General features: G+C 59.6%; 51 protein-coding genes, 1 tRNA gene and 1 pseudogene (1 of these 53 only partly in view). 18 read left to right on the forward strand and 35 right to left on the reverse strand.

Going from position 1 to position 55,887, the window contains the following annotated elements; all coding sequences use genetic code 11:
• Positions 1–58: 58 nt before the first annotated feature.
• The 3 genes and pseudogenes from ACESMW_RS03320 to ACESMW_RS03330 all read left to right on the forward strand — a co-directional run.
• Positions 59–778: pseudogene (locus tag ACESMW_RS03320) on the forward strand (DNA/RNA helicase domain-containing protein); the annotation flags it as partial.
• Positions 779–877: 99 nt separating this feature from the next.
• On the forward strand, positions 878–2,296 hold the full coding sequence (locus tag ACESMW_RS03325; protein WP_372985657.1) for an NADH:flavin oxidoreductase/NADH oxidase family protein: 1,419 nt from the start codon (positions 878–880) through the stop codon (positions 2,294–2,296).
• Between the two features lie 39 nt (positions 2,297–2,335).
• Entirely contained in the window at positions 2,336–2,536 is a 201-nt protein-coding gene (locus ACESMW_RS03330) for an addiction module protein (protein WP_372985658.1), read from the forward strand.
• A gap of 326 nt (positions 2,537–2,862) precedes the next feature.
• On the opposite strand, the gene ACESMW_RS03335 is transcribed toward ACESMW_RS03330, so the two are convergent.
• From ACESMW_RS03335 to ACESMW_RS03350, 4 genes are read right to left on the reverse strand one after another with little or no spacing between them, the layout of a single operon-like run.
• Positions 2,863–4,014, reverse strand: a complete 1,152-nt coding sequence (locus ACESMW_RS03335) for a Wadjet anti-phage system protein JetD domain-containing protein (protein WP_372985659.1) — start codon at positions 4,012–4,014, stop codon at positions 2,863–2,865.
• Entirely contained in the window at positions 3,998–7,321 is a 3,324-nt protein-coding gene (locus ACESMW_RS03340; RefSeq protein WP_372985660.1) for an ATP-binding protein, read from the reverse strand. Before ACESMW_RS03340 ends, ACESMW_RS03335 begins: the two co-directional genes overlap by 17 nt.
• Entirely contained in the window at positions 7,318–8,061 is a 744-nt protein-coding gene (locus ACESMW_RS03345; protein ID WP_372985661.1) for a DUF4194 domain-containing protein, read from the reverse strand. Before ACESMW_RS03345 ends, ACESMW_RS03340 begins: the two co-directional genes overlap by 4 nt.
• Before the next feature lie 6 nt (positions 8,062–8,067).
• Positions 8,068–9,564, reverse strand: a complete 1,497-nt coding sequence (locus tag ACESMW_RS03350; protein WP_372985662.1) for a DUF3375 domain-containing protein — start codon at positions 9,562–9,564, stop codon at positions 8,068–8,070.
• A gap of 206 nt (positions 9,565–9,770) precedes the next feature.
• Here ACESMW_RS03350 and sstT point away from each other — a divergent pair, with 206 nt between their 5' ends.
• Positions 9,771–10,994 (forward strand): serine/threonine transporter SstT, encoded by a 1,224-nt coding sequence (gene sstT / locus ACESMW_RS03355; RefSeq protein ID WP_372985663.1) that lies wholly within the window; start codon positions 9,771–9,773, stop codon positions 10,992–10,994.
• Between the two features lie 7 nt (positions 10,995–11,001).
• A complete protein-coding gene (locus ACESMW_RS03360) occupies positions 11,002–11,499 on the forward strand; it encodes a shikimate kinase (protein ID WP_372985664.1) in 498 nt (165 codons plus the stop codon).
• Between the two features lie 11 nt (positions 11,500–11,510).
• Here ACESMW_RS03360 and ACESMW_RS03365 read toward each other — a convergent pair whose 3' ends face one another.
• Both ACESMW_RS03365 and ACESMW_RS03370 read right to left on the reverse strand, forming a co-directional pair.
• Positions 11,511–12,257 (reverse strand): SDR family oxidoreductase, encoded by a 747-nt coding sequence (locus ACESMW_RS03365; protein ID WP_372985665.1) that lies wholly within the window; start codon positions 12,255–12,257, stop codon positions 11,511–11,513.
• 26 nt (positions 12,258–12,283) lie between these two features.
• Entirely contained in the window at positions 12,284–13,024 is a 741-nt protein-coding gene (locus ACESMW_RS03370; RefSeq protein ID WP_372985666.1) for an NYN domain-containing protein, read from the reverse strand.
• A gap of 269 nt (positions 13,025–13,293) precedes the next feature.
• Between ACESMW_RS03370 and ACESMW_RS03375 the strand changes: the two genes are divergently transcribed.
• From ACESMW_RS03375 to ACESMW_RS03385, 3 genes are all read left to right on the forward strand, one after another.
• Positions 13,294–14,706, forward strand: a complete 1,413-nt coding sequence (locus tag ACESMW_RS03375) for an ethanolamine ammonia-lyase subunit EutB (RefSeq protein WP_372985667.1) — start codon at positions 13,294–13,296, stop codon at positions 14,704–14,706.
• Entirely contained in the window at positions 14,699–15,520 is an 822-nt protein-coding gene (gene eutC, locus ACESMW_RS03380; RefSeq protein ID WP_372985668.1) for an ethanolamine ammonia-lyase subunit EutC, read from the forward strand. The genes ACESMW_RS03375 and eutC overlap by 8 nt, the downstream gene beginning before the upstream one ends.
• Before the next feature lie 264 nt (positions 15,521–15,784).
• A complete protein-coding gene (locus tag ACESMW_RS03385; protein WP_372985669.1) occupies positions 15,785–16,174 on the forward strand; it encodes a fibronectin type III domain-containing protein in 390 nt (129 codons plus the stop codon).
• Positions 16,175–16,209: 35 nt separating this feature from the next.
• Here the strand turns inward: ACESMW_RS03385 and ACESMW_RS03390 are convergent, their stop codons facing one another.
• The 4 genes from ACESMW_RS03390 to ACESMW_RS03405 form a co-directional block, all read right to left on the reverse strand.
• Positions 16,210–18,102, reverse strand: a complete 1,893-nt coding sequence (locus ACESMW_RS03390) for a sensor histidine kinase (RefSeq protein WP_372985670.1) — start codon at positions 18,100–18,102, stop codon at positions 16,210–16,212.
• Between the two features lie 108 nt (positions 18,103–18,210).
• A complete protein-coding gene (locus ACESMW_RS03395; RefSeq protein ID WP_372985671.1) occupies positions 18,211–19,413 on the reverse strand; it encodes a FecR domain-containing protein in 1,203 nt (400 codons plus the stop codon).
• Positions 19,406–20,134, reverse strand: a complete 729-nt coding sequence (locus tag ACESMW_RS03400; protein ID WP_372985672.1) for a response regulator transcription factor — start codon at positions 20,132–20,134, stop codon at positions 19,406–19,408. Before ACESMW_RS03400 ends, ACESMW_RS03395 begins: the two co-directional genes overlap by 8 nt.
• Positions 20,135–20,196: 62 nt before the next feature.
• The gene (locus ACESMW_RS03405; protein WP_372985673.1) at positions 20,197–22,371 is read right to left on the reverse strand and encodes a DNA topoisomerase 3; all 2,175 of its coding nucleotides are present in this window, start codon (positions 22,369–22,371) and stop codon (positions 20,197–20,199) included.
• Between the two features lie 122 nt (positions 22,372–22,493).
• On the opposite strand from ACESMW_RS03405, the gene ACESMW_RS03410 reads away from it, so the two are divergent.
• Both ACESMW_RS03410 and ACESMW_RS03415 read left to right on the forward strand, forming a co-directional pair.
• Positions 22,494–22,850, forward strand: a complete 357-nt coding sequence (locus ACESMW_RS03410) for a BolA family protein (RefSeq protein ID WP_372985674.1) — start codon at positions 22,494–22,496, stop codon at positions 22,848–22,850.
• On the forward strand, positions 22,847–23,470 hold the full coding sequence (locus tag ACESMW_RS03415; RefSeq protein ID WP_372985675.1) for an L-threonylcarbamoyladenylate synthase: 624 nt from the start codon (positions 22,847–22,849) through the stop codon (positions 23,468–23,470). The genes ACESMW_RS03410 and ACESMW_RS03415 overlap by 4 nt, the downstream gene beginning before the upstream one ends.
• A gap of 34 nt (positions 23,471–23,504) precedes the next feature.
• Here ACESMW_RS03415 and ACESMW_RS03420 read toward each other — a convergent pair whose 3' ends face one another.
• Complete coding sequence (locus tag ACESMW_RS03420) at positions 23,505–24,152, reverse strand: MBL fold metallo-hydrolase (RefSeq protein WP_372985676.1); 648 nt, start codon at positions 24,150–24,152, stop codon at positions 23,505–23,507.
• A 68-nt stretch (positions 24,153–24,220) separates the two neighbouring features.
• Positions 24,221–25,717 (reverse strand): diguanylate cyclase domain-containing protein, encoded by a 1,497-nt coding sequence (locus ACESMW_RS03425; protein ID WP_372985677.1) that lies wholly within the window; start codon positions 25,715–25,717, stop codon positions 24,221–24,223.
• 207 nt (positions 25,718–25,924) lie between these two features.
• Here ACESMW_RS03425 and ACESMW_RS03430 point away from each other — a divergent pair, with 207 nt between their 5' ends.
• The gene (locus ACESMW_RS03430) at positions 25,925–26,587 is read left to right on the forward strand and encodes an alpha/beta hydrolase (RefSeq protein ID WP_372985678.1); all 663 of its coding nucleotides are present in this window, start codon (positions 25,925–25,927) and stop codon (positions 26,585–26,587) included.
• A 36-nt stretch (positions 26,588–26,623) separates the two neighbouring features.
• Here the strand turns inward: ACESMW_RS03430 and ACESMW_RS03435 are convergent, their stop codons facing one another.
• The gene (locus ACESMW_RS03435; RefSeq protein ID WP_372985679.1) at positions 26,624–27,202 is read right to left on the reverse strand and encodes a DUF3365 domain-containing protein; all 579 of its coding nucleotides are present in this window, start codon (positions 27,200–27,202) and stop codon (positions 26,624–26,626) included.
• A gap of 118 nt (positions 27,203–27,320) precedes the next feature.
• On the opposite strand from ACESMW_RS03435, the gene ACESMW_RS03440 reads away from it, so the two are divergent.
• Positions 27,321–27,623 (forward strand): monooxygenase, encoded by a 303-nt coding sequence (locus tag ACESMW_RS03440; protein WP_372985680.1) that lies wholly within the window; start codon positions 27,321–27,323, stop codon positions 27,621–27,623.
• Between the two features lie 58 nt (positions 27,624–27,681).
• Here the strand turns inward: ACESMW_RS03440 and ACESMW_RS03445 are convergent, their stop codons facing one another.
• Genes ACESMW_RS03445 through ACESMW_RS03460 form a run of 4 tightly spaced genes read right to left on the reverse strand, consistent with a single transcriptional unit; the run spans position 27,682 to position 31,939 of the window.
• Complete coding sequence (locus ACESMW_RS03445; RefSeq protein ID WP_372985681.1) at positions 27,682–28,401, reverse strand: response regulator; 720 nt, start codon at positions 28,399–28,401, stop codon at positions 27,682–27,684.
• The gene (locus tag ACESMW_RS03450) at positions 28,388–29,920 is read right to left on the reverse strand and encodes a DUF4118 domain-containing protein (RefSeq protein ID WP_372985682.1); all 1,533 of its coding nucleotides are present in this window, start codon (positions 29,918–29,920) and stop codon (positions 28,388–28,390) included. The genes ACESMW_RS03445 and ACESMW_RS03450 overlap by 14 nt, the downstream gene beginning before the upstream one ends.
• A 7-nt stretch (positions 29,921–29,927) precedes the next feature.
• On the reverse strand, positions 29,928–31,289 hold the full coding sequence (locus tag ACESMW_RS03455; protein WP_372985683.1) for a TrkH family potassium uptake protein: 1,362 nt from the start codon (positions 31,287–31,289) through the stop codon (positions 29,928–29,930).
• On the reverse strand, positions 31,286–31,939 hold the full coding sequence (locus tag ACESMW_RS03460) for a potassium channel family protein (protein WP_372985684.1): 654 nt from the start codon (positions 31,937–31,939) through the stop codon (positions 31,286–31,288). The genes ACESMW_RS03455 and ACESMW_RS03460 overlap by 4 nt, the downstream gene beginning before the upstream one ends.
• A 276-nt stretch (positions 31,940–32,215) precedes the next feature.
• Between ACESMW_RS03460 and ACESMW_RS03465 the strand changes: the two genes are divergently transcribed.
• Entirely contained in the window at positions 32,216–33,670 is a 1,455-nt protein-coding gene (locus ACESMW_RS03465; protein WP_372985685.1) for a TrkH family potassium uptake protein, read from the forward strand.
• Between the two features lie 67 nt (positions 33,671–33,737).
• Here the strand turns inward: ACESMW_RS03465 and ACESMW_RS03470 are convergent, their stop codons facing one another.
• The 4 genes from ACESMW_RS03470 to ACESMW_RS03485 all read right to left on the reverse strand — a co-directional run bounded on the left by ACESMW_RS03470 (position 33,738) and on the right by ACESMW_RS03485 (position 35,777).
• Positions 33,738–34,433, reverse strand: a complete 696-nt coding sequence (locus tag ACESMW_RS03470) for a hypothetical protein (RefSeq protein ID WP_372985686.1) — start codon at positions 34,431–34,433, stop codon at positions 33,738–33,740.
• A gap of 15 nt (positions 34,434–34,448) precedes the next feature.
• Entirely contained in the window at positions 34,449–35,183 is a 735-nt protein-coding gene (locus tag ACESMW_RS03475) for a HupE/UreJ family protein (protein ID WP_372985687.1), read from the reverse strand.
• 48 nt (positions 35,184–35,231) lie between these two features.
• Complete coding sequence (locus ACESMW_RS03480) at positions 35,232–35,606, reverse strand: hypothetical protein (RefSeq protein WP_372985688.1); 375 nt, start codon at positions 35,604–35,606, stop codon at positions 35,232–35,234.
• 94 nt (positions 35,607–35,700) lie between these two features.
• Positions 35,701–35,777, reverse strand: a tRNA-Arg gene (locus ACESMW_RS03485).
• Between the two features lie 81 nt (positions 35,778–35,858).
• Here ACESMW_RS03485 and ACESMW_RS03490 point away from each other — a divergent pair.
• Both ACESMW_RS03490 and ACESMW_RS03495 read left to right on the forward strand, forming a co-directional pair.
• Positions 35,859–36,572 (forward strand): TIGR04283 family arsenosugar biosynthesis glycosyltransferase, encoded by a 714-nt coding sequence (locus ACESMW_RS03490; RefSeq protein ID WP_372985689.1) that lies wholly within the window; start codon positions 35,859–35,861, stop codon positions 36,570–36,572.
• The gene (locus ACESMW_RS03495) at positions 36,559–37,191 is read left to right on the forward strand and encodes a TIGR04282 family arsenosugar biosynthesis glycosyltransferase (RefSeq protein WP_372985690.1); all 633 of its coding nucleotides are present in this window, start codon (positions 36,559–36,561) and stop codon (positions 37,189–37,191) included. Before ACESMW_RS03490 ends, ACESMW_RS03495 begins: the two co-directional genes overlap by 14 nt.
• Positions 37,192–37,196: 5 nt before the next feature.
• On the opposite strand, the gene ACESMW_RS03500 is transcribed toward ACESMW_RS03495, so the two are convergent.
• Positions 37,197–40,034, reverse strand: a complete 2,838-nt coding sequence (locus ACESMW_RS03500; protein ID WP_372985691.1) for an insulinase family protein — start codon at positions 40,032–40,034, stop codon at positions 37,197–37,199.
• A gap of 34 nt (positions 40,035–40,068) precedes the next feature.
• Positions 40,069–40,368, reverse strand: coding sequence for a hypothetical protein (locus ACESMW_RS03505; protein ID WP_092004079.1), 300 nt, complete (start codon positions 40,366–40,368; stop codon positions 40,069–40,071).
• A 382-nt stretch (positions 40,369–40,750) separates the two neighbouring features.
• On the opposite strand from ACESMW_RS03505, the gene ACESMW_RS03510 reads away from it, so the two are divergent.
• Positions 40,751–42,736 carry an SDR family oxidoreductase gene (locus ACESMW_RS03510; protein WP_372985692.1) on the forward strand — a complete coding sequence of 662 codons (1,986 nt, stop codon included), beginning with the start codon at positions 40,751–40,753 and terminating at the stop codon, positions 42,734–42,736.
• Between the two features lie 57 nt (positions 42,737–42,793).
• On the opposite strand, the gene rnt is transcribed toward ACESMW_RS03510, so the two are convergent.
• The 3 genes from rnt to ACESMW_RS03525 form a co-directional block, all read right to left on the reverse strand.
• Positions 42,794–43,450, reverse strand: coding sequence for a ribonuclease T (gene rnt / locus ACESMW_RS03515; protein ID WP_372985693.1), 657 nt, complete (start codon positions 43,448–43,450; stop codon positions 42,794–42,796).
• 43 nt (positions 43,451–43,493) lie between these two features.
• Entirely contained in the window at positions 43,494–44,525 is a 1,032-nt protein-coding gene (gene pyrC, locus ACESMW_RS03520; RefSeq protein ID WP_372985694.1) for a dihydroorotase, read from the reverse strand.
• Between the two features lie 87 nt (positions 44,526–44,612).
• Positions 44,613–45,539: a histone deacetylase family protein gene (locus tag ACESMW_RS03525; protein ID WP_372985695.1), complete on the reverse strand. Its 927-nt coding sequence runs from the start codon at positions 45,537–45,539 to the stop codon at positions 44,613–44,615.
• A 210-nt stretch (positions 45,540–45,749) separates the two neighbouring features.
• Here ACESMW_RS03525 and ACESMW_RS03530 point away from each other — a divergent pair, with 210 nt between their 5' ends.
• Positions 45,750–48,503, forward strand: a complete 2,754-nt coding sequence (locus ACESMW_RS03530) for a GNAT family N-acetyltransferase (protein WP_372985696.1) — start codon at positions 45,750–45,752, stop codon at positions 48,501–48,503.
• A 242-nt stretch (positions 48,504–48,745) separates the two neighbouring features.
• On the opposite strand, the gene rdgC is transcribed toward ACESMW_RS03530, so the two are convergent.
• The 8 genes from rdgC to ACESMW_RS03570 form a co-directional block, all read right to left on the reverse strand.
• Positions 48,746–49,672: a recombination-associated protein RdgC gene (rdgC, locus tag ACESMW_RS03535; protein ID WP_372985697.1), complete on the reverse strand. Its 927-nt coding sequence runs from the start codon at positions 49,670–49,672 to the stop codon at positions 48,746–48,748.
• 101 nt (positions 49,673–49,773) lie between these two features.
• Positions 49,774–49,974, reverse strand: coding sequence for a DUF2788 domain-containing protein (locus tag ACESMW_RS03540; RefSeq protein WP_372985698.1), 201 nt, complete (start codon positions 49,972–49,974; stop codon positions 49,774–49,776).
• 24 nt (positions 49,975–49,998) lie between these two features.
• Positions 49,999–50,769: a peroxide stress protein YaaA gene (yaaA, locus tag ACESMW_RS03545; protein WP_372985699.1), complete on the reverse strand. Its 771-nt coding sequence runs from the start codon at positions 50,767–50,769 to the stop codon at positions 49,999–50,001.
• Positions 50,770–50,781: 12 nt separating this feature from the next.
• Positions 50,782–51,015, reverse strand: a complete 234-nt coding sequence (locus tag ACESMW_RS03550) for a glutaredoxin family protein (protein ID WP_372985700.1) — start codon at positions 51,013–51,015, stop codon at positions 50,782–50,784.
• Positions 51,015–51,767 carry a YciK family oxidoreductase gene (locus tag ACESMW_RS03555; protein ID WP_372985701.1) on the reverse strand — a complete coding sequence of 251 codons (753 nt, stop codon included), beginning with the start codon at positions 51,765–51,767 and terminating at the stop codon, positions 51,015–51,017. Before ACESMW_RS03555 ends, ACESMW_RS03550 begins: the two co-directional genes overlap by 1 nt.
• Positions 51,768–51,828: 61 nt before the next feature.
• Positions 51,829–52,494 carry an HAD family hydrolase gene (locus ACESMW_RS03560; RefSeq protein ID WP_372985702.1) on the reverse strand — a complete coding sequence of 222 codons (666 nt, stop codon included), beginning with the start codon at positions 52,492–52,494 and terminating at the stop codon, positions 51,829–51,831.
• Entirely contained in the window at positions 52,484–53,200 is a 717-nt protein-coding gene (ubiG, locus tag ACESMW_RS03565; protein WP_372985703.1) for a bifunctional 2-polyprenyl-6-hydroxyphenol methylase/3-demethylubiquinol 3-O-methyltransferase UbiG, read from the reverse strand. Before ubiG ends, ACESMW_RS03560 begins: the two co-directional genes overlap by 11 nt.
• Before the next feature lie 33 nt (positions 53,201–53,233).
• Positions 53,234–54,577, reverse strand: a complete 1,344-nt coding sequence (locus tag ACESMW_RS03570; protein ID WP_372985704.1) for a TRZ/ATZ family hydrolase — start codon at positions 54,575–54,577, stop codon at positions 53,234–53,236.
• A 213-nt stretch (positions 54,578–54,790) separates the two neighbouring features.
• On the opposite strand from ACESMW_RS03570, the gene mtnA reads away from it, so the two are divergent.
• Positions 54,791–55,852 (forward strand): S-methyl-5-thioribose-1-phosphate isomerase, encoded by a 1,062-nt coding sequence (gene mtnA, locus ACESMW_RS03575; protein WP_372985705.1) that lies wholly within the window; start codon positions 54,791–54,793, stop codon positions 55,850–55,852.
• Here mtnA and ACESMW_RS03580 read toward each other — a convergent pair.
• Positions 55,841–55,887: the 3' end of a helix-turn-helix domain-containing protein gene (locus ACESMW_RS03580; RefSeq protein WP_372985706.1), read on the reverse strand. Its footprint extends 700 nt past the window's final position; 47 of the gene's 747 nt are visible here — the last part of the coding sequence; its start codon lies beyond the right edge, outside the window; the stop codon is at positions 55,841–55,843. The genes mtnA and ACESMW_RS03580 overlap by 12 nt on opposite strands.

Genomic DNA, 55,887 nt, shown 5'->3' on the forward strand with positions numbered 1-55,887 from the left:
CTAGCTCTCAAGGCTCTCAGTGGCTCAGTAGGTTAACGAATTAGCCAGACGGGACACTAGACGATCGAAATCGGACCGTTCTGTCCGTGGTTACAAGAAGATGCTCAAGGAGGATCGAGAGAACGCGCTAGGTGTCGCAGATATGATTATCAAGAACACCTACCGCACCCTAATGACTCGAGGAATGAAAGGGTGCTACATCTACTCTTCAGATCCTGAAACTCGGGAATATTTTCGCTCAGTCTCCAGATCCTGGGTTGACGAACAGGACGACGAGGCCTTGTTGCATCCCTTGCCTTACGACGTAGTGGATTTCGAAGCAGCGAAGCCTTATGAGGGGTATGTTCCGCTTTACGATTTGCAGGCGGCAGCGGGCGATTTCAGCGAATTCCAATATCCAGAAGATTGCCAGTGGGTCCACCTCCCTGGGCATTTTCATACCAGAGAAGGTCAGTTCGTCGTTCAGGTTGTGGGTGAATCGATGAACAAACGAATTCCCAATGGCGCCTGGTGTCTTTTCAGCGAGAATCCGGGTGGAACTCGGAATGGAAAGATTGTTCTGGTCCAGCATCGAGCCATAGAGGATCCTGATCACGGCGGGAGCTACACGGTAAAGCTATACCGGAGCGAAAAGGCTCCCATCGATGGTGAACTGATCAACCGGAGGGTTATTCTCTCGCCTGTAACAAGCGCCGTTGGCTATTCAGATCTGGTGTTTGATGCAGATGATTTGGACGATCTGTATGTGGTAGGGGAGTTTGTAGCGGTTTTGGCGTAAGAGGGGCTATCGCACAGAGGCCCGGCCGGCCATTGCATGCCTTCTACACTCGAACCACGATTCGAAAACCAACGAATCAATAACCATCAGGATGATCCCATGCCCCAATCCCCCCTGGCCCAACCCCTCAAACTCCCCTGCGGCGCCGTCTTACCCAACCGTATCGCCAAGGCCGCCATGACTGAGGGGCTGTCAGACGACCACCTACACGCCACCCACCGGCACGAAACGCTCTATCGCCGCTGGTCCGATGGCGGAGCAGGGTTGCTGATCACCGGCAACGTGATGATTGATCACCGGGTACTGGAGCGGCCGGGTAATGTGGCTATCGATCCGGCGCCGGCGGAGGGCGAGCCGGATGGAATGGCACAATTGCGCGCCTGGGCCGAAGCCGGTACCCGCAATGGCAACCATTTGTGGATGCAGATCTCCCATGCCGGTCGGCAGTCGCCGCGCTACGTTACTTCGCGGCCGATGGGGCCCTCTGCAGTCCAGCTGTCCCTGATGGGGAACTATGCCCGTCCACGGGCGTTGACGGAGCCGGAGATCCTCGATTTTATCCAGCGCTTTGCCAATGTTGCCCGGATTGCCAAGGATGCGGGTTTCACCGGTGTTCAGGTGCATGGGGCTCACGGCTATTTGTTGTCGTCGTTTCTTTCGCCGGTGACCAACCAACGGACGGATCGCTGGGGCGGGTCTCTGGAGAATCGCGCCCGTTTCCTGCTGGAAGTGGTCCGTGCTACCCGCGCGGCCGTGGGGCCGGAGTTTCCGGTGGCGGTCAAACTGAATTCCGACGATTTTCGCAAGGGCGGGTTCACCCTGGACGAGAGTGTGAAGGTGGTCCGCTGGCTCAATGATGAGGGGATTGATCTGCTGGAGGTGTCCGGCGGCACCTACGAACAGCCCCGGTTGCTTGGTTACAGCGGTGATGCGGAAACTGCGAGCGAAGGGGCGGCCATGCGGGAGAGCACCCGCAAGCGGGAGGCCTATTTTCTGGATTATGCTCAGAAGATTCGTGAAGTCTGCGATTGTCCGCTGATGGTCACGGGTGGTTTCCGCACGCGGACGTTTATGGAAGAGGTGGTCGCCAACGGGGAGACTGATGTGATTGGCCTGGGCCGCCCGCTCTGCACGGATCCGGACACGCCCGGGGATCTGCTCGAGGGGCGTATCGACAAGACCGTCTGCCATGAAGGTCACATCAAGCTCGCCCAGACCGGCTTGTTCTCGCCGGCCAGTCCGCTGATGCCACTCAAGGTGATTAATGTGCTGGGTGGCCAGGCCTGGTACTACCAGCAGATCTTCCGGCTGGCGGACGATGACGAGGCTGATCCGGATCTGGGTATCCTCAAGGCCGTCGGCGCTTACCTGAAGGATGAAATCACCCGGGCCCGGCGGGTGACAAAAGCCCGCCGGCGGCGCAAGGCTGGCGGTGAATACTTGCGCCCGAAACTTTTCATGGTTAGCCCATGGATTCAAAACAACTCGCCCAAGGGCTTCCTCTTGAGAGCGCTTTGATAGAATTAGTTAGAATCTTTCCTGGTGGAGGCATGTGTTATGGAAATACAATTACTGACCGTATCTGAGCGTATCATTCTTGCAGAAGCACTGTGGGACAGCGTGGTTGCGGAAGGCTCCGAAATTGAACTTACAGAGGCCCAGAAGCTAGAACTGGAGCGGCGATTGAAAGCCTTCGAGTTAGATCAGGATCGAGGCGCTCCGTGGGCCGATGTCAAAGCTAGGATATTGTCAAAGTAATGGCTTACACCCTCACACTCCGAAAAGATCCTGCGTCTTGGTCTGACCGGGCATAGGCAACCCAATCTGTGATCCCTGTGGCTCGAAAGTCGCCAGGATGGTTCTTGCAGCTCGAATACACAGTCTCCCAGTTCACATTGTCGTACTTGTAAACCAAAGCAATGCCCACACACATATGCACCGCGCGGCGGAGCCGGGCACCAAGGCCATTGGTCCGGAAATTGGCATTTGTGTTTGTGTATGGGCGGATGAGCGAGTGGTTTTCGGGGCTTTCCGCCTGAGCGACCTGAACTGGATACAGGGCGTTGGGCCGTTTGCCGGAGCTATTAGGTGGATCGGGCAGTCCAGTTAACCACCGCTCTGTGAACCATGTTTACTGGAAGGAACTCTTGTTCCAGCCGGCCACGGTCCGACTGAAGCAGCAGGTGGTAAAGCCCGGCTTCGCTCTCGGTCAGTCCTGGCGGGACGATAGCAGGTGCTGCCTGTGGTTCCTCAACAGCACTTTCGGCGGCAAACCTTTCAAAGGTGGTTCTGTCCATTAGCAATGGTGTTAGCTTCGGGAGATGCTCTCTGGCACGACCAAGCATGGCCAGACCCCAGGTGTCCAGGTCACCCCAGTAGGCCACGGCTTTGTTGGATAGCCAGCTTGCCTGCAACCAGGACAGGTTGAGGCCCGATCCCAGCACCGCGATGGTATCGGGCGCGGAGGGCAACTGGTGAAGGCTACGTTCGTTTTCTACCAGGATCAGGCGCTGGCCTGGCAATGGGGTGCTTTGCAGTTCATACGCCCGGACCCGCATCTGTGAGAAGGGCAACAGTGAGCCATCCAGATCCGCGATCAGTAGCCAGTGGTGGCCCTCGTCTTCGGCGCCCAGGAAGGTCTCCAGCCCGGTTTCGCTGGCCCGGCCGTCGAACAGGATATCCAGCATCAGGGTGACCAGCTGGCGATTACGTTCGAAGAATTTGCTGTCGGTACCGGCAACAGAAAGCGCTCTGAGGGGCTTGCCATCGGCGCAGCCCGGCTGGAGCTGAAGGGCAACTTCACCGCTCAGAATGACCTCGCGCTCTGATTTATCCATGACCAGGCTGCGCCGGCGTACGATCAGTGAGTGAAAGCGCGGGTCGAGGGCAGAGGCGAGGCGATTGAGCGTGTTGTATTCCCGCTTGATTTCACTGCTGCCGGTGGCCTGTACCCACTGGCTGGGAGACTCCAGCCTCCAGTGGGTGGGAATGTTGATGGCTTCGCTGGTGCTTTGGAAGCGGACAGGCTGCCAGTGGACCTGCCCGATGGAAACCTCCCGCCATTGCTGGAGGTGTTCGCGAACCTCTCCGACCTGATCCCTTACCACGGTGCCAGTGGGCTTTCCGATAGTAAGGGTCAATGGCCAGCTCTCCGGCCGGAGCAGGCGTTGCTCGCGCAGGTCTGCATTCTGCCATTGCCGGGCCAGGCGACTTGCCAGTTCATCCGGAGATTTCATGGGCTTTCCGGGCTATTTTTTCTGCGTGGGCTTCCAGCTCTTCCCAGCTCAATGAAGTAAGGGTGGCGCGCAGGTCTTTGCGGTGCACCAGGATGGCCGAGCGGGTATGAGCCCGCAGCAGCCGCATCTCTTTGTTGGGTGTGACGAACAGTGGGTGCAGGCCAAATTCGTTGAGGGCCGAGATGATACGACCGGCCACCGCGTGGGAGCTTTTGGAGAATGCCTCGTCCAGCACGATGGTGCCGAACAGCGGCTGGGTGGCGCCGTCCGGGCAAAGGGCGTAGCTCAGGGAGGCAGTGAGGATATAGCTGGCGATGATTTCTTTTTCGCCACCGCTGCCGCCCTGTGAGCCGGTGCGGGTTTCGATCACCGTGCCGGACTCCCGGTCAAGAACCGAGACCTCGAACTGCAGTCTGTAGCGCGGGTCCAGCAAGGCCCGGGCACCCACGGTGCGTTTGTTGTCTGCTGCATCCCTTAGTAAGGCCACCATGTTCTGCAGGGCCTTGAAATGGCTTTCGCCCTGGTCGTCTTTCAGGGCGTCAGCGCGGAGCTGTCTCCGGGCCCGCTCAAGCGTCCGGAGGGATTCGTGGGTAACCCTCCGTGGCTCCAGGCGCAGGTAACGGCCTGGCTGGAAGTCGACCCTCCGCAGGGTGGCGTTCAGGTCAGCGATGCGTTCTTCAATGATGGCTACCTGGTTCTGGATGTGGGCCAGCAACTGGGTGACCCCTTGATCCGATGACTGGTTCAGGTAACTGAGGAAACGCTCGAGTTTCTGGGGCAAGGCCTCTTCTTCCAGCACCCGCAGGCGTTCCAGGTATTGGGGAATGTCCCGGATATCGCTGCCGGTTTCCGCAAGTGCCCCGGTATCGATGGTGCGGGCTTTTCCCATCAATTGGGTCAGGCTGAGTTCGTAACCCTGAATCTGTTTGCCGAGTTTGCCGATGGCCCGATCCAGTTGTTCGCGCTGGTCCCGCTCCAGTGCTTCCAGACGTTCGTACTGGTCTGCTCCCGGGGCGCGGAAGTGTGCGGCGGCCAGGGTTTGCTGGTCGTCTGTCAGGCCTTCGCCAATCCGGTCCAACAGTTCCGTGCATTTCTGAGCGGCCTGGTTGCGTTTTTCTTCAAGCAAGGCATTGGCCGTCTTTTGTTCTGAAAGCCCGTTTTGACTCTTCTCAAGCTCCTTCCGGACGGTCTCAAACTCCCGCCGGGCTTTCTCCACATCCGAGTCCGGAGCAGTCAGCGCCTCCAGCCGGCTTTGAAGGGCATCCAGTTCCCGCTGTGCGCTGGGCAGGTCGATGGCGCTGAACTCGGTTTCGCCAAGGAGCTCGTAAAGCCGTATCTGGTCCTGGGTATCTTTCAGGTTCCTGCGGGCTGTTTCGAGTTGCTGCTCCAGGGTGTCCGCCTCCTGGCGGGTCTCTGTCAGCTCGTTGTTAAGGGCCGCGAGACGGTCACGGTTGTTGAATCCGGTCATCCAGCCCTTGTCGAGCCGCTGGTTGTCCCGTTTTTCGAAATAGCCCTTCTTGCCAGACATGAGGCCTTGTTGCGTCATTCCGTGGGGGGTCTGGCGCAGGGTTTCCGGAGATTCCACGCAGTGCCGGTCGATTCCGGCCAGCAGGTGTTTCAGGACTTCCCGGTGAGGATGGTCCTTGAAGTTCAGTTTCCGGGTGAAGCCGTCCTCCATGAACCGGGCCGGGGCCTGGGGGGGCTGGGCCTCCAGCAGTCGAACGTGAAGCCGGTTGTCATGGCTGTTTACCCTGTTCAGGGCAGATTGCATTGCCGCCGGGGGCACCAACAGCCGCAAGCGGTGTCCGCCAATGGCCCGTTCGATAGCGCCGCGCCAGTCGCGTTCTTCGGCTTTGACTTCCAACAGTTCTGCCACGAAGGGCAGGCTGTCCTCATCCAGGTTCAGCGCCCGGGCCAGTTCGCTGCGGAACTCCTGGTAACGCCCGTCGATGTTGGACCCCGGGCGGGCCCTGATGCGGTCGATTTCTTCACTGAGTTCGGTCAGCGTTTCATTGAGCTTGCCGTGACGGATACGCAGGTCCAGCAGGGATTTGTCCTGCGTGTCTGCGAGTTCGCACAGTTCACGGAGCTTTGTCTCGCCGAGCTGGCGGTTCCGGGCCAGAGCCTCGGGGGCCAGTGTACTGTCCAGATCAAGCTTGCCAGTCAGGGTTTGATAATCCCTGGCGTGGCGCTCCCGTTCTTCCACCCAGCGCTTCTGCTGGGAAATCTGCTCTTTGAGTTGTTCAATGCTGGCGCCGCCGGCCTGCAGGTAGATATCTTTCAGGGTGTCGGCTTTGCTGTTCAGTTTCTGAACGGTCTCATCCAATGAGTGGAGGGCTTCTCGGCCCTCGTCATGCTGCTTTTCAAGTTTCTGTTTCCGGCTGTTCCAGAGTTCGTAACCGGTTTGGGCAAACCACACTGGCAGAATTTCTTTCAGGGCCAGTTGCTGGTCCAGCTCGGTAGTGGCCGCCTGGTGTTTTTCATGGGTTTCCGCAATGGGCAAGAGCGACTGGTGTTGTTTGCGGGCGGTTTCCAGTTCGCTGTGAATGGCAGCCAGGTCGTCGAACTCACTGGCTACTTCAGTGGCCCGGTCGAATGCCGAGTGGTCGTCCAGCACCAGTTCCCGGAAGATTTCGTCAATGCTGTTGAGTTGTTTCAGGCCCGCGGCGCGGTTGAGCAGTGTAAAGGCATTTTCCCCCACTTCGAAAAAGCGACGTACCTGGGCCAAATAAGCTTTCTTGCTGTCGTTGGCCTGCAACCCGGGATTATCCCTTGCGTGCTGTTTGAGATCCCGGGCCCCGCCCTCATGGTGGATGGCCAGCCAGGTATCCAGGCTCTGGTCGTCCCGCTCGGAGAACAGCCACAAGCGCTTGAGGTCGCTGGCGGCAGAACTGCTACCGTCTATCCAGAACAACGCACCGATGCGAATGGCCTTGTTACCGTTGGAGAAACGGGCGCTCACAGCGGTAACGGTTTTGCCGGGGCGGGCAATGTGGCTGTTGTCACCGCTGTTGTTACCGGCACCGGAAACACCCCGAATATACGAAATCAGGTCACGGTCGCTTTCATGCCCCCCGGTGGAGGCCAGGTTGTACCGGGGCTGGTGGGTGAGCAAGGTCATCAGCGCATCTACCAGAGTCGTTTTGCCGCTGCCGGTGGGGCCGATGATAGCGGTGCCTTTGGGGTCGATCTCGGCGCGGTGCCGACCGCCGAAGGGTCCCCAGTTGTACAGGTCCAGGTGGGTCAGAATATAGGCCGTAGGCGGAATAATTTCAGCGGCAAAGAGGTCGGTCTGGGATTGGCTCATAGATCCTCCCCGTCAGCTTCTTCCGGGGCGGATTGGCCGGCCACGCGCCGGAAATGGTGCAACAGGTTCTGCAGGTTGTCAGGGTTTGCCAGATGGGTGATGATCGGGCGAATGATAACCTGATCGTTGGCGTCGATGTCCGAGACAACGCCGTGGTTTTTCAGGTTGTCCAGCAGGCTGCGCAGGCGCTTCTGGTCGCGGGTGTCGCTGCCGGTGTCGCCCAGGTACAGCTGCAATTGAGGCAGCAATTCATCCAGTTCTACTGTAGCCTCACCGGTTCCGAGCCCGGCTTCCTGTTCGTGGGCGATGAAGTGCTGTCGCAGTATGGCGACCAGCAGGGACTGTTCCATGGTCAGGCGCTGGCGGCGCACCAGGGGGTGAGACCACTCGTTATCCTTTTCTTCACCTTCAGTGAAGAGCTGTTCAGAGACCACCAGAAAGGCCAGTCCGCGCACTTCGTCCACCTTCAGGAGCAGGTCGAGCGGCTCCAGGATCTGGTTGATGGCGGCGGTCTGGGTAATGGCGACCTGGTAGAGATTGGGCTTCCGGTCCGCTTCAAGCAATCCGTATTTCAGCAGCTCCTGGGCGGTGGCTTTCACATTGGCGGGCGTGTAGTGGTCAGCCTCTGTCAGCGGCCGTTGCTGATCTGCCTCGTCCGGGGCCTTTGATGTTTGTTGCGGTTCTTCCGTGGTTTGTTCGTTATCGGCCTGGCTTGTCAGGCGGTCAAAATAGTCAGACATGCGGCTTTACAGCTCCCAGTCGATGGATTCTGCGTCTTGTCGGGTCAGCGTCAGTTGCGGCACGTGGAAGCGCAGCCGCTGGCCATTGCTGTCGGTAATGTCGACGGCTTCCCGGTCTTCAGTGATCTCCACTTCCGCCTCACGGGCCATCGCCAGCCAGAGGGCAATGGTTTCCAAGTCATGGGTGGGCGGCAAATGAGTGGCCAGGTCGCTAATGGTCATGGGGCGGTCGGTGACTTTCAGCAGCTCCACCGTTTCCTGATACAGGGCTTCCCGGTCGAGACCATCAAAAGCACGCCAGAAGTCTTCATCGACTTCTTCCAGATTTACGCTCTGGTCGGTCAGCTCCAGGCTTTGTTCCTGTTCTTCGGTGGCCGATTTGAATCTCAGCCGTTCAACCAGCGGCAGATTGGAAACCGCCACGGCAACCGGCGGCAGGGGTGTCTCGCTTTTGCGGATCCTGTGGCTGGACCAGTCAATGTCGAGCGCAGTGTTCATTATGCTGTTGAGCAGTTCGCCGACCCTGTGGTTCTCGGCGGCCAGGCCGGTTTTGAGGAAGCCCTTGACGTCCTTTTCGCTACGAGCCCTTGCCCTGATTACAGCAGCGGACTCCTGTATTAGCCGGATGACCAGCCAGCGCAATTCATCCTGCTGCTGCCGGGACAGGGCGTGGCGGGTGGCCGGATTTTTCAGGATAGTCCGCAGCCGGTGTTTCATATTGTCCAGCTCGGTGGACCGGCTGAGTTGCTCGTTGAAGTTGTGGAAGACCTTGCCTTCGGCGGTTTCCAGCAGGGTGTCGTGGCCATCCAGCAAGCGGTCAACGATTTCGCCCCGGTGATGCTGTTCGCTGACGATGGACTGGCGCAACTGCCGGTCAGCCTCCCGGTAGGAGTCCTCCACCCGGCGGAAGTCGGCCCGCAGGCTGGTGGCAAGGTTGTAGACTTCGCGGATGCCTTCTGCTGCTTCGGCACCTTCCAGCACTTTGAAGCGACCGGCTTCCACTTCGGCCAGTTCGTGCTCCAGGTCTTTTATCTTGCGGCGTATATGGTCGGCGCGGCTTTGGGCATTCGGGTTCAGGCGGGTTTCCAGATTTTCGATTTCCCGCTGCACCGTGGCCAGGCGTGAGGCAGTGGACGTCATGATCTTTTCATCGAGACCCTCAACAAAGGCCAGGGCCTTTTGCAGGGCATCGGTGGCCATCAGCCGGCCGTCCCGCTCAACAATCAGCCCTTTGCGAATCCAGGAGCGTAGTTCTTTTCTGGCATCGGCGGCCGGGTCGTCAGTGGATAGCTCCAGGTCATCGCTGTTGGCGTGCTCCCGCAGGATATCCGTCAGCATTTGCTGGGCGTCCTCGAACAGGATTTCTTCCCGGTTCTGCTCCATTAACGCCTGCAGGCAGCTGAGCACCAGCGGGCCTCTGGTGGCTGATAGCAGCTTCCAGGCCGGATGCTGGTGTCGGGCGACCAGGTAGGCGCGGGTTCTCAGGTGGGTTTGTTCGTCCATGGGCAATCGGAAGTACCATCTGAAAAGGTTGGGCGAGAATGATAACCCCTATAGTAATGGTGGGGCGGTTCCCGCTACAACGGAATAGTCACCAGTACGCCCGGGCTCTGCTTTGCATGCTCCGGTTTCGGATTCCCCGTGTCTCGTTATTCTGGCATTTGTGGTAAATTCCGCCGCCCGTTCAATCCTTTCAACCCGAGCCTATGATGTCCAGCGGGCAAACCACGTTCTTGCGTCCCCTTCTGCAGTTGGGTCTGATCCCCCAGATCATGCTCGGCATCATTGCCGGGGTAGCACTGGCACTCCTTTCACCTGAAACCGCCAAATCATTTTCGCTACTCGGTCAGTTGTTTATTTCAGCACTCAAGGCCGTCGCGCCCATCCTTGTGTTTGTGCTGGTGGCAGCCGCTATCGCGGCCCATGAAAAAGGTCAGCCAACGCATATCCGCGGCGTACTGGTGCTATACGTTGTTGGTACGCTCATCGCTGCACTGGTCGCGGTTGTTGCCAGCTTTCTATTCCCGACGGAGCTGACGCTGGACCTGCCGGAAGTCAGGGGTGAGCCACCCGGGAGCATCACCGAAATCATGAGAGACCTGTTGCTCAGCATGGTGGCCAACCCGGTAACTGCGTTAATGGAAGGCAACTTCATTGCCATTCTGGCCTGGGCTGTGGGGCTCGGGTTCATGCTTCGCCAGGCCAGTGATGCCACCAGCAAGGTGTTGAAAGACCTGTCAGACGCGATTTCCGATATTGTCCATATTGTGATTCGCTTTGCCCCTCTCGGTATTCTGGGGCTGGTTGCCAATACATTGGCCGAGACCGGCGTTGGCGCCTTGCTGGAGTATGGTCAGCTTCTGGGCGTAATCGTGGGGTGTATGCTGTTCGTGGCGCTGGTGACCAACCCGCTGATTGTTTTCCTGAAAACCCGCCAGAATCCTTTCCCGCTGGTTTTTGCCTGCCTTCGGGGCAGCGCCGTCACAGCCTTCTTTACCCGCAGTTCTGCCGCCAATATCCCGGTTAACATGGAGCTGTGCGAGCAGTTGAAACTGGACCCGGATACCTACTCCATTTCTATTCCGCTGGGTGCGACCATCAATATGGCTGGCGCGGCCATCACCATTTCTGTGATCACCCTGGCCGCGGCGAATACGCTCGGCATCCCCGTGGATTTCGCTACAGCCATGTTGCTGTGTGTGGTTTCAGCTCTTGCAGCTTGCGGGGTGTCAGGTGTTGCGGGCGGGTCGTTGCTGTTGATTCCGCTCGCCACCAGTCTGTTCGGTATTTCAACCGAAGTGGCCATGCAGGTGGTGGCCATAGGCTTTGTGATCAGCGTGGTTCAGGATTCCACGGAAACCGCCCTGAACTCCTCCACCGATGTTTTGTTCACCGCAGCCGCCTGTCGCGCGGCCGAGAGAAAAGAGGGGTAACCAGTCGATGGCTCGAAACCTGGTCTTTATCGGTATGCCCGGCAGCGGCAAAAGCACCGTCGGAGTGCTGGTCGCCAAACGACTGGGGCTGGGCTTCGTGGATACCGACCTGTTCATCCAGCAGGAAGCGGGACGCACATTGCAGGAGATCGTGGACCAGGACGGCTACCAGGCGTTACGGAAGATCGAGGAGCAGGTGTTGCTGAACCTGACCGTCGAGAACCACGTTATCAGTACCGGCGGCAGCGCGGTATACAGTGATGTAGCCATGCGCCACCTGAAAAGCAACGGAACCGTGATTTTCCTGGATATCCCACTGGACGTAGTGATCGAACGTATTGGCGACTACAGCCTGCGGGGCATTTCGCGCCGGCCGGATCAGTCGCTGGCCGCGTTATTTGACGAGCGTTTTGCGCTGTATACCCGTTATGCAGATTTAACGGTGAAGGGGGCTGGCCTCACTCACGACGAAGTGTGTGAGGCGGTGCTTTCGGCGGTGAGCTAAGAAATGAGGAGCTACATCGCGCGCGCAAACACCTTGAACGGCAACGCCTTGATGACATAGCTCAGCGGCGTCCACGGCCACCAGGGCACGTAGGCGCGGCGTTTTTCCTTGTCGATGGCGCTCACCAGCGCGGCAACGCCAGTCTCCAGATCCACCCGGAAGGGTGCATTCCTGGTGCTGCGATTGATGTCGGTGAGGATGTAGCCGGGCATGATGTTGGTGACCCGGATGGGGGTGCCTTCGGTGTCCAGCTGCAGGCCTTCGGCGAGGGAGGCCACGGCGGCTTTGGTGGCGGCATAGACGTTCATGGCGCCCCGAAAGCCGCGCACCCCGCTGACAGAGGACATCAGCACCAGGTGGCCCGCGTTCTGGGCCCGGAAGATTTCCATGGCGGCTTCGCACTGGGCGATCGCTGCGACGAAGTTGGTCTCGGCGGCCTGTCGGTTGGATGCGAAGTGGCCCTGGCCGATGCCGTGACTGCTGGCCATGCCGGCGTTGACCACGATGCGGTCTAGGCTGCCCAGCTCTTCTTTGAAGCTCTGAAATACCTCCGGTACCCGGTCGTAATCGCACACGTCGAGAGCCTGGATGACCACGCGGATGTTCGGGTAGCTTGTGGTCAGCTCGTGCTGGAGCGCTTCCAGGTTCTCCACGCGCCGGGCACACAGCGCCAGGTTGCAGCCTTTGGCCGCCCACGCCCGGGCCATGCCCATGCCCAGACCACTGCTCGCTCCGGTAATCAGGATATTACGTCGCATTCTCCACTCCTATTATTGGCGCCGGCTTAGCCGGGGCTCTTTATGTAAACCACGTTCTTGTCACCAACCCGGATCTCGAACAGCTCGCTGGCCTTGATCAGGTCGCTCAGTTTCTTGTAACCGTAGTTCACCGGGGAGAATGAGCTGTTGTTGGAGATGTATTGGCCCACCTTGCCAAGGTGCGCCCAGCCATCGTCATCGGCGGTTTGCTCAACGGCGGTGCGCAAGGTTCTGACCAGCACCGAGTCGCCCCGGAGCTGGTTGCGTCCCCATTTCTTCTGGGCTCTCGCGGCCGGCTCGGTGCCGTTGTGACCTTCCTCCTCGTCCGCTTCGTCCCGGAGGTTTTCGGTGTAGATGAACTGGGAACAGGCATTCACGAAGGGCAGGGGTGTTTTCCGCTCGCCAAACCCGAACACGGGCAAGCCCGCTTCCAGGATGCGCATCACCAAGGGTGTGAAGTCGCTGTCACTGGTCATCAGGGCGAAGGCGTCGACATTGCCGCTGTAGAGCAGGTCCATCGCGTCGATGATCATCGAGGCATCGGTGGCGTTCTTGCCGGTGGTGTAGGCGAACTGCTGGATGGGGCGAATGGCATTGGGGTGGAGTTTCTCAATCCAGCCCCCCAGCTGTGGGCCGTTCCAGTTGCCGTGGGCGTGCCGTATGTTCACGGCACCGTACTTGGCCAGTTCCTGGAGTACGCCTTCGATGGCCTGGTGGCTGACGTTGTCGCAGTCGATCAGCAGGGCAATTCGGTAGTTGGAGCTCATCTTCCTTGAGGTTTCCTTTTGGTTGGGATCGGAATAGGCAAGAAAATCAATTAACTGATGTTGCCAATTTTTTCAAAGTTGATCTTCAACTTTGCACCAGAGTTGATCATTATTCCATTCAAAACAGATGTAACTTTCCCAAAGCGACAACGGATGTCTGCTCTCCTGGATCACATCCCTCTTCAAAAAGCCGTCGCTGGCACTTTTACAAGACATAGCGCGCCCGCATCCGTACATTAAGGGTGTATTAGGGAAGTGCAGGGAAGTCTATGTCGCATCCATACCGCTATCAGTTGGGCACGCGAACCTGGTCGTTCAGGAACCTGGGGGATGTCCTTGCGAAGGCGACGCCCGCCAGGTCGGGCGATCGACTTGCCGGTGTGGCTGCTTCCAGTGCTGAAGAGCGCGTTGTGGCCCAGATGTGCCTGGCCGAAATACCGCTGAAACGGTTCTTGAACGAAGCGCTCGTGCCTTACGAGTCTGACGAAATCACACGGCTGATTCTGGACGGGCACGATGCCGGCGCCTTTGCTCCGGTGGCTCACCTGACCGTGGGTGATTTCAGGAATTGGCTGCTGAGTGACCACGCCACGCCTTCGGTGCTCAAGGCGCTGCGCCCGGGCCTGACGCCGGAAATGGTGGCGGCTGTGTCCAAGCTGATGCGTAATCAGGATCTGATACTGGTCGCCCGCAAGTGCGAAGTTGCAAGCGGGTTCAGGAATACCATCGGCCTGCCGGGCCATCTTTCAACCCGCCTGCAACCCAATCACCCGACGGACGATGTGGCCGGCATTGCCGCGAGCATTCTCGATGGCCTGCTGTATGGCAACGGCGATGCGGTTATAGGCATCAATCCCGCCACCGACAACGTCAGCCAGTCCGTCAAGCTGATGCAGCTGATGGATGAGGTGATTCAGAAATACGAGATTCCCACCCAGTCCTGTGTGCTGACCCATGTCACCAACACACTGGAGGCGATCGAGCAGGGTGCGCCGGTGGATCTGGTGTTCCAGTCCATTGGCGGCACGGAGGCCACCAACCGGAGTTTCGGCTTTGATCTCGCAACCCTCAGAGAAGCCCATGATGCGGCCTTGTCCCTTAACCGTGGCACGGTCGGCAAAAACGTTATGTACTTTGAAACCGGGCAGGGCAGCGCACTTTCTGCCAATGCCCATCATGGCCTGGATCAGCAGACCTGCGAGGTCCGCGCCTACGCGGTTGCCCGAAAGTTCAACCCCCTGCTGGTAAACACGGTGGTTGGGTTCATTGGGCCGGAATACCTGTTCGACGGCAAGGAAATCATCCGTGCCGGACTTGAGGATCACTTCTGCGGCAAATTACTGGGCCTGCCGATGGGCTGCGACATCTGCTACACCAACCATGCCGAGGCGGACCAGAATGATATGGATAACCTGCTGACGCTGCTGGGCGTGGCCGGTTGTACCTTCATCATGGGGATTCCGGGCTCGGATGACATCATGCCGAACTACCAGACCACCTCCTTCCATGACGCTCTCTATGCACGCCGGGTACTGGGTCTCCGACCGGCGCCGGAGTTCGAACAGTGGCTGACCCGAATGCGCATCTTTGAAGATGCGGAGCGCTTCGAGCCCAACGCCGCGCTGCCTGATGCCTTCGGCCCGGCACTGAAAGCCATAACCGGGAGGGCGGATCATGAGTGAGAAACATCCCCTGGTACACCAGAACCCCTGGCGAAAGCTGAGGCAGTTTACTGACGCCCGTATCGGGCTGGGGCGGGCCGGGATCAGCTTGCCCACGCACGAACTCCTGCAGTTCCAGCTAGCCCACGCACGGGCGATTGATGCAGTCCACTGCCCGCTGGACGTGCCAAAACTTCAGGCCGACCTCGTGACCGCCGGGGTTGATGGCAAGCAGGACGAAGTTCTGACGCTGAAGAGCCAGGCTCCGGACCGTGCGACTTATCTGCAAAGACCTGATCTGGGGCGGGTATTGTCTCGGGCGTCCGGGGATCTTCTCTCAGACCGGGTTCCCGCCGAGGGAGATACGCCGGACCTGGCCATCGTGATTGTCGATGGCTTGTCATCCTGGGCGGTTCAGACCAACGCCGCCCCCATGGTGACCCAGCTGAAGGCCGACCTGGAAGCGGAGAAGGGCAAGTGGCGCATGGCGCCGTTGACCATCGTCGAGCAAGGACGCGTCGCTATCGGTGATGATATCGGCTCAATTCTGCGGGCGCAGGCGGTGCTCGTGCTCATCGGAGAGCGGCCCGGACTGAGCTCACCGGACAGCCTCGGTGCTTATCTAACCTGGGGACCGCGCCCCGGCCGCCATGACGCCGACCGCAATTGCATTTCAAATATTCGTCCCGCGGGACTCAGTTATTCCAACGCCAGCCAGCGACTCCTCTATCTGATTCGGGAGGCCTTTCGGAGACAACTCTCCGGAGTGGCGCTCAAGGACCGGACGGAAGAAGTCGTGATTGACCAAAGGAGTGAAAACAAAAACTTTCTCTGAAGGCCCCCTGAACCTTACGATTTGGCAAGAAATTGCCCACACACCCTTCCCAGATTTCTCAAACTTTCCAACGTAAATCCCCGCCACCTCGCAATCTTGCGAGTTCTACTTACCCGAACCTGTCCAAAAATTGACAATTTCGTAACTGGTCGAGCGCCATTCTTCACGAGGATAATCGCCGCGTTTTTGTGAAATTTTGTCAAATCGTCGGAAAAGTGGTGTGGAATATATATGAATAGTGTCATTAAAACGTCAGGGTCATTAATGGCTGCAGCTTTTCTGGGCGCGTTGCTCACAGGCTGTGGTGGGGGTTCTTCCTCTTCTGAAACTTCGTCCCAGGGTGCAATCGGAGACGGTGGCAGCAAGACTGTTGAGGGCAGCAAGGCACTGCTCAGCTGGACTGCGCCCTCCACCCGTGTAAACGGTGACGGCATCTCCATGGGTGAGCTGGACAGCTATGTCATTCGTTACGGCCAGGATGCCGATAATCTGACCGAGCAGGTGGTGATTGGTGATGCCGCGGAGGATGCCACCATGTCCTACACCGTCGGTGGTCTGGGCCAGGGTACCTGGTATTTCTCCATCCAGGTTCAGGACACCAGTGGCCTGATGAGCGCGCCTTCTGCGGTTGTCAGTAAAACCATCCAGTCCTGATCTGGCCGCAGCTCCCGTGCCTGAAGTGTGCAGTCTCAGGCCAGCGGGTCCGCCATCGGTAGCTTCAGGGTGAACGATGTTCCCTCTCCGGGAGTCGAAGCGACCGAAATCTCTCCCCGATGTTTTTCCACCACTGTCTTCACGAATGACAGCCCCAGCCCCGCGCCGTGAACGCCGGCCAGCTCGCTGCTTTTCTGGCGCATGAACCGGTCAAACAGGTAGGGCAATTCATACTCATCAATACCACTGCCTTCATCCGAGACTGTCAGGCAGGCCTGGTGGCCGGCCCGGAATACCTGGACGTTGACGGTGGAGCCGGGTGGGCTGTACTGCACGGCGTTGGTCATCAGGTTGATCACGGCCCGCTCCAGCAGCTCCGCATTGCCCCGCAGCCAGAGATCCTCGGTGCCTTGAAGGGAGAACTCGATGTGTTTCTCGGCGGCCTGCTCGCTGACACTGTCGCGGGCATTCTCGGCAATGGCCAGGAATTCACATTCGTAGAACCGGGTCTCGGTCAGCTGCTCGGCACGGGCCAACTGCACGAACTCCTCGGCCAGGTTGTAGCTGCGCCGGGCCAGCTTGCCGAGCTGTTCCAGTTGCGCTGGTTCGATATTGGAAGGATCCCGTTTCAGCTGCTCGATGAGGGCGAGCTGGGACACCAGCGGGGAGCGTACATCGTGGGAGATGAAGTCGATGGCCTCCCGGTGTTGGCGCTGTTGTTCCCGCAACTCGGAGATGTCCGAAATGTTGGCGATGATGCCGTGCTGGTTCGTATCTGGCAGGGCGAACGGTGCAAAGTGGATCAGGAAGTCCTTGTCATGGATACGCAGGTCCACCGTGCGACTCTGTTGCATGGTCAGGGTTTCTGAGATCGTTTCATGCCAGGGTGGAATTTCCCGGGGATCATGGCCCTCCAGAAGGCGGGCCAGGGGCATGCCATCCAGGCTTGGCATGGGATCGCCGAACCATTCTTCGATGTGGCCGTTGGCGAAGCGGATAACGCCCAGCTCGTCCGTCACGATGATGCCATCGGGCATGTGTTCAAAGCTGCGGCGGATGAACTGTTGCATCCGGTTCATCCGCTCGGTGGCTGTACGAAGCCGTTCTATGCGGGCTGAAATGTTTTCCCGGATCTCGGAATGATCGGCAACGGGTGGTGCTTCTTCCAGGCGCAGGCGCCTGAGGTAGCGCTGAATCGCCTCACGGCCCAGATCGTTGGGCATGGTGATGCCCAGTGTGTATCGGGTTTCTCCCCGTTCAAGCTGGATCCAGCTCACCCGGGGCTGATGCAGCCATTGCCCGGTGGTCAGGGAATCGGGGATATCCGCCATGGTGAGGTTGCGCGCGGAGAGAATGTCTTGTCCGTCGGTCAGCAACCAGCCCTCCGGCTGGAACAGCACTCGCAAATAAGTCAGCAACTGGGCCGGATGGTTCCGGGAAGGTGCCTGCAGGTTGACCCTCGGGCTGGTGACCAGCCTGTCCAGCTGCTGGTTGAGAAAGCGGTTCGCCGTGGCCAGGCGAAGGCCACTTGAGACCGGGAAGGCAATCAGGGGAATCAGAATGGCGTTCGCCACCGGTACCCAGACTCCGGCACCGAACAGCACCACCATGGACAACGCGGTGGCAGACCCTGCGATGGCAATGCAGGTAAATAGAGTACGGCTTGGCCGTATCCGAGGCAGCAGTACCGAAACCAGCACCAGCACGATCAGGCTCAGCAACGCTCCGGCCCACGTTGGAGCCTCCCGGATAAACAGGGCCTTGCTTTGTTCCGGGAAGGCCAGCTGGCTGCTGGAGAGCGCGGTTTCCAGCAGCCCCTGGTCAAGAATCTTGGGCAGGACTGACAGTTGGATCAGCAGCAGTATCGCGAGCAGGATCAGACCCAGGTTCCAGGGAGTCGTTCGGATGATTGGCAAGTCCCGGCTCATGCGCCCTGCTGTCGGTGTTGGTCGTTCAAGGTATTGTTCCAGAAAGAACTCTCAGCGGGACAAAATACCGTTTTCAGGGACGAGTTCCAAGGTTTGGGTAGTAATGTTCTAGCCGCGATTGTCGTGGTCGGGGAGCGAGGTAACCTGTTGGCCGGAAACATCGCCGGATTTGTCGGGAGTGGCGATGCGATTGGGATCGACGGTGAGCGCACGGGGTGCGGTTGCCGCCACGGACTTTCCGCCGGCTTCGGTCACGACACGCCAGTAATATACGCCGGGTTCCAGGGGCCTTGAGGGCAGGGCCTGGGTCTCGGGCGCCCACTCGCTGGTGGCAATAACGTTCCGGAAGTTTCTGTCACTGGCAACCTCCACTCTGGCGACTTCGTTCTCGCCATTGAGCTGCCAGCGGAATTCGGGCATGTCGTCGTTGGCGCTGGCGCCCGGGGCCGGGTAGGACAGCGTGGCCGTTTGCGCCTGCAGGCGGACTTCCATCGGTACGGTGGCCGGCATGCCTGCCAGACCGCTGGCGTCCAGAGCTGCGATTTGGATCTGGTACCCGCCGTTGTCCAGCAGGCCGATATCGAACCGGTTGCCGGAAACTTCACGGCTGCCGATCCATTCGCCGCTGGCGGTCTCGAAGATATCGAGCCGGTAGGCGGATGCATCTTCGCCATGCCAGGTCACTTCGAGTGGAAGTGTTGAAACAACCTCCGGCAGGGTGGCGATGTCAGGGGCATCCGGCAGCTGCCGGATAGTGACGCCGGTGTGTCCATCGGTGCCGACACGGGCCCGATACCCGGCGGGAATGCGCTGGGCCTTGCCGGGGGCACCGAAGTCCACCATGCCATCGGTAACCCGGACCAGCGTTGCTTCGGGAGTAGCCTGAACGGTGAAGGTCGAGTGCTGGGTCAAGGCTACGGCTGTTGCCGTCTCGATGAATACGGGAAGAGGGTTCCAGTCGCCGGATTGTGCGTGGGCGTGAACCTTGCCCTCGATCAGCCGTACTCGCGGTGAGCTTTCCGGTGCCAGTTCAATAATCTGCAGGCGTGTTCGAGGAAACAGGCGCAGCTCGACGTCTTCGTTCAGCTGGATCGTGGCAGTGCCGGCGCCGGAAACGATTTCGTCACCGGCCATAAGGGAAGCTCCCCCGTCCAGCGGCACCGCGCGTTCGGACTGGCTGGGCAGAAGCTGCACGCTTGCTGTGGTGTAGGACACCCGCGTCGTCTCCGCCGCACTGTGAGTCGCTGCCGTTGCCAGCGAAGCTGTCAACGCGAGCAGTGTCAGTGTGCGGCGGAGCAGGGCGTTACTCATTGGCTGCGAGAGGTGTTTCCAGTTCGTCGTTGTCCAGGGCTTTCATGGCCTCAAGCCGGTAGCCCCGCTGGTAAATAGTCTTGATCCGGAAGCCGTTCTCCGGGTTCAGGCCCAGGCGGCGGCGCAGGCGGCTCATGTGAGTATCCACAGTGCGGGTGTTGATGTCACGGGCCAGACCCCAGACGCGCTCAAGCAGCATTTCCCGGGTCAGCAGGCGGCCCTGGTTCTGGAACAGGAACAGGGTCAGGTCGAAGTCCTTGTCCGTGAGGGTCAGTTCCTCACCGTGCAGGGAGATGGAGCGCTGCTGGGTGTTGATCTCGAACGGGCCGTACACCAGAACTTCTTTCTCGTTGTCCGGGTTGGTTCGGCGGGCCAGGGCTTTGATCCGGGCAGAGAGTTCGGCGGCGCGGGGAGGTTTGGCCAGGTAATCGTCGGCACCGGCGTCCAGCGCCCGGACGATATCGGATTCGCTGTCACGCTGGGTCAGAAAGATGACCGGAATGGGCCAGTTCAGCTGTGCCCGAACACTCTCCAGCACATCGATGCCCGTCATGTCAGGGATCTGCCAGTCCAGGATCAGCAGGTCGTAACTGCGGTGCAACACAGCACTCAGAAAACTCTGGCCGGTCGGAAAGCTGTCGCAGTGGTGCCCACGCTCGTCCAGGATGTTCTGGACGTTCTGCGCCTGTTCGTGTTCGTCTTCAAGCAGAGCAATGCGCATGTTGATCTTCTCCCTTCGATATCAACCGATTATGGCAAAAAGCAAGGGTCGGTTCAGTATCGTTATGTATTATTGCGTAAACCCGATGCGGGTTTGCCGTTGTCATCGTCGACCGTTTGCCGACAGGCCGGGAAATTGCTGCAGCCCCAGAACCAGCCCTTCTTGCCTTTGCGCCGCACAAGTGGCGAAAAGCAGTGGGGGCAGGGGATAGGCTTCTGACCGGTGCCATCGACCGGGGCGCTGTCCTCGATCGGTCGGGTGCCCTTGCAGTCCGGGTAGCGGGTGCAGGCGTGGAAACGGCCGAACTTGCCTTCCCGCTCCACCATCGGCGCGCGGCACTTGGGGCAGTGGATCGCCTGGCCGGCTCCCTCGGATTCCGGCGCCGGGCTGGCCTTGCCCTGGGGCCGGTTCATCAGCTCCCGGATTTCCTGCTTGAGGGTATCGAGGAATTTGCGGGGGTCATCCTCGCCACGGCGAATGCCCTCCAGCGTCGCTTCCCAGACTGCCGTGCGATCCGGCTTGCTGACGGATTCCGGGAGCGCTTCGATCAGGGTCTTGCCCTTGGCGGTGGCCCGGATGTGTCGCCCTTCCCGGAATAGATAGTCGCGCTTGAACAGGGTTTCGAGAATGGCCGCTCGGGTGGCCTCGGTACCCAGGCCATCGGTTTCCCGCAGGGTTTTGCGCAGTTCGGCATCGCTCACGAAGCGGGCGATGTTGGTCATGGCCGAGAGCAGGGTAGCGTCGGTGAAATGCTGCGGCGGCTGGGTCTTGCGCTCGGTGACCGTCGCCGCATCGCAGTGCACCGGTTCGTTCTTCTCCAGCCGGGGCAGCGGTGCTTTCTGGGGTTCCTGGCGCTGTTCCCGCAGTTTCAGTTCAAGGTTCTTCCAGCCCGGTTCCAGGATGGCAGTTTCCGTGGCCCGGAACCGGTGGTCCGCCACCCGGACGGTCAGCCGGCCCTCTCGGTGGATGGCATCCGGCGAAAACTGCATCAGGTAGAAGCGGCTGATCAGCCCGTAGATATTCTCCTCGGCCTGGGTCAGCTTGCCATTGGGCGAGGGTCGGTTGGTGGGGATGATCGCGTGGTGGGCATCCACCTGTTTGTCGTTCCAGGCTGCGCTCTTGCGATCAAAGTCGGCTTGTTCGCAGTGGCTGGCAAGAGCCGGTGCTACCCGGGAGATGGCCTGCACCACCTGCTGACGCTGGCCGAAATGCTCCTCCGGCAGGTAGCGGCAGTCGGACCGGGGGTAGGTGATCAGCTGGTGCCGCTCGTACAGGTTCTGGGCGGTGTCCAGTACGTCTTTCGCGCCCATGCGGAACAGACGGCCGGCCTCGATCTGCAGGGCAGAAAGGGAGAGAGGCAATGGCGGTGCTTCGGGCCGGTCCCGGAAGCGGGATTCGACGATGGTGCCTGGTCGGTCCTGAACGCTGGCGGCGATCTGCTCGGCCACCTCCCGGTCCATCAGGCGGTTTTCTTCGTCCAGGTAATCCTGGAATTGCTCGTCCGGCAGCCAGCGGGCGTTGAACGGTTTCGGGTCCACGCCTTCTTCGTGGGCCCTGAACTGCCCTTCGATGCGGAAGTAGGGCTTGGGCTCGAAGTTCTCGATGGTGTTGTCCCGCTCCACCACCAGGCCCAGAACCGGGGTCTGTACCCGCCCCACGGAATAGACGCCCTGTTCTCCCTGTTGCTGGTAGCTGAGGGTGTAGAAACGGGTGAGGTTGATACCATAGAGCCAGTCCGCCCGTTGCCGTGCCAGAGCGGAATGGGACAGGCGCCGGAATTCCCGGTTGTCCCGGGTGCTGCGGATGGCTTTGGCGACGGCCGAGGGTGTCAGGTCGTTGATCAGTAGCCGCTGTACGGGTGCCTGGGTGCCCACGTAGCGCAGCACTTCGTCCACCAGTAGCTGGCCCTCGCGGTCCGGATCGCCGGCGTGGACGATGGTGTCGGCCTGGCGGATGAGGGATTCGAGTACTTTCAGTTGCTGGCGGACGCTGTCCTTGGGGGTAACTTCCCAGTGCTCCGGTATCAGGGGCAGGTCTTCGGCGCGCCATTTCTTCCACACCGGGTTGTAGCGCGCCGGTTCTGCAGGTTCCAGCAGGTGGCCGATACACCAGCTGACGGTAGCTGCGTCTTCGCCCTTGCCACAGCGGATCCAGCCCTGGCCTTTTTGGTGTGGGCCGGGGAGGGCAGCGGCGATGGCGCGGGCTAAGCTGGGCTTTTCGGCTATATAAAGGTGCATGGCTTCGGGTGTTTGCTGATTGGCGAGGGAATGTGGCTGTTTGGGGCGTTGGTGTCAAGGCTCTCGATTCGTGTAGTAGACTGTCCTCAATTCCCCGACGAAAAGCAGCTGGAGCGCTTTTGATGAAAGTACAGAATGCCATTGAATCCAAACTGAACGATGCTTTCGATGCAAGTATCCTTCAGGTGGAAAACGAGAGCCACATGCACAGTGTGCCGCCGAATTCGGAGACCCATTTCAAGGTGACGTTGGTGTCGCCGGAATTTGAGGGTCAGATGAAGGTGAAGCGCCATCAGACCATCTATAAGGTGCTGGCGGACGAGCTGGCGGGGCCGGTTCACGCGTTGGCGCTGCATTTGTATACGCCGGAGGAGTGGGAGGCCAGTGGCCACGCCTCGCCGGATTCACCGAATTGTATGGGCGGGTCGAAGGGCGATCCGGCTATGGCGATGAAAACCGGTCAGGGAGAAGGTTCATGAGTCAGTTTTTCCAGATTCATCCGGAAACGCCCCAGAAGCGGCTGATCAACCAGGCGGTGGAGATCCTTCGGCGGGGTGGGGTGATTGTCTACCCCACGGATTCGGCTTACGCCATTGGCTGTCATCTGGGTGACAAGCAGGCGGCGGATCGGATCAAGCGGATTCGTAAGCTGGACGACAAGCACAACTTTACTCTGGTGTGCCGGGACCTTTCGGACATCGGAGTTTATGCCAAGGTGGATAATACCCAGTATCGGCTGCTCAAGAACTTCACCCCGGGGCCGTATACCTTCATTCTGGATGCTACCAGTGAAGTGCCGCGCCGGTTGATGCATCCCAAACGCCGCTCGATCGGGGTTCGGGTACCGGACAACGCGATTGTCCAGGAGTTGCTGGGTGAACTGGGCGAGCCGATCATGAGCAGTACGCTGATCCTGCCGGGTGAAACCGAGCCCATGACCGATCCGGAGGAAATCCGGGATGTTCTGGGCCATGAGCTCGATCTGATTATTGATGGTGGCTTCTGCGGCATGGAAGCCACCACGGTGGTAAATTTCACCGGGGATGTGCCGGAGGTGACCCGGGTGGGCAAGGGCGATCCCGAGCCGTTCCAGGTCTGATCAGGCGCCTGTCAGACAGATCCCGGGGCTGGTTTCAGCCCCGGTGATCGGAAACAAACGGGTTGGTGGCGCGTTCCTGGCCGAAGGTGGACATGGGGCCGTGGCCGGGGATGAATGAGACCTGGTCGCCGAGCGGGAACAGCTTTTCCCGGATGGACCGGATCAGGGTGTTGTAATCACCCTTGGGGAAGTCGGTGCGGCCGATGGAGCCCTGGAACAGCACGTCGCCCACCAGTGCCAGTCCGGATTCCCGGTGGAAGAACACCACGTGGCCCGGTGTGTGGCCCGGGCAGTGCAACACTTCCAGGGTCTGGTTGCCAACGCTCACTTCATCACCATCTTCCAGCCACCGATCCGGCGTGAATACTTCCGGCGCCGGGAAGCCGAACATCTGCGCCTGCTGGGGCAGGCCCTGGATCCAGAAATTGTCTTCCTTGTGGGGGCCTTCGATAGGCAGCCCAAGTTCCTTCGCCAGCTCTGCCGTGCCGCCGGCATGGTCGATGTGGGCGTGGGTCAGCAGGATTTTCTCCACGGTCACGCCTTCCTCCCTGACCGCCACCCGGATGCGGTCCAGATCGCCACCGGGATCTACCACGGCAGCCTTGCCGGTTTCCTCGCACCAGATCAGTGAGCAATTTTGCTGGAACGGCGTGACGGGAATGATTCTGTATTTCAGGGACATACCTTTTCTCGGATGGTGTCGGGGATTGATGAAGGCCTTATGGTACCAGTTTCCGGCGGCAGCAGGATTCAGGCAAAGCTGACCCCACTGCGCCCGGAGGCCTTGGCCCGGTACATGGCAGCATCCGACGCCTGCAGGAGCTCTGTTACGGTGGCACCGTTGTCCGGATAGATGGCCACGCCCACGGAGGCGCCTACTTGCACCGCGTCATCTTCAATCCGGAATGGTTGTGCGGCCACGGCGATGATTTTCTGTGCGATCACTTCGGCATCATCGGTGTTGGCCAGGGGCGAGGTGATCACCAGGAATTCATCACCGCCGTGGCGGCCGACGACATCTTCCTCCCGAATACATCCCTCCAGACGTTTTGCGATCACTTTCAGCAGCTCATCCCCCGCTTGGTGGCCGTAACGGTCGTTGACCGGTTTGAAGTGGTCCAGGTCGACAAACATCAGGGCAAAACGGCTGGCATCCCCTTTGGCGCGATTGATGGCTTGGCCAAGAGAGTTAAGCAGGGCTGCCCGGTTTGGCAGGCCGGTCAGCAGGTCATAGTCGGCCTGTCGGCGGATCTTGCGCTGCGCCTGCTGCAGCTCTTCGTTGGATCTGGCAAGTTCGGACGCCTGCTGGGCCATCCTGCGCAAAACCGGCCTCAGGGATCGCCACGCCAGCAAGCCGGCCAGCAGTGAAAGCGCGAGGGTGACCATGACGCTGAACACAATGTCCCGGATAACCGTGCCGAAGATTTCGTTGGTTTCTGCCCACACATGCACTTCCCAGTCATAGTCGGGCAGGGGCCGCAGGAAGGACATCACCCGGGTGCCATCTTCCAGTGTGGCTCGAAAGGACTCTCCCTCCTTGCTGGTTTGCACCTTCAGCTGATCCGCCAGGCACGGGTCTGCCGCGGTCATGACAAACTGACCGGTGGTCCGATCAAGGGTGATTCGTTTGGTGCGGTCGCTGTCGAGCAAGCAGATCTGTGAATTATCCGGGCCCTCGAAAAGGCTCCGGAGCGAATTCAGGCTGAACAGCAGAAGGTCATAACCCACCACTTGATCCTCCGAGGTGATCGGGCTGGCCACATGAAGCAGGGGCGGGCTTGTCGTTCCGCTTGCCAATGGATACACCAGAATATCGAGTTGCTCCTCGAACGGCAGGCGGGCAGGAAGGGCGTCCGCTATCGGGCCGATGCGAATCAGCTCGGAGCCATCGGCGTCATAGCGAAGGATGGCTTGCAGGTTGGTCAGGCCTTCCGCTGCGTCCTCAAGGCGTGGCCGGGTAAACTCGGCCAGTTCTGTTCTCGTGATTTCACCCTCAAGGTATTGGGCCAGTTTTCTGGCCAGTTCCGAGCGACTGGCGGTTTGTGCGGCCAGGTTGTGGTGCTGGTCGAAGGCGGCCCGGATGCTGGCGGCCTCGGCATCGGCGAAGCTGGCAGCCGAGAGTTCGGCCCGGGAGTGGATCTGGTTGATCAGGGGCGTGGCCACGATGGTGGCGACCAGAATACCGGTGAGCACAACAGCGATGACGGCCGTAATGATGATATGGCGTTTGTGTTCAGTGATATCCATCGATAGCCGTGCCGGGAAAAACTGTTGCAATAAGTGACATACTATAACCGATTTCTCTTTCTTACGTGACTCCCTGAACCATGAGTTGCAGGCCAGGACACCCTGCCGTTGGCAGCCCGACCTTCCGCCCATGCTGCAAACTTTCCGTGTAAACTGAGCCCTCGGTTACCCTGAGTGGTATCAAAGTATTCATCCGATGGAGAGAACATGAAAGCATTGCAGACCCTGCAAATCGAAACCGGCGAAGATCCCCGTGTGACTGTTATCTGGTTGCACGGCCTGGGCGCCAGTGGCCACGATTTCGAGCCGGTGGTACCGGAACTCGCGTTTGCCAGGGAGCAGGCTGTCCGGTTCATTTTCCCTCACGCGCCGGAGCTGCCGGTGACGGTGAATGGCGGCATGGTGATGCCCGCCTGGTACGACATTCTCGCCATGGATATCGACCGGAAAGTGGACGCGCCCCAGCTCAAGGCCTCTGCAGATGCGGTGGCTCAACTGATCGAGCAGGAACTGGAGAAGGGCATTCCCAGTGAGAACATCCTGATTGGCGGTTTCTCCCAGGGCGGGGCAGTGGCCTATGAGCTGGCGCTGAGCTATCCGCAAAAACTGGGTGGGCTGTTCTTACTTTCCACCTATTTCGCTACCGCGGACAGCATCCGGCTCGCAGAGGCGAACCGCAACATCCCGGTGTTCGTTGGCCACGGCACCTACGATCCAGTGGTTCCGGAATCGCTGGGGCGAGCCGCCGCGGGTAAGCTGGAAGAGCTAGGATTCAAGCCCGAGTATCGCAGCTACCCCATGGAACACAGCCTGTGCCTGGAGGAAGTCCGGGACCTGGATCGCTTCTTCAGTCGCTGCCTGGGCAGCTAACCGCGAGGCTGCCAAACGGCAGCCCGCGCCTTGGAATCACTTCGTGGATGGCTGATAGGTCACCACGAAGGCACCCCTGAGGTCACCCTCGGAAAAGCCCGTCGCCTGGTCGTTCGGATACAGCTCGGCCAGTTTGGCTTCAACTTCCGGGTCAATGTTTTTGCCATGACAACCCAGGCACAGCTTCTGGGTCGGAATGGCGCTCATGTACTGGAATGTCGGCTGGCCTTTCGCCTCGGAGACCTGCCAGAGTTCCACCGGTTTGCCGTTCTTCACCGGCTGCTGGTCCATTGCCAGCAGCTGCAGCTTCTGCCAGTCGGTCGGTGCGTTATCCGGGTTGCGGACCTTCAGGCTGGTGCGGCTGATGGTCCACTCCTCGCTGCTGTTATTGGCGGCAATTTCAGGGGCCACGGTATTGCAGACGCCGATACCATTGGTGAGGCCGCCTTCCTTTATTGCCGCCTGGAGGGCCTGTTTCAGAGAGCCGCCAAAGGCTTGTACCTTCGAGCGGGCCTCGGTAACCAGTTCGTCGGACGATTGCGCCGGAGTCTCGGCCAGGACGGGCACGGAGAGCATCGATAACAGCGCAGCCGCCGTGATAATTTGTTTGGTCATTGATAATCCTCCCTGTTCATGTGGCATAAGTATATAACATGATTTTAGCCCACAACTTGAGCCAGGGCAGGGCTGCGACGATTTGTCGTCCTATACTGAATGAAAACAGGAGATTGCTATGAAAACCCTTTTACAGGTTGATTTCCCCTTTACCGGGCCGTTTGGCGAGGAAATGACCAATGCCATGCAAGATCTGGCCGAGTCCATTGCGCAAGAGCCGGGCTTTATCTGGAAAGTCTGGACCGAGAATCCGGAAACCCAAGAAGCCGGTGGGATTTATCTGTTCGAAGACGAGGCCAGTGCCCGCGCCTACCTGAAAAAGCATACCGAGCGGCTAAAGGGCTTCGGGATTCCCCAGGTGAATGGCAAGGTCTTTCAGGTGAACGAGGCGTTGTCGGCGATTGATAACGGGCCGGTTTGAATCGGAGAGCGGTGCTTGCGGCAAGAGTCGTAACCGGTGACGAATCTGGCTTTTTCATTCATTTTCCGACAAACCGGTAACCCACTCCCGGTTCGGTCTGGATGTAGTGCTGCTCGGTCGGGTCGTCCCCCAGTTTCTGCCGTAATCTGCCGACGACCACCCGCAGGTAGTGGGTATCCTTGGTATGGGTAGGCCCCCAGATCTCCCTGAGTAGCTGGGATTGGGTAACCAGATGGTCGGCGTTGAGCATCAGGGCCCTTAGCACTGCGAACTCTTTCGGGGTGAGCCGAAGCGGCTTTCCGTTGCGGGAGAGTTTCCGAAGCGTCAGGTCTATATACAGGGTGCCGTCGTCAAACACAGACCGGTTTTTCTCAAGGCCGGTCGATAGGCTGCCGTTGGCACGAAGCTGGCTTCTGACCCGGGCAAGAAGCTCCTCGATACCGAATGGCTTGGTAACATAGTCATTCGCGCCCAGATCCAATGCCTTGACCTTTTCCTGTTCTCTATCCCTTACGGATAGAACAATCACGGGAACCGTGGACCACATTCGCAGGGCAGCCAGGACGTCTGCACCATCCATATCAGGCAGGCCAAGGTCGAGTATGACAAGGTCCGGTTTTTCCGTTTCACAGAGTGAGAGTCCCTGTTTCCCGCTATCCGCCTCAAGCAGATCGTAGCCTTCGGTTTTCAGGCTGATCCTCAGGAAATGACGGATCTGGGGTTCATCATCAATGATCAATAGCCGGGGCAACCTCGACTCCTGGTTAAAGCTTGTCATTAACCTGGTTCCTGGAAGTGTGCTGCATGGGCGTTTGGGGCAACGGCAACCTGATTTCTATGGTGGCCCCTTTATTGCCGGGGCCACTCAAGGCACGCAGGCTGCCGCCATGGGCGGCCACCATTCCCTGGCATATCGCCAGACCCAGCCCGCTGCCATGGGGGCCTCGGTCTCCCTGGCCACCCGTGAAAAACATATCGAAGACCTTGCCCCGTTGGCTTTCCGGTATTCCTGGACCCTGGTCCGATATGGAAAGTATCAGTTCGCTTTCGGTGGCCCGGGCTGCAATCAGAATGGTTGAGTGCTCCGGTGCGAATTTTGTGGCGTTTTCCAGCACGTTCACCAGAGCCTGCTCAATCAGGGCAGGGTGAACAAAAAGCAGGGGCAGGTCGTCGTCAATACGACGCTCAATGTGAAAGCCCTCGAGCAGGCCACGGGTCCTTCGGAGGGCGGAGGACAGGAGGTCAGTCAGGGCGATCCAGTCCCGTTCAATTCTGAGTGAGCCATGCCCGAGTTTGGTCATATCCAGAAGATTACGGATGTATCGGTCGAGCCTTTGGCCCTCGCTGACAATCGAATCCAGCAGGCTTTTTCGGTCCTCCGGACTCAGTCGCTCCAGCATGGCTTGCAGGGTGCTGGCAGAGCCAATCATTGAAGCGAGGGGCGTTCTCAGGTCATGGGAAATGGAGGATAGCAGAGCCGATCGAAGGCGCTCGGTTTCCTCGGCGATTCGTGCTGCTGACAATCGGGCTGCCAGCTCCGTTCTCAGCCAGGCCAGGCCCAATTGGTGCGTATAGGCATCAATAAACAGCTCCCGGTAATTTTCGGGAGTGAGGTTGTGGGTTTTTATTCCCAGAGCGGCGTAAGTCTCCTGATCAGCCTCGATCGGCTCAAAGCGCCATGGCCGATCGGGGTGGAACTTGGTGAAAGCACCACTGGCACTGCCGGTTTTCAGGGTGTGCTCTGCGGCGTTGTAATCCTCCGGCGCCGGCTCCTCCGCGCCGCCAGATCCTGCCAACACCCGAAGTGTGCCGTTTCCCGGGTCCTTTGCCACGATTAGGACGGGCAGGGCCAGGTGAGCACTCAGGGTGCTGACGGCTTCGGCCTGGACCGTCTCGATGTCGGGCGCCGATGCCAGTCGACGAGTGAATTCCAGCAGGGCAGTGGTCCGGCTGTTTGATGCCCGGAGTTTTTCGATCTGCTGCCGCAGCCGGGCTGCGAGATTCCCGACGATCACCGCAGTGATCAGGAAAAACACGACTGTCAGCAGTTCATCCGAGTCCGTCATGTGGAAGGTCAACCGGGGCTCGGTGAAGACAAAGTTATAAGTGAGGAAGCTGACAAAAGCAGTAAACAGGGCTGGCCGTATGCCGGTACGAGCGGCTACCCAAAGGACCGCCGTCAGGAACACCAAAGACAGGTTGCCCAGCGGCAGGATGTTCTGAAGGGCAAGCGACATTGCCGTCGCCGCGGCAACGCTGACGACTCCTTTTGAATAATCGTTGTTCAGCTTGACCATACGCCGCTTATCCTACGGGGAACTCGGTCGTAGCATAGCGCACGTGCGACTTTCTCCGGACCGTCAGCGTGTAGCCGAGGGTCAGGGGACCTAGACGCCCGATCAACATCACGGCCATGATGATCCACTGCCCGACGGTTCCCAGTTCGCCGGTGGTGCCCCTGGAAAGCCCCACGGTTCCGAATGCGGAGACGGCCTCGAACGCGATGTCGAGGAACTCGTCATCAACGGTGGCGGAGAGGGAAAATACCGCCAGGAAGATGATCGCCATGCCGAGGGTTGCTGTGGCCAGTGCCTTGAGGACGGTTTCCTGGCTGAGTGAACGCCGGAAAAACGAGACCTTGAGGTTGCCCCGGAGGAAAGAGCGGGTAGCGGCCAGCAGGATGACGAACGTGGAAATCTTGATGCCGCTGGATGTCGAGTTGGGCGCCCCGCCAATGAACATCAGTAACAGCATCAAGACACTTGTGCCTGCCGTCAGGGCGCCGATATCGAGGGTGTTGAAACCGGCGGTTCTGGGCGTGGTGCCCTGAAACCAGGCTGCCAGGAGTTTGTCGGTGAAACTGTCCAGTGCTCCGAGTGTCTCCGGGTTGCCAAACTCAAGCACCAGCACCGCCAGCGTTGCGATGAGGTTCAGAACCAGCGTAGCCCCGAGAATGATCTTTACGTAGACCGAAAGCTTGCGCCAGGAGCGATGCTCGAACAGCTCCATCATCACGATGTAGCCCAGACCGCCGGCGATGAACAGGGCGGTCACCGAAAGTGTGATACCTGGATGGGTGACATACCCGGACAGGCTGTCTGGTGACAGTGCGAATCCGGCATTATTGAATGCCGAAATGGTATAGAAAATCGCATGATACATACCTTCAGGCCAGCCCAGTTCCGGCACAAAGAAGCTGCTCAGGATCACAATGCCAATCAGTTCGGCAGTGAGAGCGAATCCGGCGATTGACGCACCGGCTCTGCGGGCGGTATGCAGGGAGATCTCGTTAAAGGCCTCCTGGGCCACCAGCTGATGCTGTAGTTTGAGTTTGAAGCCGAGGGCGAGGGCAGTCAGAACTGCAAAGGTCATCAGGCCCAGACCGCCCAACTGGATCAATGTGAGTATCACCAGTTGGCCGAACAGCGTGAACTGGCTGCCGGTATCCACAACCACGAGGCCGGTCACGGTAACTGCCGAGGTGGCTGTAAAAGCGGCTTCCATCCAGGTAATCGGGCTCGTCGTCGCGAACGGCAGCTTGAGTAGTGCCGCGCCGAGACCGATCAGCACCAGAAAACTCTGCAGCAACAGTCTCGGCGGGTTTATCCGCCGCTGCTTGGCGGGCCCCGGCTTCTTGCCGACCAAGTCAAACAGGCGAGCGGTCATAGGTTGTTGACGAGTTTTCTGAGGTCCTCCAGCTGGCCACTGAGAACCAGTTTGTCACCGGCCAGGATAGTCCAGGTATGGTCCGGGTTTGTGTGTGCCTTCTTGTGCCGTTTGGCAACCAGGGGTTTAACGTCCAGCTCTCCAACCAGGTCCCCGATGGTTTTGTCGACGAGATCGTCCGTCGCGCGGAATTCCACCACAAAATAATCGTCATCCAGACTCAGGTAGTCGTGAACCATGGGGTAGTTCAGTTCCTGGGAAATGCGAACGCCCATTTCGTATTCAGGGGCAATGATACGTGTCGCCCCAAGGCGCTCAAGAATCCGGTGATGCTGGTTGGTTAGTGCCTTGGCCCAAACCTTGGGCACGCCGAGTTCCCGTAGCTGAAGGGTGGCCAGCATGGTGGCCTCGACGTTTCGGCCGATGGCAACCACGGCCACATCGTAACTGCCGGCATTAAGCTCGATCAGGCTGGATTCATCGGTGACGTCGGCAATGACAGCATGGGTTATCTCGTCGGCCATCCGGTCTACCCGCTGGGCATCCGAATCAATTCCGAGGACATCGTGACCGAGCCGGGTTAGTTCACGGGCTATGGTAGCTCCGAACACGCCTAGACCGATCACAATGAACTGCTGTTGTTCAACCATGATGAGAACAATTCTCCAGGAGTCTGAATGAGAAAACGGCAGCCTGCCGAATAGATGCTCTTGATAGCGTACGTGCGTCAAAATAGTCGCATAAAGCCGGCAACCTGGTTCTGTTGTACCCGTAAAAATAGCGTAAAATTTTGCAATGGTGTGTGCTAAAGTTCTGTTGTTTATGCTTTCCTTTAGCTCCTGATTAAATCCGGCATCACCGGAGCCTTGCTAGCCACACCATGTGACTGCCAAACGACTTTCCCAAAGGGCCGTGCGCTACTGACTATGCCGTTGTTACATCTCTTGCCGGTTATTCAGATTCTCGGTTTTCTCCTGATCCTGCTTAGCTTTTTGATGACGCTCCCGGTCAATCTGCTGATGTTCGGCAACACACCTGACTGGATGGCATTCGTGAAGTCGGCGGGTATCAGCTTTTTGGTCGGGCTTGCCTGCTTTTTGAGTGCCGGTCGTAAACGTCATGCTCTCAAGCAGCGCCAGATGTTTATTCTTACGGTCTCGGCCTGGATTGTCATTCCATTGTTTTCCAGCCTCCCATTGCTGATGAGCGATCTGAAGCTTTCTATCACGGATGCGTTCTTTGAGAGCATTTCCGGGGTTACCACCACCGGATCCACGATCATGTCGGGGCTTGATCATTTGCCGGGCGATATCCTGCTCTGGCGCTCCATCATGCAGTGGATGGGTGGTATCGGCATTATTGGCATGGCAGTGGCCATCCTGCCGTTCCTGCGCATTGGTGGTATGCGCCTGTTTGCCACTGAATCCTCGGAATGGACAGAGAAAGCCGTTCCCCGGACCAATCGCCTGGCTCGTGGACTGGTGTTCAGCTACCTGGCCCTCACGGTTGGTTGCATTTCCGTGTACTGGCTCCTTGGGATGGACCTGTTCAACGCAGTCAATCACGCGTTGACGACCGTCTCCACCGGTGGGTATTCAACCTCGGACAGTTCCATGGGCCAGTTTGACGAGCTGTCGATTCTGTTTGCCTCCTCTTTATTCATGATGCTGGGGGGCGTGCCTTTCTTTCTGTTCGTCCGACTACTGAATGGTCATGCCCAGCCTTTGCTGAGAGATCGGCAGGTTCACTTCTTCCTCAAGTTTCTTTTGATTACCGCCGCCCTGATTGCGCTTTACCGTATTCTCCGGGATGGGACGTTTCCTCTTGATGCCTTTGTTCATGCGCTCTTCAATGTAACCTCTGTGGTTACGACCACCGGATACGCCTCACAAGATTATTCCCTGTGGGGGCCGTTTGTTATTGTCCTCTTTTTCTTCCTGACCTTTGTAGGTGGATGTTCAGGTTCCACCAGCGGCGGCATGAAGATTTTCCGTTTTCAGCTTTCGATGTTGTTGCTAAGGGAGCAGGTTCTGCGCTTGCTTCATCCCAATGCCGTGTTGGCACGTCACTATAACGGCCGGATCATCAGTGACGAGATTGTCGCGTCTAGCGTAGCCTTTTCCTTCATCTTCCTGGCTACGCTGGCCGTTGTGGCGGCGATCCTGGCTGCCTTGGGGCTGGACCTGGTGACCAGCCTGACCGGGGCGGCAACCGCCCTGGCGAACGTGGGGCCCGGGCTTGGCGACACCATTGGCCCGGCCGGAAACTTTCAGCCCCTGCCTGACGCCGCCAAATGGGTTCTGATGGGAGCCATGTTACTGGGCCGTCTGGAGCTGTTAAGTGTGTTTGTGATGTTCTCGCCGCATTTCTGGCGGAGTTGAAGGAGCTACACAAGGCCTGGGAGTGGCTCCCGCCACGGGGAGCCAACTCTCGAGAGCCAGGTTCCAATCAGAGCACCTTTTTTAGCTCACCGTAATCACCACCGGTACGAATCACCAGCGTGATGTCGTTGTCATTCCGATTGCGGAAGAACCAGCCGTGATCGCCGGTAAACGCAGCCACCAGTTTGCCCTCGTCTTCCGGAACACCTCGTCCCTTTTCATAGGAGACAGACTGGCCACCGCCATTGCCGTGGGTGTCGTAATTGATCGGGCCACCCTCAGACACCCAGTAGAACCGGGCTACAGCACCCTCTTCCATCGTGAGTTTGAACTCTGTGCCTTCACCCGGTGTCAGAACCACGCGCACTTCATCCTGCCACTGGGGTTCCGCAGGTGCAGGCTCTGATGCTGCTTCTTCCGGGGCGGGCTCAGTGTCAGGCGCGGAAGCCGAGGCTGTTTCCTGGGCTGTTTCGGTGGTGACAGGTTCGGCTGCTTCCGGAGCCTTCCGGTTGGCCGAAGATTGCACAGCAACCATCTGGGCAGCCTCGTCCGCGGCAGCCTCTTCGGCAAGTTGAGCCTTGATTTCGCCCATTTCAGCCAGACCCAGCAGTCGGCCCGCGCCGGTTGGGTCCAGGGCATATTCCGCGGGCATTACCACTGTCACCAGAAGAACCAGTGCCACAATGGCTGCGATGATGGTTGAGCGAATCAGTTTGGCGGTGCTGGGTAATTCTTCACGGTTTGGTATGTCAGTGTTGTACATAACGTATCTCCAGGATTAGGCGACAAAGTAACCGGTGAGCTGATAGCCGAAGAGCAGGAACCCTGCGCTCATCATGGCGACATTGGTGGTATAGGCGTGGCGGAAAAAGCCGTCGGTTTTGCGCCAGAAGCTGATGGCAATCAGGATCATGGTCAGGGCAATGAGTTGTCCGATTTCCACACCCACATTGAAGGCGAGGAGGTTCGGAATCAGGCCATCCGGCGAGATGTCGTATTCGATGATCTTGGTGGACAGGCCAAAGCCGTGGAAGAACCCGAAAATGAGGGTGGCAGCCTTGGTGTTGGGCTGGAAACCAAACCAGCGCTGGTAGGCGCCGATATTGTCCAATGCCTTGTAAACGATCGAAAGGCCGATAATGGCATCGATGAGGTAGCTGTTGATGCCGACATTGAAGTACACACCCAGCAACATCGTGGTGGAATGCCCCAGCGCAAACAGGCTCACATAGATGGCGATGTGCTGCATGCGGTAAAGGAAGAAGATCACACCCAGCAGGAACAGCAGGTGGTCATAGCCGGTGACCATGTGCTTGGCCCCGAGATAGGTGAACGCAATGAGGTTTACACCGGTAATTTCCTGAATGTACCCCTTGTCACCCTGGGCGACAGCATGGGCCAGCACATCGGTGCTCATTCCGAGCAATCCGAGGGTCAGGAATATCCAGATGACTCGGTTTCCGCTGGCGAGGTTTTGCGCACGCCAGCGGCCGTCAAGCAAAGTTGACAACATAGTGACTCCGTCAGTTTTCGTGTTATTGGGCTGCAGATGCAGCGAGACTCAAACTGCGAGTGATGCTTTTGGCGGGCGGTCGAGCCGATAACGAAAACTGCGGGGAGAGTCTCCGGCGAACGGAACAGGCTGCCGGAATGCGAGCACATGGCTGGAGACAAGGCGGATGGTCAATTGATCCACGGATTCGTGGGTGTGGTTGCCAGAGTCGTGATGCAAGGGAATATCTGGCTTTTCGTCGGCGTCATGGCTGTGATGATCGTGACTGTGCGGGTGATCATCCAGGTCCATTGCCGATGTCTCAGTCAGTTCAGCGATACCATGGGATGCGGCTTCACCGACGACCGAAAGGGTCATCCCGGCCAGCGCCACCAGCATGACAAGAAGAGGAAACAGCTTTTTACGGTGGATCGCCGTAATCATGGGTATCAGATTGCTGGTCCGGCTGGTGGATCAATACGGGGTCTGAGAATAGCATGCTCTCAAGGGAGCAGGAATTAAAAATGGTCAATCTGAATGGTACCCCCGGCAGGACTCGAACCTGCTACCTTCCCCTTAGGAGGGGGACGCTCTATCCAGATGAGCTACGGGGGCAAATCTGCGAGAAGGCCGGTATGATAGCGGGCGAAAGCTTGTGGCTCAAGGTGTTGGCTTGCTGACTTGTCTTCCGGGAGTGTGATTTTGTCCCAGCCGTTCTCGTTAAGCGTGATTGTTCCGGTCTGGAAAGAGGCCGGAGCCATCGTCGAAACTCTGCAGGCGCTTCAGCCGATGCGCGGGGCTGGCCATGAGGTGATCGTGGTGGATGCCGGCAGCCCGGACGGGACAGCAGAGCTTGCGCGCCCGTGGTGCGACCGGGTGGTGGTATCCGGCAAAGGCAGGGCGGTGCAGATGAATGCCGGTGCAGTTGTGGCGCAGGGAGACGTGTTGCTGTTCCTCCATGCCGACACCCGATTGCCCGAATCGGCCCTCTCCGAGCTTGAGCAGTTCTCCAGGAGCCGTTTCGGCTGGGGGCGTTTCGATGTGGCACTGAGTGCCCGCCGCCCGATCTTCCGGGTTATCGCCTGGTTTATGAACTATCGGTCCCGCCTGACCGGAATCTGCACCGGCGATCAGGGCATGTTTGTGCGTCGGGAGGTGTTTGAGGCTCTTGGGGGCTTCCGCGAAATGCCGCTAATGGAAGATGTGGAGTTTTCCCGCCGGTTGCGACTGGTATCCCGCCCCTGGTGCATCGCCGATCCGGTGATCACCGACAGCCGGCGCTGGGAACAGAACGGCCCCTGGCGTACTATTCTGCTGATGTGGCGATTGCGTTGGCGTTACTGGCGTGGCGAATCGCCGGAATCCCTGGCGAAGGCCTATCGATCGGATGTCCGAAATGCCTCTGAGTAATCCTCCCTCCGCTGTTTTTCTCCAGTTTGCCAAGTGGCCCGAAGCGGGCAAGGTCAAGACCCGACTGATGCCGGAATTGGGCCCTGTCGGTGCGCTCGAGGCCCACATCCGGCTGACCCTGAAGGTGCTCGATAACCTGTGCGCCACCGGTTATCCGGTCGAGTTCTGGTGGGATAGGGAGGAGGACGAACCAACCGGCGAGGCCTTGCCCATTCTCGAAGAAGTGGAAGGCGCGGGCCTGGTTCAGATGGTGCAGCAGGGCAGCAGTCTCGGTGAACGAATGGAGGCTGCGTTGGGCCTATCCTTGCAAGAGTATGACCGGGCCCTGGTTGTCGGAAGCGATTGCCCTTCGGTGGATCCGGACTATGCCCGGCATGCGGTGGCGTGCCTGGCGGATCATGACGTGGTACTCGGTCCCTCCGACGATGGCGGGTACGTTCTGATCGGCGCTTCCCGGGTTGTGGAGGGCATGCTGGAGGATATTGAGTGGGGAACGCCGGAAGTGCTGAAGCAGACTTGCGAACGACTCGAAAAAGCGGGGCTCAGCTTCTTCCTGCTGGAGCCCCGCTGGGATGTGGACGAGCCCGAGGACTGGGCCCGTTTTCTGGGGAGTCGCTGAGTCGGTCAGCTTGCCGGCACCGGCGGTAATTCGGTGAGCGTACCCAGTGCGCGATCGGCTTCCAGGCCGTTGCCGCCGGTGACCACCCGCAGTGCCTGGTCTCTCTCCAGTACGGACTTGCGGAAGGTATCCAGCAGGTCCTGCCTCGTGACATTCTTCACCGCCTCGGCAAGCTGCTCCCTCGAGTTGAAGGTTGCCATGCCACGGTCGATTTCCCGCCAGTAGCGGCCGGAGATGTCCCCCAACTGCCGATCCTGTTCCAGCAATTTGCTGATCACGGCCTGTTTCTCCTGGTTCAGCCGTTCTTCGGTCAGGCCTGTCAGTACACTCTCAAAGCTTTCCGAGAACTCCCGCACTGCGCGATCAATCTCGCTTTGTGATGCGGATGGGGACTGCACCACAAATCCCAATGCCGGCGTTTCCAGCATTTCGAACGGGGTGGCATACACGATGTACCCCAGCTGACGGTTGGTGCGGATCTCCTCGTAGAACGGGCTGCTGATGATCTGCCCCAGCAGCCGATAGCGGGCCCGCTCCGCGAAACTGGTGTTATCGCCCTGCATGTAGAGGGTGTAGCCGGTATCCGGGTGATCCACGGCCAGGGACACCTCGGTTTCTTCCTCAGGCAGCTGACGCACCTGGCTGCGCGGGACTTCGGCAAGCCGGCTTTCGTCCAGCACGATAGCTTCCACCTGCCTTGCCAGGTTCAGTGCATAGGCTTCGGTGACATTACCGTGGGCGAGCATGACCGGATCAACTTCGGTCAGCAGGTTGCGGGCAAAGGAGCGCAGCTCGTCCAGGGTGATCTCCCGGGCCGCGGCCAGTTTCTCATCGGCACTCCAGGCACCTTCGATCAGAGCCGTCTGGACAAATTCGGAGGTCTGTTCGACCGGGCGGTCCTTGGCCTGGTTCTGAAGGTTGTCGATCAGGTTCTGCCGGGCAATCCGGAACCGCTGTTCGGTCAGCAGCGGATCACCTACCTGAAGCAGGATCCGGTTCAGCAAACTATGGAGTTTGTCGTTGTAGCCGCCCACGCGAATGGTGATGCCCCGCAGATGGGAGTAGACGCTGTAATCCAGGCCCGCAAGGCTGGCGGCGTAGGACGAGGCATTGAGGTTGCTGTTGACCGCATCCACCAGAACCGTGGTCAGTACGGCACTACGCGCACTGGCCCTGGCGGCCGGGGTACGCAGGCTGACGAAAACGTTGGCCTTTGGTGTGCCGAACCGGGTATCCCGGGCAAACCAGGTTTCCATCCCGTCCTGGCTGCCCAGCAGCATCGGATGAGCCATGGTGTCACCGGTCACCATGCCGAGGTTTTCCGGAACAAAGGGATTGGGCATTGGCAGTGCCAACTGGGTTACCAGCTGTTCTGGGGCGCCGGTAGTGATCTCCGAAGGCGACAGCTCGGTCATCTGCCAGGCGGCGTCGTACCACTGGGTGGTATCGGGCTCTTCCAGTTCCGGCTCCGGAGCCAGCACGAAGACCATCAGGTTGTCCGGAGTCAGCCGATCCAGAATGTCGCGGTACTGCTCAGGTGCATACCGTTCCATCAGCCAGGGAGCACTCAGGATATCTTCCGCCGGATAGTGCTGGAGCTGGCCGGCCAGGCGCATGGCCTCGTGCAGGGGTTCTCCCTGTTCCCGGAAGCGGAAATCGATGGTGGCCAGCTGTTGCATTTCCTGGAACCGGTTCTCGCGGATGCCGGATTCGCGGATCCGCTCGATGTAGTCGAACACCAGCGGCAGGATCTCGTCCTGGCGCTCCAGGCCTTCCGGGGTCAGCGCCATGCTGATTTCCAGCGTTGCATTGTCGCCAGTGTCCATGCCCAGCCCGGCAGAGAGGCTGTCGGCCAGTCCGGCGCGCTTGAGTACATCGAACAGGCTGCCGGGGCCTTCATGGCCCAGCAGGTTGGCGATATAGCTCGCCGGTTTGGTCCGGTAGTTTTCCTGCTGGGACGGAATCGGGAAGCTCAGGGTCAGGCTGCGGACATCCTTGATGGCATCCGCCGTGACCCTGGCTGGCAGGTCCTTGGTCCGGAACAGGGGGGCCGGATGCTTTTTCTGCTCGAGGCTGCGGTTTTCGATGGCGTCGAATCGCTCCCGCACCAGGGTTTCAAGCTCATCCAGTGACTGGGGACCATAGACCGAAAGCGTCATCAGGTTGGCGGAGTAATGGTTTTCCCAGAACTCGATCAGGTCCGGGCGCAGGGGATTGTCTTCGGTATTCTCCAGTGTGCTCAGGTTGCCGACGGCGAATTGACTGAAGGCATGGTTCGGGTTGCTTACCGCCTTCTTCACGGAATAGAAACGCCGGCCGTCCTCCTTCTGCTTGGCACTGAATTCGGAGTGCACAGCGTTGCGCTCCCGATCCACCAGCTCCGGGGTGAAGAGGGGGGCAGAGAACTGCTGGGCGAAACGGTCGAGCGCGGGTTCCAGGAACTGCGCCTGCACATCGAAGAAATAGTTGGTGTCCTGAAAGGCCGTGAAGGCGTTGTGGCGCCCGCCATGGCTCTTGATGAACTGCTGGTATTCACCCGGCTCCGGGTACTTCTCGGTGCCCAGGAACAGCATGTGCTCCAGGAAGTGGGAGAGGCCCTCGCGCCCTTTGGGATCATCTCCGCTACCCACGGCGACGTTCATCGATGCCGCCGCCTTGTCCGCTTCGGAGTCGGAAACCAGGATCGCCCTGAGGCCGTTGTCCAGCTCCAGGTACCGGTATTCATTGTTGTCATTGGGACTCTTGCGGGGTTCTGTCGCAGCCAGGGCCAGGCTGCTCAACAGCAACAGTGCCAGGCAAGACAACGCATGGACGTATTGGCGGATCTGCTTTCCGTGGGTCATAGGGCCTCTGCGGTCTTTGGATTCGGTTGGGTCATCAGTGCATCAGGGCGTTGCGGGTAGCCTCTGGCTGCTGGTCCAGGGTTTTACGAGCCAGATCGGCCGCTTTCTCACTGTCCAGCTGGCCCGATGCAATCCGTTCAAGCACGGTGGCCATGATGGCGACGGACTGCCGATACTCGGAGAACTCAGCCTGGAAGGCCTGATCGATGGCCTCATACACCGCCTGGATTTTTTCCTCCCGGGAGCCGGAGTTGGCGGCGGTATCGTTGATGGCCTTCAGGCATGCCCGGGCGATGGCGATGTAACGTTCAGTGTTCGGGTTGTCTTTTTGCATAGATGTGGTTTTCAGGGAACCTTGTTGACTGTGACATGAAATGACGCCGGAAAGCGCAATAAGTTCCTGATTATGGCATTGCCGGCCATGGGTTTCATGGCTTTCTGTAATGGGATTTTCAAGGCCGGCAATCCGGGCGCCCTGTGCTAGTCTCAGAGACAATGTGTCGGAAAAATCGCCAGGCCCATTGCAGGGTCTGTTCGATAATTAGAGTAATGGCTCTATATAAAACAATGGCTTAAAGAGTAATTGCTCTAAAAAAGTTCGATACATGAACGTTGCAATTAAGTACAATGCCGGCGTTTTCGGGTGACTACGACTTTAGTCGAATGGCGCCCGGCATGGATAGACAAAAACAGAGCAACAGGCAGGGTGGAATTTAATGAACTACTTCCTTACTGGTGGTACCGGATTTATCGGCCGTTTTCTCGTTGAGAAGCTTCTGGCGCGGGGCGGCACCGTTCACGTACTGGTGCGCGAACAGAGCCAGGACAAACTCCAGAAACTCCGGGAGCGCTGGGGCGCGGATGAAACTCAGGTCAGGGCGGTGATCGGTGACCTGACCAGCCCGAATCTGGGTATCGACGCTGACACCATGGCCTCCCTCAAGGGCAAGATCGATCATTTCTTCCACCTTGCCGCCGTCTACGACATGGGCGCGGATGAGGAGAGCCAGCAGGCGACCAACATCGAAGGTACCCGTGCCGCGGTCCAGGCCGCCGAGGCCATGGGTGCGAAGCACTTCCACCACGTTTCCTCCATTGCAGCGGCGGGCCTGTTCAAGGGCACCTTCCGGGAGGACATGTTCGAGGAAGCGGAAAAGCTCGATCACCCCTACCTGCTCACCAAACACGAGTCCGAAAAGGTGGTGCGGGAAGAGTGCAAGGTTCCGTTTCGCATCTACCGCCCGGGTATGGTGATCGGCCACTCCAAAACCGGTGAAATGGACAAGGTGGATGGCCCCTATTACTTCTTCAAGATGATCCAGAAGATCCGCCAGGCGCTGCCCCAGTGGGTGCCGACCATCGGTATCGAGGGCGGTCGCCTGAACATCGTGCCGGTGGATTTCGTGGCCGATGCGCTCGACCACATCGCCCACCTCGAGGGCGAGGACGGTAACTGTTTCCACCTGGTGGACTCCGATCCCTACAAGGTTGGCGAGATCCTCAATATTTTCAGCGAGGCCGGCCACGCTCCCAAGATGGGTATGCGCATCGATTCCCGGATGTTCGGCTTCATCCCGCCGTTTATCCGCCAGAGCGTCAAGAACCTGCCGCCGGTGAAGCGCATCACCAGCGCGGTGCTGGATGACATGGGTATTCCGCCGTCGGTGATGTCGTTCATCAATTATCCCACCCGCTTCGACGCCCGCGAGACCGAGCGGGTGCTGAAAGGTACCGGCATCGAAGTACCGCGCCTGCCGGATTACGCGCCGGTGATCTGGGATTACTGGGAACGGAACCTGGATCCGGACCTGTTCAAGGACCGCACCCTCAAGGGCACGGTCGAGGGCCGGGTCTGTGTGGTCACCGGTGCAACCTCCGGGATTGGTCTGGCGACCGCCCAGAAGCTGGCGGATGCCGGTGCCATCCTGGTCATTGGTGCCCGCAAGCCCGAGCGGCTGAAGGAAGTGGCGGCGGAGCTGGAATCCCGCGGTGCGAGCGTGCACGCCTATAAATGCGATTTCTCGGACATGGAAGCCTGTGACGAGTTCATCAAGACCGTGCTGGACAACCACGGCCACGTGGATGTGCTGGTGAACAACGCCGGCCGCTCCATCCGCCGCTCACTGGATCTGTCCTTTGACCGCTTCCACGATTTCGAGCGCACCATGCAGCTGAACTACTTCGGCTCCGTGCGGCTGATCATGGGCTTTGCCCCGAGCATGCTGGAGCGCCGTCGCGGCCACGTGGTGAACATTTCCTCCATCGGCGTGCTCACCAACGCACCGCGATTCTCGGCCTACGTGGCCTCCAAGTCGGCCCTGGATGCCTTTAGTCGCTGTGCGGCCGCGGAGTGGTCCGATCGGAACGTGACCTTCACCACCATCAACATGCCGCTGGTGAAAACGCCGATGATTGCGCCCACCAAGATCTACGATCAGGTGCCGACCCTGACCCCGGACGAGGCGGCGGACATGGTGGCCGAGGCAATCGTCTACCGGCCCAAGCGCATTGCGACCCGTCTGGGTGTCTTCGCCCAGGTGCTGCACGCCCTGGCACCGAAGATGGGCGAAATCATTATGAACACCGGTTACCGGATGTTCCCGGATTCACCGGCGGCCGCCGGCAGCAAGTCCGGTGAGAAGCCGAAAGTGTCCTCCGAGCAGGTGGCCTTTGCGGCGATCATGCGGGGTATCTACTGGTAACGGTGGTCACGCAGGCATTAAAAAACCCGCTTCGGCGGGTTTTTTAATGGGCAACGGTTATTGTTCGGGGATCTCCACTGGAGGCGGAGGGAAACCGCCCAGTTCCTTCCAACGATTGACGATGCCGCAGAACAGGTCGGCGGTTTTTTCGGCATCGTAGGCCGCCGAATGGGCTTCCTTGTTGCTGAACGGGATACCGGCCAGTTTGCAGGCCTGGGCCAGCACGGTATGACCATAGGCCAGACCCGCCAGCGTGGCGGTATCGAAGGTGGAGAACGGATGGAACGGGTTGCGCTTGATGTCGGCGCGCATGGCAGCGGCAAACACGAAGTTGTGGTCGAAGGTGGCGTTGTGGCCCACCAGTACCGCCCGCTTGCAGTCATGGGCTTTCACCGCCTTGCGGATCGGGCTGAAGATCTCGCTCAGGCCCTCGCGCTCGGGGACCGCTTCCCGCTCCGGATTCCAGGGATCGATGCCGGTAAAGTCCAGGGCAGACTGTTCCAGGTTGGCGCCTTCGAACGGGTCGATCTGCTGCACGTGGGTCTCTCCCCGGCGCAACCAGCCGTCGTCATCCATGGTCAGCAGTACCGCTGCCACTTCCAGCAAGGCATCCCGCTCGGGGTTGAAGCCGGCGGTCTCCACATCGACCACCACGGGCAGGAAACCACGGAAGCGTTTGGACATGGGATGCGGTTCTTTGTTTTCGTCTGTCACTCGAACTCCGGTTGTCGACAGTGTGTTTACTCGGCGTAACAGATTACGCCAGTTGCCAGTTAACGGTTTCACCGGCTTTCAGCGGCACAATGGAGCCACCTGCCAGGGGCAGATGCTCGGGCATGGTCCAGGGCTTGCGCACCAGGGTAATGGTGTCCTGGTTGCGGGGCAGGCCGTAGAAGTCGGCGCCGTTATGGCTGGCGAAGGCCTCGAATTTGTCCAGGATACCCAGTTCCTCGAAGATTTCCGCATACAGGCCAATGGTGCCGAAGGCGGAGTAGCAGCCGGCACAGCCGCAGGCGGCTTCTTTCTTGTCCCTGGCGTGGGGCGCGGAATCGGTGCCCAGGAAGAAACGCTTGTCGCCGCTGGCCACCGCGTCCCGCAGCGCCTGCTGGTGAAGGTTGCGCTTCAGGATCGGCAGGCAGTACAGGTGAGGGCGGATGCCGCCAACCAGCATGTGGTTGCGGTTGTACATCAGGTGTTGGGGCGTCAGTGTCGCGCCGAGGTTGTCACCCTTGTAGTCACGGATGAAGTTTGCGGAATCGGCGGTGGTGATGTGTTCGAGCACCACCTTCAGGTTGGGGAAAGCCTCGAGGGTGGGCGCCAGCACCCGCTCCAGGAACACTTTCTCCCGGTCAAAGATATCGATATCGGCGTCGGTGACCTCGCCGTGGACCAGCAACAGCATGCCGCAGTCGGCCATGGCCTCCAGCACGGGATAGATGTTGCGAATATCCTTTACACCGGAAGCCGAGTTGGTGGTGGCGCCGGCCGGGTAGAGTTTGGCGGCGATGACGCCGGCGGCTTTGGCTTCCCGGATCATCTCGGGCGTGGTGGCCTCGGTCAGGTACAGGGTCATCAGCGGTTCGAAGTCAGTGCCGCTGGCTGCTGCCAGGATCCGTTCGCGGTAGGCGCTCGCGTCGGCTGCGGTGACCACCGGCGGCACCAGGTTGGGCATGATGATGGCACGGCCGAAACAGGCGGCGGTGGCCGGGACCACGTCCTTGAGGATATCCCCGTCTCGGACGTGCAGATGCCAGTCGTCCGGGCGGGTGATGGTCAGCTGTTCTGTCATGGATGTTTTCCGGGAGGCCTGAAAATTTGCCGAATTATATCAGAAGGTGAACAGCGTTGTTGCTCACCCTCCCGGAGAACCGTGCGATCAGTAGATTGAGTCCAGCACTTCCAGGTGTGCGGCCACGCTCTCGGCCAGTGCTCTGAGGTGGTAACCCCCCTCCAGGGTGGAGATGATGCGGTCGTTGGAGTAGTCGTTGGCAACGCTGGTGATCATTTCGGTGAGCCAGCGGAAGTCCTCGGTTTCGAGGTTGAGCTCGGCCATCGGGTCCAGCTTGTGGGCGTCGAAGCCGGCCGAGATCAGGATGACCTGGGGTTTGAAATCCTGCAGCTTTTTCAGCCACACGGCTTCCACGGTTTTCCGGTACTCGGCTGATGAGCAGCCTGCCTCGATCGGCGCGTTGACAATGTTCGGCGCCTGCCGGTGCACATGGGAGTGGGGATAGAACGGGTGCTGGAAACTGGAACACATGAGAATGCGCTCGTCGCCGCCCACAATGTCCGCGGTGCCATTGCCCTGGTGCACATCGAAATCGACGATGGCTACCCGGTCCAGGTGGTGGAAGTTCAGCGCCCGCATGGCGGCCAGTGCAATGTTGTTGTAGAAGCAGAAGCCCATGGACTTGGCGCGTTCGGCATGGTGGCCGGGTGGGCGGGCGCAGACAAAGGCGTTGGTCACCTGGCTGCTCATCACCATGTCCACGGCCTGAACGTTGGCGCCGGCGGCCAGACGGGCGGCCCTCAGGGTGTCGGGCATCATCGCGGTGTCCGGGTCGGTAAAGACACGGCCGCGGGTGGGCTCCATCAGTTCCAGCTGTTGCAGGTATTTTTCCGGGTGTACGGCCAGCAGCTGATCACGGGTAATCTCTTCGGGACGAACCCAGTCCAGATCCTGCTCCAGGTGGGTGTCCGCCAGGTAGGCGAGGATCGTGGAAATACGTTCAGGGCATTCCGGATGGTCCGGCCCCATGTTGTGTTTCATGCAGTCGTCGTGGGAAAAGAATGCCGTGGTCATACGTCTCTCAGTGTCCCGGATATGCTTGTATTTTCATCAATGTTATCAGGGAAAACCGCAGTCCGTCGTATTTCTTTGGTCTTATAGGAGTGATAGCCGTTTTACATCAATACCGGAAGGCCTAAGATAAGGTGTACACAGATAAGTAACCTGTTTTATTGACGTTATCACCTGAACCGGCCCGGCGGGGGCTGGTCTGAGGAGACCGCCTTGAGCACCCGTTACCTGGAAAGTCTTTTCAACCCGAGCTCTATTGTCGTGATCGGTGCTTCCGAGCGCGCCGACAACCTCGGTGGCATGGTACTGCGGAACCTTCTCGGTGGCGGCTACCCCACGGAAAAGCTCCTGGTGATCAACCAGAGCGGCTACGACAACGTTCATGGTGTGCCTTGCGTGCCCAAGGTGGCCAAGATGGACTTCACGCCGGACCTGGCCATTATCTGTACCCCGCCCGATACCGTCGCAAAAACCATCAAGCGCCTTGGCGAGGCCGGCGTACGAACCGCCATCGTGATGACCGGTGGCATGTCCCGGACCCACAGCAAGACCGGGCAGCCACTGATGTACTCGGTTCGCGAGGCCGCCAAGGAGACCGGTATCCGAGTGCTGGGGCCGAACACCATCGGCCTGATGGTACCGGCTCGTAGTCTCAATGCCACCTACGCCCACATGGGGGCCATTCCCGGGCGTGTGGCGTTTGTGGGGCAGAGCGGCACCATCGCCAGTTCGGTGCTGGACTGGGCGTTTGCCCGGGGCGTCGGGTTCTCCTATTTCCTGACCCTCGGTGATGGCATGGATATCGATCACGACGACCTGATCGACTACCTGGCCCAGGACACCCAGACCCGGGCAATTCTCCTCCACATCGAGAACGTGCCCAATCCCCGGCGCTTCATGTCGGCGGTTCGGGTGGCTTCGCGCACCAAGCCGGTGATTGCGGTGAAGTCCGGCCGGGTGCCCGAATCGGAATGGTTCCACCACGAACTGCCGGCCGGCCTGAAACGCAGTGACCCGATCTACGATGCCATGCTGCAGCGGGCCGGTGTGCTGCGGGTGGATGGTCTGGGGCAGATGTTCGACGCCCTGGAAACCCTGACCCGCATGCGCCCATTGCGCCGGGAGTCTCTGGCCATCATGGCCAACGGTGTCGGCCCGGGGGTGTTGGCGGTGGACCGGTTGGCGGACCTGGGCGGTGAGCTGGCGGAGTTGTCGGAGCAGAGCATCGAATCCCTGGCCGAATTGCTGCCCCCGTACTGGACCCGCAAGAACCCCATCGACCTCAACTACGACGCCTCTCCGGAGTTATATGGCCAGGCCATCAAGATCCTGGCCAAGGACCCGGAGGTGGCCAATGTGCTGGTGATGTACGCGCCCAGTCTGACCGAAGACAGCCTGCAGATCGCCGATGCGGTGGTGCAGGCCTCGAAGGGGACGCGCCTGAACGTGTTTACCTGCTGGCTGGGTCAGAGCACGGTGATGGAAGCGCGGGAGGAATTCTACCGGGCAGGGCTTCCATCCTTCTTCAATCCGGAGAAGGCGGTGATGGCGTTCATGCAGCATGTCCGGCACCAACGGGTGCAGCGCCTGCTAACCGAGACCCCGGAGTCGTTCACCGATCATTTCGCCGACCGGACCCGGCCCCGCCGCCTGGTGGCCAATGCCCTGCGCTCGGGGCGGATGCATCTCTCGAATCGGGAAGCCCGGGACGTGATCCGGGATTACGGCATCAATACCATTGATACCATTTACTGCGATGATATCGAAGAGGTGCTGGAAGCCTTTGCGGTGGAACGCCGGCCGGTGGACATTACCATCGTGCACGAGCAGGCCTGCCACCCATTTCTGGACCTGAGCCCGACCCAGCGCCGTTACAAGGGCACGGTGCAGAAGCTCAACAGCGAGGCGGCGATCATGGACTCCTGTCGCTTCCTGATGGAGGAGTACCAGGAGCATTTCCCCAACAGCGGGTTCCTGGGTTTTGCGGTCCAGCGCTCCTACCAGCATGTGGGCGGGGTGGAATTCAGCGTGGGCATTACCCGGGATTCCGAATTCGGGCCGCTGGTGGTGTGTGGGGCCTCGGGCGCCCAGATCAATGTCATGACCGACCGGCAGATTGCACTGCCGCCGCTGAACATGGTCCTGGCCCGGGAACTGCTGCGGCGCACCTACATGTACAAGCTCCTGAACGAGCACAGCCTGAAGCCGGAGGAGGACATCCGGGCGGTGTCTGAGACCCTGGTGACCCTGTCCCAGATCGTGATCGACATTCCAGAGATCAAGGGGCTGGAGATCTCGCCGCTGCTGTTCAACGAGAGCGGGGCGGTGGCGGTCAACATCGCCATCAATCTCGATGACACGCCGACCAGGCCAATTATCCAGCCCTATCCCCGGGAACTGGAGGAGTGGATTGTGCTGCCCAAATCCGGCCGCCGGGTAATCATCCGGCCGGTGCTGGCGGAGGACGAGCCGGCGCACCGGGAGTTCCACGAGCACCAGTCACCGGAATCCATCCGCTACCGGTTCTTCCAATACCGCAAACACTTCTCCCGGGAAGACGTGGCGCAGATGGTGCAGATCGACTACGACCGGGAGATGGTGTTCATCGCCAACGCGCCCCGGGAGGATGGCGAGGGCGAGGAAACCTTGGGCACCGTGCGCACCTGGACCGACGCCGATAACCTGCGCTGCGAGTTTGCGGTGATGGTGGATGACAAGATGAAAGGCGAGGGCCTGGGCGTGGCCCTGATGCAGAAGATGATCGATTACTGCCGCGCCCGGGGCACTGTGGAGATGGTTGGCAACGTGCTCCCGGATAACCGGCCGATGTTGCAGCTGGCCGAGCACCTGGGCTTCGAGATCAAGTACAACACCGAAGAAGAGGTGATGGATCTTCGCCTGGTGCTGAACGAGCCGGAGAAGGATTGGCAGAAGGAGCGGCTGAAGAAGCGCGGGGCGCATCTCTAAGACGGGGTCAGATGAAAGCGTTCATCTGACCCCACTTTCAAGTTCACCTCTGCCCCGGAGTTCTCGCCCAAGACGGGGTCAGATGAAGGCTTTCATCTGACCCCAACTTCACGCCCGACTCTGCCCCCGCAGTTTCTGCCCAAAGCCGGGGTCAGAAGAACGAGTTCTTCAGACCCTTGTGCTTAAGCTCGCGCCCAAGCCGGGGTCTGATGAAAGCCTTCATCTGACCCCATGTTCACACCTCACTCCTCGACAATCGCCGAGCGATCCTCGCCCCCGAGGGCTTCCAGCAGCCCCGGAATCATCCGGGACAGCTCCAGGGTCATCAGGCTGAAGGCGGCGTCAAACTTCGCCACTGCGTCATCGGCATCCACATCATCCAGCTGGTCCTGCAGGGTTTCGCCAAACTTCAGGCGGCGGATACCCAGCTCCTCGTCCAGCACGAAGGAAACATTGTCGTCCCAGGTCACGGCAAGCTTGGTGACCTGCATGCCAGCTTCCAGGTGGTTGCGGATTTCGTCGGCTTTGAGATCCAGGCCCTTGCAGCGCACCACGCCGCCATCCTCGGAGGGATCTTTCAGCTCACACTCGCTACCCAGGGCAATGCTGGCGGGCAGGTCGATGGTTTCGTTCAGCCAGCCGGTGAAGGTGAACGCGGGGGACTGCTCCACCGCAGGCGGACGAACCGGCAGGGAGCCCAGGCTCTTGCGCAGGGTAGAGGCCAGGTCTTCCGCCTGCTTGGCGGAACCGGCGTCCACCACCAGAACACCGTCCTGGGGCGCCAGGTAGGCGTAGCAGCGGCGGTTTTTGGAGAATGCCTGGGGCAGCATTTCCAGCATCACCTGTTCCTTGATTTCGTCCTTCTCCTTGCGACGCACCTTGCGGCCCTGCTCGATTTCAATAGCTTCGGCTCGCTCTTCCACGGCTTCCTTCACCACGGGGCCCGGCAGGATCTTCTCTTCCTTGCGCAGGGAGATCAGGTGGTAGCCGTTGGCGCTGTGCACCAGTTGCTCGCCGTGCTTGCCCAGCGGCGCCACCCAACCCTGCCGGCTGGTTTCCTGGGGACCGCAGGGTTTGAAGGCATCGGCCTGCAGCTTCTCTTCCAGCTCTTCAGGGGAGATGTCGAACGGCTTGGTAAAACGGAATACACGGGCGTTACGAAACCACATCAGGTTCGGTCCTTGCTCTTGATTTGAATCGGTGATGGTTCGAAAAGGGGGGAAGGATGATACGGCCACCGGGCGGTGGCCGTAAAGTGACGGGTATCACGCTATATTTGCATGATCTCGACCAGCACCGTTTTGACGATAAAGCCGACGACGCCGGCGCCGAGTACGGTAAACAGGGCCATGGTGCCGAACCGGCCAGCCTGGGACTTCTTGGCGAGATCCCAGACGATGAAACCCATCCAGACAATCAGGCCGGTCAGAAACACCAGCATGGCGATCTGGGAAAAGACTGCTTCGTTCATTGATGACTCCGATAACAACTGAAATTACTGTTCGTCGCGCAGGAAAACCCAGTTGTTCTTGTCGGACTGGTCTTCGCTGAAATAGTAGCCTTCGAGATTGAAACCCTTGAGGTCGTCGGCCTGGGTGATGCGATTCTGGATCGCATAGCGGCACATCAGGCCCCGGGCTTTCTTGGCGTAGAAGCTGATCATCTTGTACTGGCCGTTCTTCCAGTCCTTGAATTGGGGCGTAATGAGCCGGCCATCGAGTTCTTTCTTCTTCACACTCTTGAAGTACTCGTTGGAGGCCAGGTTCACCAGTACGCCGTCATCCTCGGCCATCAGGCGATTGATCTCGTCGGTGATCTTGTTGCCCCAGAAGGCATAGAGATCCTTGCCCCGGTTGTTCTCGAACTTCGTACCCATCTCCAGCCGGTAGGGCTGCATCAGGTCCAGTGGCCGGAGGATGCCATACAGACCCGACAGCATGCGCAGATGTTCCTGGGCAAAGGCGAAATCCTCCTCGCTGAAGCTCCCGGCGTCCAGACCCGTGTATACGTCACCCTTGAAAGCCAGCACCGCCTGGCGGGCATTCTCCGGCGTGAACGGTGTGTGCCAGGTGCGGAACCGCTCCGCGTTGAGCTGGCCCAGCTTGTCGCTGATGCTCATCAGGTTGCTGATTTGGTGTGGCTCCAGTTCCTTGAGCTGGTCAATCAGTTCGCAGGCATCGTCCAGGAAGTCCGGCTGGGTGTAGCTTTCCGTTGCCAGCGGACTCTCGTAGTCCAGCGTCTTGGCAGGGGAGATAACCATCAACATGTCAGGAAATCCTCATTGCAGAAAGGTCAGTAACTGGTCCCTGGTAAATGGCCAGTCCAGCTCCGCACCGGTGTCGTTACGGCGCAATACCGGAATCCGGGTGCCGTAACGTTCAACCAGCTCTTCAGACTGGGCAATGTCCACCACGTCCACCGGAATCGGCTCCGGCATGGGCGTGTTCACCAGCAGGGCTTCCGCCAGTTCGCACAGGTGGCACTGGTATGTGGTGTAAAAATACAGTTCCATTATTTCTTGGGCTGCGCGTCCAGTTGTTGGCCGTTGACGCCCTGGCTGTCCTTGCCCATCAGGTACAGGTAGATGGGCATCAGGTCTTCCGGCGCCGGGTTCTGCTGCGGGTTTTCCGCAGGGTAGGCTTTGGCGCGCATATTGGTCCGGGTGGCACCCGGATTCAGGCTGTTGACGCGGATTTTGTGGCGCTCGTCATCCAGCTCATCGGCCAGAAGCTGGCTCAGGCCCTCAACGGCGAACTTGGAGACGGCGTAGGCGCCCCAGTAGGCCTTGGCTTTACGCCCCACCCCGGAAGAGGTGAAAACCACCGAGGCATTATCGGACTTCCGGAGCAGTGGAATCATGGCGCGGCTCAGCAGGAACGGAGCTGTGGCGTTCACGTGCATCACCTTGTTCCACATTTCCGGGTCATACAACTCCACCGGGCTGCGGTTGCCGAGGATGGCAGCATTATGCAGCAGGCCGTCCAGCCGGCCGAAGTTGTCCTCGATGGTCATCGCCAGCTCTTCGTATTCCTTCACCGCAGCGCCTTCGAAATTCATCGGCACGATGGCCGGCTTGGGGTGCCCGGCGGCCTCGATCTCGTCGTAGACCTCCTCAAGCTTCGACACGGTACGACCCACCAGGATCACGGTGGCGCCATGGGCTGCATAGGCCTTGGCGGCGGCACGTCCGATTCCGCTGCCGGCACCCGTCACCATCACGATGCGGTCCTGCAGAAGATCGGCGGGTGCTTGGTAATCTTGCATAACCTGTCTCCGTTTCAGGTTGTTGCCGGTCTGTATGCCGGGTACGGATTCATTTGATGCGCTATTGTAACAGCTTTGCCAGATCGCTGACGGTATCGGCTATGAGGTCGGCTTGCCATAAATCAACCGTCTCCGGCTCCTCGATGTAACCGTAACGTACGGCGATGGTCCGCATGCCGGCGTTACGACCGGCCTCGATATCCCGCTCGTGGTCGCCCACGTAAATGGCGGTCTCCGGTTGTGCCCCGATTTGAGTGCAGGCCAGGAACAGGGCTTCCGGATGGGGTTTGCGCTGGGCCACATGGTCCGGGCAGACCACCGCGGCGCAGCGCCGGGCCAGGCCAAGTGCCTCGACAAGTGGGGCAGCAAAGCGCACCGGCTTGTTGGTGACAATGCCCCAGGGAATGTCCCGTTCCTCAAGGCTCTGAAGGAGTTCATCCATCCCCTTGAACAGGGTGGTCTCGACGGCGACGCCGGCTTCGTAGAGATCCAGGAAGGCGGTGTGCTTTTCCGTGTAATCCGGGTGTTCCGGTTCCAGGCCGAAGCCCACCCGTATCATGGCCCGGGCGCCGTTGGAGACGGAGCGGCGGATCTGTTCCGGAGGTAGCGGCGCGAGACCGTGCTGTTCCCGCAGCTGGTTCAGGCAGCGGATGAAATCCGGTGCCGTGTCGATCAGGGTGCCGTCCAGGTCGAACAGCACCACGGAAGGTTTCGGATCAGTCGTCACGGGAATCCCTGGCGTGCATGAGGTAGTTCACGTCCACGTCCCGGCCGAGTTTGTAGACCTTGGTGATCGGGTTGTAGGTCATGCCGGTAAGTTCCTGCACTTCCAGGCCGGCGTGGCGCAGGTGATCGGACATCTCCGACGGACGGATAAACTTCTTCCACTCGTGGGTGCCCTTGGGAAGCATGTTCAGCACGTACTCGGCGCCGACGATGGCAAACAGAAATGACTTGGGGTTCCGGTTGATCGTGGACACAAACAGGTGCCCGCCGGGTTTGAGCATTGCAGCGCAGGCCCTGATCACCGAGGCCGGGTCCGGCACGTGTTCGAGCATTTCCAGGCAGGTGACCACGTCGTACTGGCCGGCCTGGTCCGCGTCACGGGCCAGGTCCTCGACCGTGGTTTGCCGGTAGTCCACCTTGATGCCACTTTCCAGGCCGTGGAGTTTGGCCACGGACAGGGGCGCTTCGCCCATGTCGATGCCGGTCACATGGGCCCCGCGCTGGGCCATGCCTTCGGACAGCAGCCCACCGCCGCAACCCACGTCCAGCACCTTCTTGCCGGCGAGGGATACCCGCTCGTCAATGTAGTTCAGCCGCAGCGGGTTGATGTCGTGCAGGGGCTTGAACTCGCTCGAGGGATCCCACCAGCGGCTGGCCAGGGCCTCGAATTTGGCAATTTCATTCCGGTCTACGTTCTGATTGGTCATGTTGGTCTCTGCCTGGAAAACGTCTGAATTCGGTTATTGGGCCTGATATTGCCGGATACGGTCACGCCAGTCATTGACCCTTAGCATGAGGTCGGCCACATCGATACGGGTCAGTTTGCCTTCCTGTAACTGAGGTACGCCGTGAATCCAGCTATGGCTTACTGCCCGGGCGTGGTTGCTGTAGACCAGATGGGAAGCCGGGTCGTAGACCGGCTGCAGGAACGGGTCGCTGAGGTCAATGGCAATGACATCCGCCAGTTTGCCAGGCACCAGGGAACCCAGATCGTGTTCCCGGCCCAGGGCCCGGGCGCCATTGATGGTGGCCATGGCCAGCGCCTGGTGGGCGGACAGGGCCGCGGCGTCACCGGCGACAGCCTTGGCTACCATGGCGGCGCTGCGGAGTTCGCCGAACAGGTCCAGATCGTTGTTGCTGGCTGCGCCGTCGGTGCCGATGGCGACATTGATGCCGTGGTCCATGAGTTTCTGCACCGGGCAGAAACCGCTGGCGAGCTTCAGATTGGATTCGGGGCAGTGAATGACATGGGCCCCGCTGGTGGTCAGCCGTTCGATGTCGGAATCATCGATCTGGGTCATATGCACGCATTGGGTGTTCGGTCCGAGTAGGCCTTTCTCCTCGATGCGCGCTGTCGGCCGCTGGCCGAACTTCTCGACGGCATCCGTTACTTCAAAGGCGGTCTCGTGCAGGTGAATCTGGATCCGGGCGCCAGTGGCCTCCGACAGTGCCACCGCGTCGCCCAGGGGGCCGTCGGAAACAGTGTAAGGCGCGTGGGGACCGATGGCGGGCGTGATGTATTCGTCGTCCTTCCAGGCCTCGATCAGATCCGCCCCCTTTCGCAGGTACTCCTCTGGCCCCGAGCCCCAGGCGGTGGGGAAGTCGATCAGCGGGAAACACACCTGCGCCCGCATGCCCACATCGTGGGCGGCCTGGGCCACGATTTCCGGGAAGAAGTACATGTCGGAGAAGGTGGTCGTGCCGGTCCGCAGCATCTCGGCCATGGCCAGTTGGGTGCCGTCAGCGATGAATTGCTCGCCAATGAACTGGTGCTCTGCCGGCCAGATGTGATCGTTCAGCCAGGTCATCAGGGGCAGGTCGTCGGCCATGCCCCGGAACAGGGACATGGCGGCGTGGCCGTGCATGTTGATCAGGCCGGGCATGACCACGTGATCGGGCAGATCAATGGTTTCCCTGGTCCGGTAATCACGGTCCGCCTCGTCCTGAGGGAGCAGGGCCAGGATTCGGGAGCCCTGAAGGATGAGGGCGTGGTTCTCCAGGATGACGCCGGCGGGTTCGATGGGAATCACCCATCTGGCATTGATTCGGATATCGGCCGCGGTGGTGATGATTTCTGCCGTCATTGACCTGCCTTACAGCGTTGGGCGCAGCCTGTGCGCTCCGGAATGAAATGTAGCCCGAAAGTATAACCAGTGGCTGCGGCAAGGACTACCCGGGGACTTGTTTAATGCGATGGTTGGTACCAACTCTGAATACAGAGGTAAAATTTTCGGGATGCTTCCCCCGCCATCACCGCTATACTGCCGGCTTTTGAAGCACTGACACGGAGCACGTTTATGGCGAATGAATTCCGTCCGGATGAACGCAACATCGGTACCGTGGCCATGCGCTGGCACGGGGACTCCCTGGAGTTGCTGGATCAGCGGCTGCTGCCCACGGAGGAACACTGGATTACTTCGGAAGGCGCTTCTGGCGTTGCCCAGTGTATCCGGGACATGGTCGTGCGGGGTGCCCCGGCGATCGGTATCAGTGCCGCTTACGGCGTCGCCCTGGCGGCCCGTCACGCCGGTGGCGGCGACTGGAAGGCGGAGATCCGGCAGGCCATTCGTGAGCTGGCGGAATCCCGGCCGACGGCGGTGAACCTGTTCTGGGCGTTGCAGCGGATGGAGAGGGTGTTCCATGAGTGCCATTCTCTGGATGAGGCCGTCAAACGCCTGGCCTCAGAGGCCCAAAGCATCCACGAGGAAGATCTCGAAGCCAATTTCGCCATGGCGGATCATGCCCTGGAATTCATGAACCCGGACAAGCCGATATCGGTACTGACCCATTGCAATACCGGGGCTCTGGCCACCGGCGGTTACGGCACCGCCCTGGGGGTCATCCGCCGGTTGCACGAGAAAAAGCTACTGCGGCGGGTTTATGCCGATGAGACCCGGCCCTGGTTGCAGGGCAGCCGCCTGACGGCCTGGGAACTGTCCCGGGAGGGTATTCCGGTCACTCTCAATGCCGACGGTGCGGCCGCTGCCATCCTTGCCAGCGGCAAGGTGAAATGGATCGTGGTGGGTGCAGACCGGATTACCGCCAACGGTGATGTCGCCAACAAGATCGGCACCTACAGCCTCGCGGTACTGGCCCGGCACCATAAGGTGGGATTCATGGTGGTGGCACCCTCCAGCACGGTGGATATGTCCCTGGCTTCCGGCCGCGACATACCCATTGAGGAGCGGGACGGCACCGAAGTGCGCGAAATCCGGGGGATTCCGCTGGCGCCGCCGGGCGTGCTGGTCTTCAACCCGGTGTTTGATGTGACTCCGGCCAGCCTGATCGATGTCATCGTCACGGAGAAAGGCGTCATCCACAACCCCAATATCACGGGGATGCGAGCGCTATTTGGTTGAGGTGTCGTCCTCGCCCTCGCCCTCGTAGAGGGCTT

Origin of the sequence: Marinobacter sp. (genome assembly GCF_041690455.1) — a bacterium.
GTDB lineage: Bacteria > Pseudomonadota > Gammaproteobacteria > Pseudomonadales > Oleiphilaceae > Marinobacter.

What these genes read in the sequence shown, in the direction of transcription:
- ACESMW_RS03325 (WP_372985657.1), top strand. Translation starts at nt 878, where the DNA reads ATGCCCCAATCCCCCCTGGCCCAACCCCTCAAACTCCCCTGCGGCGCC.
- ACESMW_RS03330 (WP_372985658.1), top strand. Translation starts at nt 2,336, where the DNA reads ATGGAAATACAATTACTGACCGTATCTGAGCGTATCATTCTTGCAGAA.
- ACESMW_RS03335 (WP_372985659.1), bottom strand. Translation starts at nt 4,014, where the DNA reads ATGAAATCTCCGGATGAACTGGCAAGTCGCCTGGCCCGGCAATGGCAG.
- ACESMW_RS03340 (WP_372985660.1), bottom strand. Translation starts at nt 7,321, where the DNA reads ATGAGCCAATCCCAGACCGACCTCTTTGCCGCTGAAATTATTCCGCCT.
- ACESMW_RS03345 (WP_372985661.1), bottom strand. Translation starts at nt 8,061, where the DNA reads ATGTCTGACTATTTTGACCGCCTGACAAGCCAGGCCGATAACGAACAA.
- ACESMW_RS03350 (WP_372985662.1), bottom strand. Translation starts at nt 9,564, where the DNA reads ATGGACGAACAAACCCACCTGAGAACCCGCGCCTACCTGGTCGCCCGA.
- sstT (WP_372985663.1), top strand. Translation starts at nt 9,771, where the DNA reads ATGTCCAGCGGGCAAACCACGTTCTTGCGTCCCCTTCTGCAGTTGGGT.
- ACESMW_RS03360 (WP_372985664.1), top strand. Translation starts at nt 11,002, where the DNA reads ATGGCTCGAAACCTGGTCTTTATCGGTATGCCCGGCAGCGGCAAAAGC.
- ACESMW_RS03365 (WP_372985665.1), bottom strand. Translation starts at nt 12,257, where the DNA reads ATGCGACGTAATATCCTGATTACCGGAGCGAGCAGTGGTCTGGGCATG.
- ACESMW_RS03370 (WP_372985666.1), bottom strand. Translation starts at nt 13,024, where the DNA reads ATGAGCTCCAACTACCGAATTGCCCTGCTGATCGACTGCGACAACGTC.
- ACESMW_RS03375 (WP_372985667.1), top strand. Translation starts at nt 13,294, where the DNA reads ATGTCGCATCCATACCGCTATCAGTTGGGCACGCGAACCTGGTCGTTC.
- eutC (WP_372985668.1), top strand. Translation starts at nt 14,699, where the DNA reads ATGAGTGAGAAACATCCCCTGGTACACCAGAACCCCTGGCGAAAGCTG.
- ACESMW_RS03385 (WP_372985669.1), top strand. Translation starts at nt 15,785, where the DNA reads ATGGCTGCAGCTTTTCTGGGCGCGTTGCTCACAGGCTGTGGTGGGGGT.
- ACESMW_RS03390 (WP_372985670.1), bottom strand. Translation starts at nt 18,102, where the DNA reads ATGAGCCGGGACTTGCCAATCATCCGAACGACTCCCTGGAACCTGGGT.
- ACESMW_RS03395 (WP_372985671.1), bottom strand. Translation starts at nt 19,413, where the DNA reads ATGAGTAACGCCCTGCTCCGCCGCACACTGACACTGCTCGCGTTGACA.
- ACESMW_RS03400 (WP_372985672.1), bottom strand. Translation starts at nt 20,134, where the DNA reads ATGCGCATTGCTCTGCTTGAAGACGAACACGAACAGGCGCAGAACGTC.
- ACESMW_RS03405 (WP_372985673.1), bottom strand. Translation starts at nt 22,371, where the DNA reads ATGCACCTTTATATAGCCGAAAAGCCCAGCTTAGCCCGCGCCATCGCC.
- ACESMW_RS03410 (WP_372985674.1), top strand. Translation starts at nt 22,494, where the DNA reads ATGAAAGTACAGAATGCCATTGAATCCAAACTGAACGATGCTTTCGAT.
- ACESMW_RS03415 (WP_372985675.1), top strand. Translation starts at nt 22,847, where the DNA reads ATGAGTCAGTTTTTCCAGATTCATCCGGAAACGCCCCAGAAGCGGCTG.
- ACESMW_RS03420 (WP_372985676.1), bottom strand. Translation starts at nt 24,152, where the DNA reads ATGTCCCTGAAATACAGAATCATTCCCGTCACGCCGTTCCAGCAAAAT.
- ACESMW_RS03425 (WP_372985677.1), bottom strand. Translation starts at nt 25,717, where the DNA reads ATGGATATCACTGAACACAAACGCCATATCATCATTACGGCCGTCATC.
- ACESMW_RS03430 (WP_372985678.1), top strand. Translation starts at nt 25,925, where the DNA reads ATGAAAGCATTGCAGACCCTGCAAATCGAAACCGGCGAAGATCCCCGT.
- ACESMW_RS03435 (WP_372985679.1), bottom strand. Translation starts at nt 27,202, where the DNA reads ATGACCAAACAAATTATCACGGCGGCTGCGCTGTTATCGATGCTCTCC.
- ACESMW_RS03440 (WP_372985680.1), top strand. Translation starts at nt 27,321, where the DNA reads ATGAAAACCCTTTTACAGGTTGATTTCCCCTTTACCGGGCCGTTTGGC.
- ACESMW_RS03445 (WP_372985681.1), bottom strand. Translation starts at nt 28,401, where the DNA reads ATGACAAGCTTTAACCAGGAGTCGAGGTTGCCCCGGCTATTGATCATT.
- ACESMW_RS03450 (WP_372985682.1), bottom strand. Translation starts at nt 29,920, where the DNA reads ATGGTCAAGCTGAACAACGATTATTCAAAAGGAGTCGTCAGCGTTGCC.
- ACESMW_RS03455 (WP_372985683.1), bottom strand. Translation starts at nt 31,289, where the DNA reads ATGACCGCTCGCCTGTTTGACTTGGTCGGCAAGAAGCCGGGGCCCGCC.
- ACESMW_RS03460 (WP_372985684.1), bottom strand. Translation starts at nt 31,939, where the DNA reads ATGGTTGAACAACAGCAGTTCATTGTGATCGGTCTAGGCGTGTTCGGA.
- ACESMW_RS03465 (WP_372985685.1), top strand. Translation starts at nt 32,216, where the DNA reads ATGCCGTTGTTACATCTCTTGCCGGTTATTCAGATTCTCGGTTTTCTC.
- ACESMW_RS03470 (WP_372985686.1), bottom strand. Translation starts at nt 34,433, where the DNA reads ATGTACAACACTGACATACCAAACCGTGAAGAATTACCCAGCACCGCC.
- ACESMW_RS03475 (WP_372985687.1), bottom strand. Translation starts at nt 35,183, where the DNA reads ATGTTGTCAACTTTGCTTGACGGCCGCTGGCGTGCGCAAAACCTCGCC.
- ACESMW_RS03480 (WP_372985688.1), bottom strand. Translation starts at nt 35,606, where the DNA reads ATGATTACGGCGATCCACCGTAAAAAGCTGTTTCCTCTTCTTGTCATG.
- ACESMW_RS03495 (WP_372985690.1), top strand. Translation starts at nt 36,559, where the DNA reads ATGCCTCTGAGTAATCCTCCCTCCGCTGTTTTTCTCCAGTTTGCCAAG.
- ACESMW_RS03500 (WP_372985691.1), bottom strand. Translation starts at nt 40,034, where the DNA reads ATGACCCACGGAAAGCAGATCCGCCAATACGTCCATGCGTTGTCTTGC.
- ACESMW_RS03505 (WP_092004079.1), bottom strand. Translation starts at nt 40,368, where the DNA reads ATGCAAAAAGACAACCCGAACACTGAACGTTACATCGCCATCGCCCGG.
- ACESMW_RS03510 (WP_372985692.1), top strand. Translation starts at nt 40,751, where the DNA reads ATGAACTACTTCCTTACTGGTGGTACCGGATTTATCGGCCGTTTTCTC.
- pyrC (WP_372985694.1), bottom strand. Translation starts at nt 44,525, where the DNA reads ATGACAGAACAGCTGACCATCACCCGCCCGGACGACTGGCATCTGCAC.
- ACESMW_RS03525 (WP_372985695.1), bottom strand. Translation starts at nt 45,539, where the DNA reads ATGACCACGGCATTCTTTTCCCACGACGACTGCATGAAACACAACATG.
- rdgC (WP_372985697.1), bottom strand. Translation starts at nt 49,672, where the DNA reads ATGTGGTTTCGTAACGCCCGTGTATTCCGTTTTACCAAGCCGTTCGAC.
- ACESMW_RS03540 (WP_372985698.1), bottom strand. Translation starts at nt 49,974, where the DNA reads ATGAACGAAGCAGTCTTTTCCCAGATCGCCATGCTGGTGTTTCTGACC.
- yaaA (WP_372985699.1), bottom strand. Translation starts at nt 50,769, where the DNA reads ATGTTGATGGTTATCTCCCCTGCCAAGACGCTGGACTACGAGAGTCCG.
- ACESMW_RS03550 (WP_372985700.1), bottom strand. Translation starts at nt 51,015, where the DNA reads ATGGAACTGTATTTTTACACCACATACCAGTGCCACCTGTGCGAACTG.
- ACESMW_RS03555 (WP_372985701.1), bottom strand. Translation starts at nt 51,767, where the DNA reads ATGCAAGATTACCAAGCACCCGCCGATCTTCTGCAGGACCGCATCGTG.
- ubiG (WP_372985703.1), bottom strand. Translation starts at nt 53,200, where the DNA reads ATGACCAATCAGAACGTAGACCGGAATGAAATTGCCAAATTCGAGGCC.
- ACESMW_RS03570 (WP_372985704.1), bottom strand. Translation starts at nt 54,577, where the DNA reads ATGACGGCAGAAATCATCACCACCGCGGCCGATATCCGAATCAATGCC.
- mtnA (WP_372985705.1), top strand. Translation starts at nt 54,791, where the DNA reads ATGGCGAATGAATTCCGTCCGGATGAACGCAACATCGGTACCGTGGCC.